This window comes from Peteryoungia wuzhouensis (assembly GCF_003205195.1).
GTDB lineage: Bacteria > Pseudomonadota > Alphaproteobacteria > Rhizobiales > Rhizobiaceae > Allorhizobium > Allorhizobium wuzhouense.
Genome location: NZ_QJRY01000002.1, coordinates 505950 through 561922, shown reverse-complemented (window position 1 = coordinate 561922; position 55973 = coordinate 505950). Strand labels below are relative to the sequence as shown.

At 61.3% G+C, this 55973-nt stretch carries 57 protein-coding genes and 1 tRNA gene (2 of these 58 cut by a window edge); 34 read left to right on the top strand and 24 right to left on the bottom strand.

Going from position 1 to position 55973, the window contains the following annotated elements; translation table 11 throughout:
• On the bottom strand, positions 1-1312 hold the 5' portion of the coding sequence (locus DMY87_RS08565) for a methyl-accepting chemotaxis protein (RefSeq protein WP_110790855.1). Its footprint begins 1064 nt before the window's first position; the window shows 1312 of its 2376 coding nt (coding positions 1-1312); it begins with the start codon at positions 1310-1312; its stop codon lies beyond the left edge, outside the window.
• A gap of 205 nt (positions 1313-1517) precedes the next feature.
• On the opposite strand from DMY87_RS08565, the gene DMY87_RS08560 reads away from it, so the two are divergent.
• Positions 1518-3002 carry an amidase gene (locus DMY87_RS08560; RefSeq protein ID WP_110790854.1) on the top strand — a complete coding sequence of 495 codons (1485 nt, stop codon included), beginning with the start codon at positions 1518-1520 and terminating at the stop codon, positions 3000-3002.
• Between the two features lie 20 nt (positions 3003-3022).
• Here DMY87_RS08560 and DMY87_RS08555 read toward each other — a convergent pair whose 3' ends face one another.
• Positions 3023-4048 carry a zinc-dependent alcohol dehydrogenase family protein gene (locus DMY87_RS08555; RefSeq protein WP_110790853.1) on the bottom strand — a complete coding sequence of 342 codons (1026 nt, stop codon included), beginning with the start codon at positions 4046-4048 and terminating at the stop codon, positions 3023-3025.
• A gap of 168 nt (positions 4049-4216) precedes the next feature.
• Between DMY87_RS08555 and DMY87_RS08550 the strand changes: the two genes are divergently transcribed.
• On the top strand, positions 4217-4885 hold the full coding sequence (locus DMY87_RS08550) for a glutathione S-transferase family protein (protein ID WP_110791022.1): 669 nt from the start codon (positions 4217-4219) through the stop codon (positions 4883-4885).
• Here the strand turns inward: DMY87_RS08550 and DMY87_RS08545 are convergent.
• A complete protein-coding gene (locus tag DMY87_RS08545) occupies positions 4870-5703 on the bottom strand; it encodes a LytTR family DNA-binding domain-containing protein (RefSeq protein WP_110790852.1) in 834 nt (277 codons plus the stop codon). The genes DMY87_RS08550 and DMY87_RS08545 overlap by 16 nt on opposite strands.
• A gap of 105 nt (positions 5704-5808) precedes the next feature.
• Here DMY87_RS08545 and DMY87_RS08540 point away from each other — a divergent pair, with 105 nt between their 5' ends.
• A complete protein-coding gene (locus DMY87_RS08540; RefSeq protein WP_110790851.1) occupies positions 5809-6306 on the top strand; it encodes a DUF2306 domain-containing protein in 498 nt (165 codons plus the stop codon).
• Between the two features lie 88 nt (positions 6307-6394).
• Positions 6395-7318 (top strand): KPN_02809 family neutral zinc metallopeptidase, encoded by a 924-nt coding sequence (ypfJ, locus tag DMY87_RS08535; RefSeq protein WP_110790850.1) that lies wholly within the window; start codon positions 6395-6397, stop codon positions 7316-7318.
• 52 nt (positions 7319-7370) lie between these two features.
• Here the strand turns inward: ypfJ and DMY87_RS08530 are convergent, their stop codons facing one another.
• The gene (locus tag DMY87_RS08530) at positions 7371-7850 is read right to left on the bottom strand and encodes a DUF2938 domain-containing protein (protein ID WP_110790849.1); all 480 of its coding nucleotides are present in this window, start codon (positions 7848-7850) and stop codon (positions 7371-7373) included.
• A gap of 281 nt (positions 7851-8131) precedes the next feature.
• Here DMY87_RS08530 and DMY87_RS08525 point away from each other — a divergent pair, with 281 nt between their 5' ends.
• Positions 8132-9601: an MATE family efflux transporter gene (locus DMY87_RS08525; RefSeq protein WP_205908153.1), complete on the top strand. Its 1470-nt coding sequence runs from the start codon at positions 8132-8134 to the stop codon at positions 9599-9601.
• Here DMY87_RS08525 and DMY87_RS08520 read toward each other — a convergent pair.
• Complete coding sequence (locus tag DMY87_RS08520) at positions 9552-11099, bottom strand: hypothetical protein (RefSeq protein WP_133253010.1); 1548 nt, start codon at positions 11097-11099, stop codon at positions 9552-9554. The two genes, DMY87_RS08525 and DMY87_RS08520, sit on opposite strands and share 50 nt — an antisense overlap.
• Positions 11100-11195: 96 nt before the next feature.
• A complete protein-coding gene (gene carA / locus DMY87_RS08515; protein ID WP_110790847.1) occupies positions 11196-12401 on the bottom strand; it encodes a glutamine-hydrolyzing carbamoyl-phosphate synthase small subunit in 1206 nt (401 codons plus the stop codon).
• Between the two features lie 320 nt (positions 12402-12721).
• Between carA and DMY87_RS08510 the strand changes: the two genes are divergently transcribed.
• Positions 12722-13174, top strand: a complete 453-nt coding sequence (locus tag DMY87_RS08510; RefSeq protein ID WP_110790846.1) for a GatB/YqeY domain-containing protein — start codon at positions 12722-12724, stop codon at positions 13172-13174.
• Positions 13175-13229: 55 nt separating this feature from the next.
• On the opposite strand, the gene DMY87_RS08505 is transcribed toward DMY87_RS08510, so the two are convergent.
• Entirely contained in the window at positions 13230-13463 is a 234-nt protein-coding gene (locus DMY87_RS08505) for a BrnA antitoxin family protein (RefSeq protein ID WP_245408855.1), read from the bottom strand.
• A 61-nt stretch (positions 13464-13524) separates the two neighbouring features.
• Entirely contained in the window at positions 13525-13695 is a 171-nt protein-coding gene (locus DMY87_RS08500) for a BrnT family toxin (RefSeq protein ID WP_245408854.1), read from the bottom strand.
• A 228-nt stretch (positions 13696-13923) separates the two neighbouring features.
• On the opposite strand from DMY87_RS08500, the gene dnaG reads away from it, so the two are divergent.
• From dnaG to rpoD, 3 genes are all read left to right on the top strand, one after another.
• Complete coding sequence (gene dnaG, locus DMY87_RS08495) at positions 13924-15924, top strand: DNA primase (RefSeq protein ID WP_110790843.1); 2001 nt, start codon at positions 13924-13926, stop codon at positions 15922-15924.
• 70 nt (positions 15925-15994) lie between these two features.
• Positions 15995-17299: an adenylate/guanylate cyclase domain-containing protein gene (locus DMY87_RS08490; RefSeq protein WP_110790842.1), complete on the top strand. Its 1305-nt coding sequence runs from the start codon at positions 15995-15997 to the stop codon at positions 17297-17299.
• 403 nt (positions 17300-17702) lie between these two features.
• Positions 17703-19766, top strand: a complete 2064-nt coding sequence (rpoD, locus tag DMY87_RS08485) for an RNA polymerase sigma factor RpoD (protein ID WP_110790841.1) — start codon at positions 17703-17705, stop codon at positions 19764-19766.
• Positions 19767-19826: 60 nt separating this feature from the next.
• Here the strand turns inward: rpoD and DMY87_RS08480 are convergent, their stop codons facing one another.
• On the bottom strand, positions 19827-20066 hold the full coding sequence (locus DMY87_RS08480) for a DUF2798 domain-containing protein (protein ID WP_110790840.1): 240 nt from the start codon (positions 20064-20066) through the stop codon (positions 19827-19829).
• 213 nt (positions 20067-20279) lie between these two features.
• Between DMY87_RS08480 and DMY87_RS08475 the strand changes: the two genes are divergently transcribed.
• The 3 genes from DMY87_RS08475 to DMY87_RS08465 all read left to right on the top strand — a co-directional run bounded on the left by DMY87_RS08475 (position 20280) and on the right by DMY87_RS08465 (position 22148).
• Positions 20280-20621 (top strand): AbrB/MazE/SpoVT family DNA-binding domain-containing protein, encoded by a 342-nt coding sequence (locus DMY87_RS08475; RefSeq protein WP_425353481.1) that lies wholly within the window; start codon positions 20280-20282, stop codon positions 20619-20621.
• The gene (locus tag DMY87_RS08470; RefSeq protein ID WP_425353480.1) at positions 20618-20971 is read left to right on the top strand and encodes a type II toxin-antitoxin system VapC family toxin; all 354 of its coding nucleotides are present in this window, start codon (positions 20618-20620) and stop codon (positions 20969-20971) included. The genes DMY87_RS08475 and DMY87_RS08470 overlap by 4 nt, the downstream gene beginning before the upstream one ends.
• A 115-nt stretch (positions 20972-21086) precedes the next feature.
• The gene (locus tag DMY87_RS08465; protein ID WP_110790839.1) at positions 21087-22148 is read left to right on the top strand and encodes a DUF930 domain-containing protein; all 1062 of its coding nucleotides are present in this window, start codon (positions 21087-21089) and stop codon (positions 22146-22148) included.
• A 21-nt stretch (positions 22149-22169) separates the two neighbouring features.
• Here the strand turns inward: DMY87_RS08465 and DMY87_RS08460 are convergent, their stop codons facing one another.
• The gene (locus tag DMY87_RS08460) at positions 22170-22769 is read right to left on the bottom strand and encodes a LysE/ArgO family amino acid transporter (RefSeq protein ID WP_110790838.1); all 600 of its coding nucleotides are present in this window, start codon (positions 22767-22769) and stop codon (positions 22170-22172) included.
• Positions 22770-22859: 90 nt separating this feature from the next.
• Here DMY87_RS08460 and DMY87_RS08455 point away from each other — a divergent pair, with 90 nt between their 5' ends.
• Positions 22860-23786: a LysR family transcriptional regulator ArgP gene (locus DMY87_RS08455; RefSeq protein WP_110790837.1), complete on the top strand. Its 927-nt coding sequence runs from the start codon at positions 22860-22862 to the stop codon at positions 23784-23786.
• 63 nt (positions 23787-23849) lie between these two features.
• Positions 23850-24230, top strand: a complete 381-nt coding sequence (locus tag DMY87_RS08450; protein ID WP_110790836.1) for a nuclear transport factor 2 family protein — start codon at positions 23850-23852, stop codon at positions 24228-24230.
• A 21-nt stretch (positions 24231-24251) separates the two neighbouring features.
• Here DMY87_RS08450 and DMY87_RS08445 read toward each other — a convergent pair whose 3' ends face one another.
• Positions 24252-24713 carry a heme-degrading domain-containing protein gene (locus DMY87_RS08445; RefSeq protein WP_110790835.1) on the bottom strand — a complete coding sequence of 154 codons (462 nt, stop codon included), beginning with the start codon at positions 24711-24713 and terminating at the stop codon, positions 24252-24254.
• 149 nt (positions 24714-24862) lie between these two features.
• On the opposite strand from DMY87_RS08445, the gene DMY87_RS08440 reads away from it, so the two are divergent.
• From DMY87_RS08440 to DMY87_RS08425, 4 genes are all read left to right on the top strand, one after another.
• On the top strand, positions 24863-25279 hold the full coding sequence (locus DMY87_RS08440) for a secondary thiamine-phosphate synthase enzyme YjbQ (RefSeq protein ID WP_110791019.1): 417 nt from the start codon (positions 24863-24865) through the stop codon (positions 25277-25279).
• Positions 25280-25452: 173 nt separating this feature from the next.
• Positions 25453-25800: a hypothetical protein gene (locus DMY87_RS08435; protein ID WP_165826190.1), complete on the top strand. Its 348-nt coding sequence runs from the start codon at positions 25453-25455 to the stop codon at positions 25798-25800.
• 411 nt (positions 25801-26211) lie between these two features.
• Positions 26212-26511: a hypothetical protein gene (locus DMY87_RS08430; protein WP_110790833.1), complete on the top strand. Its 300-nt coding sequence runs from the start codon at positions 26212-26214 to the stop codon at positions 26509-26511.
• Positions 26512-26536: 25 nt separating this feature from the next.
• Entirely contained in the window at positions 26537-26869 is a 333-nt protein-coding gene (locus DMY87_RS08425) for an ATPase inhibitor subunit zeta (protein WP_110790832.1), read from the top strand.
• 28 nt (positions 26870-26897) lie between these two features.
• On the opposite strand, the gene DMY87_RS08420 is transcribed toward DMY87_RS08425, so the two are convergent.
• A complete protein-coding gene (locus DMY87_RS08420) occupies positions 26898-27122 on the bottom strand; it encodes a hypothetical protein (RefSeq protein ID WP_110790831.1) in 225 nt (74 codons plus the stop codon).
• A gap of 216 nt (positions 27123-27338) precedes the next feature.
• Between DMY87_RS08420 and DMY87_RS08415 the strand changes: the two genes are divergently transcribed.
• Entirely contained in the window at positions 27339-27701 is a 363-nt protein-coding gene (locus tag DMY87_RS08415) for a hypothetical protein (protein ID WP_165826189.1), read from the top strand.
• Positions 27702-27729: 28 nt separating this feature from the next.
• On the opposite strand, the gene DMY87_RS08410 is transcribed toward DMY87_RS08415, so the two are convergent.
• Positions 27730-27805, bottom strand: a tRNA-Ile gene (locus tag DMY87_RS08410).
• Positions 27806-27995: 190 nt separating this feature from the next.
• On the opposite strand from DMY87_RS08410, the gene DMY87_RS08405 reads away from it, so the two are divergent.
• Positions 27996-28739 (top strand): SIMPL domain-containing protein, encoded by a 744-nt coding sequence (locus DMY87_RS08405; RefSeq protein ID WP_110790829.1) that lies wholly within the window; start codon positions 27996-27998, stop codon positions 28737-28739.
• Positions 28740-28811: 72 nt separating this feature from the next.
• Here DMY87_RS08405 and DMY87_RS08400 read toward each other — a convergent pair whose 3' ends face one another.
• Complete coding sequence (locus DMY87_RS08400; RefSeq protein ID WP_110790828.1) at positions 28812-30068, bottom strand: AGE family epimerase/isomerase; 1257 nt, start codon at positions 30066-30068, stop codon at positions 28812-28814.
• 157 nt (positions 30069-30225) lie between these two features.
• On the opposite strand from DMY87_RS08400, the gene metH reads away from it, so the two are divergent.
• Complete coding sequence (gene metH, locus DMY87_RS08395) at positions 30226-33981, top strand: methionine synthase (protein ID WP_110790827.1); 3756 nt, start codon at positions 30226-30228, stop codon at positions 33979-33981.
• A gap of 250 nt (positions 33982-34231) precedes the next feature.
• Here the strand turns inward: metH and DMY87_RS08390 are convergent, their stop codons facing one another.
• The 8 genes from DMY87_RS08390 to DMY87_RS08355 all read right to left on the bottom strand — a co-directional run bounded on the left by DMY87_RS08390 (position 34232) and on the right by DMY87_RS08355 (position 42463).
• The gene (locus DMY87_RS08390; protein ID WP_110790826.1) at positions 34232-35101 is read right to left on the bottom strand and encodes a PP2C family serine/threonine-protein phosphatase; all 870 of its coding nucleotides are present in this window, start codon (positions 35099-35101) and stop codon (positions 34232-34234) included.
• Between the two features lie 75 nt (positions 35102-35176).
• Positions 35177-36325 (bottom strand): ABC transporter substrate-binding protein, encoded by a 1149-nt coding sequence (locus tag DMY87_RS08385; protein ID WP_110790825.1) that lies wholly within the window; start codon positions 36323-36325, stop codon positions 35177-35179.
• Positions 36326-36426: 101 nt separating this feature from the next.
• Complete coding sequence (locus DMY87_RS08380; protein ID WP_110790824.1) at positions 36427-37470, bottom strand: zinc-dependent alcohol dehydrogenase family protein; 1044 nt, start codon at positions 37468-37470, stop codon at positions 36427-36429.
• Positions 37471-37521: 51 nt separating this feature from the next.
• Positions 37522-38574, bottom strand: coding sequence for an ABC transporter ATP-binding protein (locus tag DMY87_RS08375; RefSeq protein WP_110790823.1), 1053 nt, complete (start codon positions 38572-38574; stop codon positions 37522-37524).
• A 10-nt stretch (positions 38575-38584) separates the two neighbouring features.
• A complete protein-coding gene (locus DMY87_RS08370; protein ID WP_110790822.1) occupies positions 38585-39367 on the bottom strand; it encodes an ABC transporter permease in 783 nt (260 codons plus the stop codon).
• On the bottom strand, positions 39364-40254 hold the full coding sequence (locus tag DMY87_RS08365) for an ABC transporter permease (protein ID WP_110790821.1): 891 nt from the start codon (positions 40252-40254) through the stop codon (positions 39364-39366). Before DMY87_RS08365 ends, DMY87_RS08370 begins: the two co-directional genes overlap by 4 nt.
• A gap of 91 nt (positions 40255-40345) precedes the next feature.
• The gene (locus DMY87_RS08360; RefSeq protein WP_425353489.1) at positions 40346-41404 is read right to left on the bottom strand and encodes an ABC transporter substrate-binding protein; all 1059 of its coding nucleotides are present in this window, start codon (positions 41402-41404) and stop codon (positions 40346-40348) included.
• 186 nt (positions 41405-41590) lie between these two features.
• Positions 41591-42463 (bottom strand): MurR/RpiR family transcriptional regulator, encoded by an 873-nt coding sequence (locus DMY87_RS08355; RefSeq protein WP_110790819.1) that lies wholly within the window; start codon positions 42461-42463, stop codon positions 41591-41593.
• A gap of 177 nt (positions 42464-42640) precedes the next feature.
• Here DMY87_RS08355 and DMY87_RS08350 point away from each other — a divergent pair, with 177 nt between their 5' ends.
• The 7 genes from DMY87_RS08350 (at position 42641) to DMY87_RS08320 (ending at position 50621) form a co-directional block, all read left to right on the top strand.
• Positions 42641-43420: an N-formylglutamate amidohydrolase gene (locus DMY87_RS08350; protein WP_110790818.1), complete on the top strand. Its 780-nt coding sequence runs from the start codon at positions 42641-42643 to the stop codon at positions 43418-43420.
• 114 nt (positions 43421-43534) lie between these two features.
• A complete protein-coding gene (locus DMY87_RS08345) occupies positions 43535-45085 on the top strand; it encodes an amino acid permease (protein WP_110790817.1) in 1551 nt (516 codons plus the stop codon).
• A gap of 101 nt (positions 45086-45186) precedes the next feature.
• Positions 45187-46557 carry a glutamine synthetase family protein gene (locus tag DMY87_RS08340; RefSeq protein ID WP_110790816.1) on the top strand — a complete coding sequence of 457 codons (1371 nt, stop codon included), beginning with the start codon at positions 45187-45189 and terminating at the stop codon, positions 46555-46557.
• A gap of 104 nt (positions 46558-46661) precedes the next feature.
• Positions 46662-48047 (top strand): aldehyde dehydrogenase family protein, encoded by a 1386-nt coding sequence (locus DMY87_RS08335; protein WP_110790815.1) that lies wholly within the window; start codon positions 46662-46664, stop codon positions 48045-48047.
• Positions 48044-49189, top strand: coding sequence for an iron-containing alcohol dehydrogenase (locus DMY87_RS08330; RefSeq protein WP_110790814.1), 1146 nt, complete (start codon positions 48044-48046; stop codon positions 49187-49189). Before DMY87_RS08335 ends, DMY87_RS08330 begins: the two co-directional genes overlap by 4 nt.
• Before the next feature lie 116 nt (positions 49190-49305).
• Entirely contained in the window at positions 49306-49704 is a 399-nt protein-coding gene (locus DMY87_RS08325) for a hypothetical protein (RefSeq protein WP_245408853.1), read from the top strand.
• Positions 49705-49901: 197 nt separating this feature from the next.
• Complete coding sequence (locus DMY87_RS08320; protein WP_110790813.1) at positions 49902-50621, top strand: ParA family protein; 720 nt, start codon at positions 49902-49904, stop codon at positions 50619-50621.
• Positions 50622-50753: 132 nt separating this feature from the next.
• On the opposite strand, the gene DMY87_RS08315 is transcribed toward DMY87_RS08320, so the two are convergent.
• A complete protein-coding gene (locus tag DMY87_RS08315) occupies positions 50754-52082 on the bottom strand; it encodes a L,D-transpeptidase (protein ID WP_110790812.1) in 1329 nt (442 codons plus the stop codon).
• A 300-nt stretch (positions 52083-52382) separates the two neighbouring features.
• On the opposite strand from DMY87_RS08315, the gene DMY87_RS08310 reads away from it, so the two are divergent.
• The 6 genes from DMY87_RS08310 (at position 52383) to DMY87_RS08285 (ending at position 55429) form a co-directional block, all read left to right on the top strand.
• A complete protein-coding gene (locus tag DMY87_RS08310; protein WP_245408852.1) occupies positions 52383-52760 on the top strand; it encodes a MarR family winged helix-turn-helix transcriptional regulator in 378 nt (125 codons plus the stop codon).
• A complete protein-coding gene (locus tag DMY87_RS08305; protein WP_110790811.1) occupies positions 52757-53584 on the top strand; it encodes a DUF4432 family protein in 828 nt (275 codons plus the stop codon). The genes DMY87_RS08310 and DMY87_RS08305 overlap by 4 nt, the downstream gene beginning before the upstream one ends.
• A gap of 85 nt (positions 53585-53669) precedes the next feature.
• Positions 53670-54008 (top strand): protein tyrosine phosphatase family protein, encoded by a 339-nt coding sequence (locus DMY87_RS08300; RefSeq protein WP_110790810.1) that lies wholly within the window; start codon positions 53670-53672, stop codon positions 54006-54008.
• A gap of 81 nt (positions 54009-54089) precedes the next feature.
• Positions 54090-54431 carry a RidA family protein gene (locus DMY87_RS08295; protein ID WP_110790809.1) on the top strand — a complete coding sequence of 114 codons (342 nt, stop codon included), beginning with the start codon at positions 54090-54092 and terminating at the stop codon, positions 54429-54431.
• A gap of 195 nt (positions 54432-54626) precedes the next feature.
• The gene (locus DMY87_RS08290) at positions 54627-54905 is read left to right on the top strand and encodes a type II toxin-antitoxin system TacA family antitoxin (protein WP_110790808.1); all 279 of its coding nucleotides are present in this window, start codon (positions 54627-54629) and stop codon (positions 54903-54905) included.
• Positions 54902-55429, top strand: a complete 528-nt coding sequence (locus tag DMY87_RS08285; RefSeq protein ID WP_110790807.1) for a GNAT family N-acetyltransferase — start codon at positions 54902-54904, stop codon at positions 55427-55429. The genes DMY87_RS08290 and DMY87_RS08285 overlap by 4 nt, the downstream gene beginning before the upstream one ends.
• An 80-nt stretch (positions 55430-55509) precedes the next feature.
• Here the strand turns inward: DMY87_RS08285 and DMY87_RS08280 are convergent, their stop codons facing one another.
• On the bottom strand, positions 55510-55973 hold the 3' end of the coding sequence (locus DMY87_RS08280; RefSeq protein ID WP_110790806.1) for a thiamine pyrophosphate-binding protein. 1189 nt of this gene lie beyond the right edge of the window; only the last 464 of its 1653 coding nucleotides appear in the window; its start codon lies off the right edge, out of view; it ends in the stop codon at positions 55510-55512.

The following is a 55973-nucleotide window of genomic DNA, read 5'->3' as shown; positions in this document are numbered from 1 at the left end:
CGTCGGAGAGACGGGCGAGACCGGTGCGGAGTTCGTCGACGACAAAACGGATTTCTTCTTCGCGGGCCTTGTGGCCCCTGGAGCGCTCAACCCGTTCGATTTCCTCCTGCTCAAAGCGTGCCTGGGCTTCGTTTTCGAGCTCGATCTTCTTGCGATTGCTTTCGAGAAGAATGCCGAGCGAGCGGGACAGGTCGCCGATCTCGTCGCCCCTTTCCTTGTCGGTCAGTTCGACCGCGAGGTCGCCGGAAGCAATGCGGTTTGTCTGGTCGATGACGCGGTTGATGCGGCCGATGAAGCCGCGGGCGAGCAGCCAGCCGACCAGCACCAGAAAGACGGCGGCGCCGGCGATGATCAGGGCCGAGGTCCAGACGGTCTGGGAGAGGGCGCCGAGCACGGTCGCACTCGGTACGGCAACGACGACTTTCCAGACCACGCCTTCAAAGGGTTCGATCGGGACAGCAACCGCAAACCGTTCGATGCCGTCCTTGTCTGTGATGGTGCCGACGGTGCCGGGCGTCTTCAGCACCGTTTCCCAGCCGGCGACATCGACGCCGCTGTCTTTCAACGGCTTGCCCATCACGTCTTTTTCGGGGTGGCTGACAAAGCTGTTCGCCGACGACAGAAGCGCGACGTAACCATCGCCGAGCGGGCGGTTGGCCGCGAGATCGGTGGCCGTCTTGTTGAGGTCGATATCGGCGCCGACATAACCGACAGCCTTGCCGCCGTCGAAGACCGGCAGCGAAATGGTCGTCATCAGGACGTCCTTGCCGTCCACCGGGTAGACGTAGGGCTCCAGCAGGGCGGGTTTGCCGGTCGTGACCGGCAACTGATAATAGTCGCCGACGCCCGGCTTGTCATAATCGATCAAAACGTCCGTCTTGATGGCGCCGCCGGAGCGGTAGATGTAGGGTACGAAGCGCCCGGTCTGGTCATGCACCGGCTTGCCGACGAAATCCGTGTCCTTGCCGTCAAAGGCATTCGGCTCCCAGCCGGTCGATACGCCGATCGAGTCGGGATAGGCTTCCAGCGCCTTTTGCATGACGGTCATGACGGTCGCCCGGTCGCCTTGACCGCTGGCGCGCAGGGCCATGATTGCAGTTTCCATGCCCTCGACCATCTGATGGCCGACACGCAGGCTCTGTTCGATCTCCGCGCCGGCTTCCGATGCCGCCATCTTCATCTCGTTGATGCCGGCGCTGCGGATATGGCCGTAGGTCAGGCCGAGCAAAGTTGCCGCGACGCCGATCGTCGTGACAACGCCGAGCCCGACGGTGGAAAAGATGTTCCGGCTCGTGGCGGATTTGAAAAGCATGGGCCGTTCCCTCATTAGCCTTCTTGCAAGCATGTCGACGACAGGCATCGTCGTCCCGGCGCAGAGCCGGGTCCCCAGTGGAATCTAGACCGGGTTGGTTAAGTAGTCCTTTATATTCGACTGGGCGGCTATAATGGCTTGTCCCTTGTCAGCACGCGATTTTCTCCCGATGGTGCCTGAAGCTGAAGGGTGCAGAGGGGAATACATGTTCCAGAATTACGCTGATTTCGACGGGCTTGGGCTGGCAGGACTGATCCGTCGCGGCGAGGTTTCGGCGAGCGAGGTGCTCGAGGCCGCAATCAGCAGGATCGAAGCGGTCAATCCGGCGCTGAACGCTGTCGTGCGGCCGCTCTTTGAGCGTGCCCGCAGCCGGGTCTCGTCCGGCGTCGGTGACGGACCTCTTGCCGGCATCCCCTTCCTGGTCAAGGATTTGCTCGCCCAGATTGACGGTGTTGCGACCGGCAACGGCAATCGGCTCTGGTCCCATCAGGCGGCGCGCGGCGATAGCGAACTGGTGCGGCGCTGGGAGACGGCGGGGCTCGTGATTGCGGGCAAGACCAATACGCCGGAATTCGGGCTGACGCCTTATACCGAATCGAGCGCAAGCGGGCCTGCTTACAATCCGTGGGATCTGACCCGCACGCCCGGCGGCTCTTCGGGCGGGTCGGCTGCAGCGGTCGCAAGCGGCATGGTGCCGATCGCATCGGGCGGCGATGGCGGCGGATCGATCCGCATCCCGGCTTCGGCCTGCGGTGTCTTCGGGATGAAACCGACGCGGGGGCGCACCCCTGCGGGTCCCTTTATCGGCGATGCCTGGTCGGGATTTGCCATCGAACATGTGTTGACCCGGACGGTTCGCGACAGCGCGGCGGTCCTTGATGCCACGCATGGTCCCGACATCGGATCGCCGCACCCGCTGCCGGTCTTTGTCGGCTCGTTCCTTGACGCGGTCTCCCGTAGCCCGGCGCGGCTGAAGATCGCGGTGTCGAAAACGCCGATGCTCGGCAAGGCGGTGTCGGCGGAGGTCGTTGCGGCCTTCGACGAGGCGACACGGCTTCTTGCCGATCTCGGCCATGAGATCGTCGAGGCCGCACCGCGTGTCGATCGCGAGGAATTTTCCATGGCCTTCCTCACCGCCCTTGCCGGTGAGCTGCGTGCCGATATCGAATTCACCGCCAAGACCTTCGGCGTGCGCATCCGTCCGGGAGACTACGACGCCTCGTCCTTCGGCATGGGATTGCTGGGGGATGGGTTTTCGGCGGCGGAACTCATTGCGGCACATCGCTATCTGAAGCTGTCCAGCCGTTCCGTGCTCGGCTTCTTCCAGAATTACGATGTGCTGATGACGCCGGTCCTGTCGTCGCTGCCGGTCAAGATCGGCGCGCTGCAGCCGTCCGCAGCAGAGAAGGCGCTTCTCAAAGTGCTGGGTCATGTCGGTGGTGGCTGGCTCTTGAAGAAACTCGGGATTGCCGAGCAACTGGCGGCGCAGACCTTCGAGTTCATTCCCTGGACCCCGGTCTTCAATGTCACCGGGCAGCCGGCGATGTCGGTGCCGATTGGCTGGTCTGAGGAGGGGCTGCCCATCGGCATGCAGTTCGTCGGTCGCTTTGCCGACGAGGAGACGCTGTTTTCGCTTGCGGGCCAGCTGGAGCAGGCGCGTCCCTGGAAGGACAGGCGGCCCCCGCTCTGAGGGCCGGCTGCCGCATCGCGTTACAGACCTGGAACCACGAGCACCTTCACCTCGCCACGGCCCGGAGGATTGGAGACGACGGAGGGCGCCTCTTCCAGCGAGACCTTGCGCGATATCAACCGCTCCACCTCGATCGTGCCCGATGCGATCAGGTCGGCGGCGCGGCGATGGGTAAAGGGATTGAGGAAGGACGTAACCAGCTTCACTTCACGGAAGAGGAGATCGAAAGGCTCTATCTCGACCTTCTCGCCTTGGGCCATGACCCCGAGGATGACGACAGTGCCGCCTGGGCGCACGAGTTTCGTCGCCTGTTGAACCGTCTCGGCGACACCGGCGCATTCGAGCACCACGTCGACACCCCCGGGCACGAGACCATTCGGGCCGGTAATGCTCTCGATGATATCAGAGGACGATGGGTCGACGCTGGCGGTTGCGCCCAGTTCTTCCGCCAGTTCGCGGCGCGAGGCCTGGCGTGTCGAGAGGATGACGGTGCTGGCGCCGGCAAGCCGGGCGAGCTGTACGGTCAGCAGGCCAATCACGCCGCCGCCGAGCACGACGACGGAGGAACCGGCCTTGATCTCGGCAAGGTCGATGCCATGCAGGCAGCAGGCGAGCGGTTCGCAGAAGGCGCCAAACATCGGATCGAGGTTGGCGGGGAGCAGGAAGGCCTGCTTCTGCGGGACAATCACGTAGTCGGCGAAGCCGCCGTCGCGCGCAATACCGATCGCCTGGAGATTGCGGCAGAGATTGACCCGGCCGTTGACGCAGTGGCTGCAGCGGCCACAGGCGATGTTGGGGTCGCCGGTGATCCGGTCGCCGATGGCAAAGCCGGTGACCTCAGTGCCCATCGCCTCGATGATGCCTGCGAATTCATGGCCCAGCGTCACGGGTGGCTTTGACGGAAATTCGCCGTGGAACAGGTGGCGATCGGTGCCGCAGACACCACAGGCCTCGACCCGCACCAGAAGTTCTTCCGGGCCTGGCACCGGCTTGTCCACCTCCCGCGTGAACAGTTGTCCGATACCCTCAAGCCGCATGGCTTTCATTGCAGTCTCCTCCAAATTGACTTTCCCCCAAGCGATAGTGGCATGTGGAACCTTGTGTTGCCAATCGGCAAATCCGTGGCGGGACGCTGCAAATCAGGCCAGGCCATGGGTCGACGGATCACGGGAACGGCCCTAGATACACAGCTCTGGCCAATGGGACGCTCCTTCATGATCACAGTGCATTATCTCGACAATTCGCGCGCGCACCGCATCCTGTGGCTGCTGGAGGAACTGGGGCTCGATTATCAGGTCGAGGTCTATCACCGGACCAAGGAGTATCTTGCGCCGAAAGCGCTGAAGGCCGTGCATCCGCTCGGCAAATCGCCTGTCATCGAGGACAAGGGCCGGGTGGTGGCGGAAAGCGGTGCGATCATGGAGTACCTGATCGAGACCTATGGGGGCGAGAGCCTGCGACCTGCCGCCGGAACGGACGAGCGCTTACGCTACCGCTACTGGATGCACTATGCGGAAGGATCCGCCATGCCGCTTCTGGTGATGAAATTGATCTTCTCGCGGATTCCGGGCCAGGTGCCGTTCTTCATTCGGCCTGTGGCCAGGATGATCAGCGATGGTGTCTCGCGCAAACTTCTGGACCCACAGCTCTCCGATCATCTCGACCTCTGGATTACGGAAGTGTCCAGGGACGGTTGGTTCGCAGGTCACGAGTTCTCCGCGGCCGATATCGCCATGAGTTTTCCAGTCGAGGCCGGGCTGACCCGGATTGCCGGCGGCAGGGATACCTCTGTGCTGAGAGCGTGGATCGAGCGTATCCGGGCGCGTCCGGCCTATCAGCGGGCCCTTTCGCGCGGCGGCGAGTACGGTTACGCCAAGGGCTGACGCTCTCCTATATCTCGGATGTCGCCGAAACGACGGCGAACACTGTCGGCATAGCTGCGACTGACCGGCACGACCGTCCCGGATTTCAGCCTGACTGCGAACCGGCCTCCCGCCTTTGCCAGCCCTTCGACATGGGCTGCGGCCACCCAATGGGAGCGATGGGTCTGCAGGCCGTCGATTTCGCCCAGTTCACGCAGCGCGTCGGAAAAGCGCAGCAGCACCAGCTGGCAGCCGCGCGTGGTGGTTACCACGGTGTAGTGGTCCTCGACGGTCAGATGCAGGATCGGTCCGCGGATGTCCGGCTTCAAGCGCGCGAGGAGCGGCGGGGGCTCCTGCGGTATTGCCGCTGCGCTTACCGTCGGCTGCGATGCCGTGGATGCTGCCGGCTTTGCCGACATAGTCATATGGGTCAGCAGACTGAAGAGGATCGACAGCGGCAAGCAGACGGCGAACTGGCTGCCGTAGGAGAGGGTGGTTGGTGGCAGGCTCAGCCATGACCACCTGACGAGCTCCACGGCTGCTGCCACGAAGGGGGTCGCGAGCACGGCGTTGATCGTCAGCAGGACGAGCGTGCTTGAAATATGTTCCCTCAGCCAGATTTCGGCGAGCGTGATGATCGAGATTGCCACCGCCCAGGCTGCGGCATGGAGAAGCGTCCAGAAAGCGGCCCGCTCGGCGAGACCCATGTCCTCCATCGTGCCGGAGGGACCCATGGCGACAAAGATGGCAACGACGATGGCGAAGGTTGCCCAGAAGCGCGCCGAGCGGATCAGCATTGCCCATTCACGAAGCGCAGACTGCAAGGCGGTGCTGTTCACGAATTCTTCTCGTCATCGACGGCAAAGCGTTTGCCGCACAGGCCAGCTGGAGCGATCAGCGCGACATCATCCATTGAACCCGTGATCCTGTTCAAGGCAAGCCCCATGTCGCTCTCTCTTCTCCTGCAGGCCTCGCCCGCTATCCAGATCCATGTCGCCGCTGCCGTCTCTGCGCTCCTGCTCGGCACCTATCTGCTCGTCGCGCCTAAGGGGATGAGGACGCACAAGACCCTGGGGCGGATCTGGATCGGCATCATGGTCGTCACGTCGTTTTCGAGCTTCTTCATTCATTCGCTCCGCCTCGTTTACGGTTTCAGCCCCATCCATATCCTCTCTGTCCTCACACTGGTCGGCAGCTGGCAGGCCGTGGCTGCGGCGCGGGCCGGCCGGATTGCCGACCATCGCCGACATGTCGGCAATCTCTATTCGCTGGCGTTGCTGACGGCTGGAGCCTTCACGCTCCTGCCAGGGCGCCTGATGCACAAACTGCTGTTCGGCGAAGGGCAGGGGCAGGTCCACCTGCTGGTCATCGGCATGGTGCTCGTTCTCGTCGTTTTCTTTCAATGGTGGCTGAGGCGGGACAGTCGACGCCGGTCCGGCTAATCAGCAAGACAGCTTCCGGTGTCTGGTGTTAGGGAACAGTTCCGCTATCTTCTCATTGATAAGGGCGCCAGCGGAGAGAGGAAGCACCATGGAATGGAAGGGCCGTCGTCAGTCGGACAATATCGAGGACCGCCGCGGGCAATCCTCCGGTGGTGGACTTGGGGGCAATCCCTTCGGCCGCTCCGGGATCCAGATCCCCATGGGCGGTCGGCGCGGTGGTGGTCTCAGCATCGGCACCATCATCTTCCTCGTCGTCATCTATTTCGTGCTGAAGATGATGGGCATCGACATGCTGCAAGTGCTGGGTGAGGGCAATGTGTCCGGCGGCTCCGGCTACGAGCAGCAGGTTGGCAGTCGCCCCGCCACACCCGCCGATGACGAGATGACGGCTTTTGTCCGCACCGTCCTTGCTGAGACGGAGACCACCTGGTCGACCATCTTCAAACAGTCGGGTGAAACCTATCCGGAGCCAACATTGGTTCTGTTCGATGGCACGACCCGGTCCGCCTGTGGCCAGGCTTCGTCGGCCACCGGTCCGTTCTATTGTCCGAGTGACCGCAAGGTCTATCTGGATACCGCCTTCTTCCGCCAACTGGCCCAACAGTTTGACGCTGCTGGTGATTTTGCCCAGGCATATGTGATCGCGCATGAGGTCGGCCATCACGTGCAGAACCTCACCGGCGTGCTGCCGGAGTTCAACCGCCAGCGTCAGGCAATGGGCGAGCGCGAGGCCAACAAGATGTCGGTGCGGGTTGAACTGCAGGCGGATTGTTATGCCGGTCTCTGGGCAAAATCAGCCGACAAGGAAGGTATTCTTTCCGATGGAGACCTGGAAGAAGCCTTGAATGCGGCCCAACAGATTGGCGACGACACACTGCAGAAGCGTAGCCAGGGTTATGTCGTTCCCGATGCCTTCAACCACGGCACGTCGGCCCAGCGCATGAAGTGGTTCAAGCGGGGTTATGAAAGCGGCAATGTCAGCGCCTGTGACACGTTTTCAGGCGACATCTGATCGTATGCCGATGGTTCGGCACCTCTTGGTGCCGCGCCGTCGCGATGCCTGATCAGCGGATCAACAGAGCGGTCAGCCAGAGGCCGAGGCCGAAGACGGTGTGGGCGACCAGGTTCATGGCGCGCACCTTGTTGGGGTTCGGCGTCTTTGAGGCTGCCCAGCCGATGCCGAGACCCGGCTGCAGCAGGAACCAGCCGGCGGCGACGGTGACGATGGCCCAGATCCAGGCGGGCAGGAATGTCGGTTGGGCCAGCCAGTCCGGACCCATGATCAGGACGAGCAGCACGCCGTAGAGAATGCCGACGGCGTAGTGACTGAACCAGCCGAGAGCTAGTTCGTGGCGATAGGGAGACGCCTCGGCAATGCTATCATGGAAGACCTTGCCGTTCTTCAAATGATAGAACCAGCGGCCGACGGGTGCCCAATTGGCCTTTGGCTGGGCGAAGACCGTGCTGAGCATGATGGCCCATAGGTCCATTGCGAGCGTCGCGCCCGTGCCGATGATCATGCCGCGCCAAATCAATTCAATCATGCCTGGACTAACTCGTGTCAGAGGGAGGGGTGGGGCGACCATAAGCTTGTTTTCGAAGCCTGGCCAAGAGCCGCCAGGATTGATTGCGGCACCCATCCCCGAATTCGTCCCTGATATTCGGCGGACTGCCCGAATTTTCATCAATCTTGCTGATGCATCGCGCAAAAAAATTGCAGATTGCTGAATTTGTCTTGCTGGCGTGCCCATTGGGGCCTATCCCCATCGCGACATGCCGCTCGCCAGACTGCTCTGGAAGCGGCTTTTTCGTCGAGAGCCAAACCATGCATACGAACAGCATTCCGATCGATACCCTCACCCCGGCGCCCGCTATTGCCGGAAGCTGGATGTCGCATATCCGTGCGACGCTGTCGCTCGGCATTCCGCTGATCGGTGCACAGCTGGCGCAGCTCGGCATTCACACGACCGATGTGGTGATCGTCGGACAACTCGGCGCGGTGCCGCTCGCGGCCATGGTGCTAGCCGGACAGTTCTTCTTCACGATTTTCATCTTCGGCTCAGGCTTCTCGATGGCCGTCATTCCGATGGTCGCACAGGCTTACGGGCGCGGCGACGTCGTTTCGGTACGCCGGTCCATCCGCATGGGCATGTGGGTGGCGATCCTCTATACGGTGCTGACGGCGCCGCTGTTTTTCAATGCGGAGACAATCCTGCTTGCGCTGGGACAAAAGCCTGAGGTGGCCGCCCTTGCCGCCGGTTATGTCCGGATCATCCAGTTCGGTCTTCTGCCGGCGCTGCTCTTTGCCGTCCTGCGAGCGCTGGTGAGTGCGACAGGTCGTGCGCGCATCGTGCTCTGGGTGACGCTCGGCATTCTCGTCCTGAATGCCATCCTCGCCTACTGCCTGGTACTCGGCCATTTCGGCTTTCCGGCACTTGGCATGACCGGGGCGGCGATCGTCGCTGTCATCGTCCAGTGGGTCAGTTTTCTCGCCATGGTCGCCTATCTGCAGACACGGGACGAGACGAAGCGCTACGAGCTGTTCATCCGTTTCTGGCGGCCGGACTGGCAGGCATTTCGCGAGGTCCTGCATCTTGGCCTGCCGATCAGCGTCACGGTGCTGGCCGAAGTCAGCCTGTTCACCGGCGCCTCGCTGCTGATGGGGCGGATCGGGACGATTGAACTTGCGGCCCATGGCATTGCGCTGCAGCTGACCTCGATTGCCTTCATGATCCCGCTCGGGCTGGCGCAGGCGGCAACGGTGCGGATCGGCCTGGCGCATGGGCGCGGCAATTATGGGGAACTGGTGCGCGCAGCCATCACGGTGACGACGATTGCCTCGGTGCTGTCGCTTCTCGGTGGTGTGCTGTTCTTGACGATCCCGCATCCGCTTGCCAGCGCCTTCCTCAACGAACACACGCCGGATGCGAAGGCGGTGCTCGCCTATGCCGCGCCACTGGTGGGAATTGCGGGAATCTTTCAGCTGGTCGACGGGCTGCAGACGATTGCAAGCGGTCTGTTGCGGGGGCTGAAGGACGCCCGTGTGCCGATGATCCTTGCGCTCGTCTCCTATTGGCCGATCGGCTTTCTCCTCGCCTGGTTCCTGGCCTTCCCGATGGGGATCGGCGGTATCGGAATCTGGATCGGCTTCGTGGTCGGACTGATCAGCGCTGCCGTCATGCTGTGCCTGCGGTTCTACGTGAAGGTCAGGCGGGAGATGCAGACTAGCGGAACCTCAAAGGAAATTACCGCACTGGATAGGTACCTGCCGGATCATCCAATACGAACTGATTGAGCATACACATCAGCATGTAACTCATGAAGCCGCTGTGGTCAGTAATCAGATTGGGAAGCGTCCTCACGTTCCAATAGGGTTCATTGTTGTACCTTGCAGAGTACGTTGCTTTTATCGAACGTCTGTAGAGGTAAGCACGCAACTGATATTCTGTTTCCATACTAGCGCTGCGGGCAAACTTGGTCGGCCGAGGCTCCGATGCATAGAAAGTATCCCAATTGTTAAGGGCTCTCCGCAGTTCAGGCAACCATTCTTGAGCAGTGTCGCAAACAGATCTGTCGGCCTTGATTCCATTCCAGTATTCGGTCCGAAATTTCGCTCCTTCGATTGCCGTCAGGTCGTGCGTTGTTCCGTATGGGTACTCCCTCGTAGGCAAGAAGTGACCTAGAGCTGTGTAGTCTTCCTTAGAGCCATTGCCGTTCAGCAAAACTTGACCATAGTTGAAGGCATTACCGGTTGCCGTATCCCATTTTGCTTCGCTTTCCTCCAGGCATTCCTCAGGCAGCAGGCGCTTTTCGGAGCGCCCTTCTTTGTTCTCTGAGGTCTTCGCGCAATACTCTTCAGCGTTCCAGTCGTCTGTCGATGTCAGTGCCATCCAATGCGGCGCCTGGTTGATGGGAAACTTCAGCCTCCGCTGTCGAACAAGCTTCTGGATATCAATCAAGTTGCGTGCCTCGGACGCGGGATTCAGCATCACAACCATGTCCCCCAATGGAGGGGCGAGGGGCGTTCCCCCGTTATAACCCTGCAAGTCTTGCAGGATGTCATTCTTGAGTCCCGCTGCTAGAATGTTTCCGCCAAACGAGTGTCCTACGACTAGCATTTTATCTGCTGCGGGGTTTCCAGGCTGAATATCTAGCAAAGCTGAGATCTCTGACAGATCTGAAACAACTTTCTTAGCTATCCGATCACTTTCACTCTTTTTCGCTCGATAACTGAGATGGTCCAACGGACTTAGGTAGCCTTGCCTCCAAACTGAAGCATTCCAGCCGATGTAAACTCCAATCAGCTCGGCACCTCTGTAAGACGCCCGCTGATTTAGGAAGCTCCTAGCGTAACTGAGGAATACATGCATTCGCTGCACGTCCCTATCGCCGATATTCGCGTTGTGGTGCCAGCCATGTATGAATACGACCACATACTTTTTTTTATTGGTTGCTAAAATTCGCTGTAGAGCTGCCCACTGCCTCTCCTCAAGGCGATCCGCCGGCGTCCCACCGTACTCAATGAAGGACAGTGAGTAACTGCGCGCTAAATCAGTCCTAGAACCGGGCGGTGCGTCGAGATCGAGGCTGTAGCGGGCCGTCATGCAGTCATGAGGCACGCCGCTCTCTCTGCTCTCAAAGCCCCTTGCGTCAAGCTTAAGTACTTTTAGGCATTCCGTGCCGCTTCGGGCGCGGAACACCTCCGCCTTCGCGGAAGCTGGAAGGAAGACTGTTGCAACAAGCGCAATGTAAACCCATACAAATCTATGAGTCGAAGATGGGTTTGCGAACATATTTACCCCCGCAACACGTCGTCGCGGGAATAAAATCACAGGTTGCTTTGTCGCGCAACGTTGAAAAGGTTTCCGAACCTAAGCTGGTTCCGGGCGTCACCGCTCGGCGAGTGCCGGTTCGCCCTTGTTTTCGCGCACCATGTTGATGAAGCGGCGGAACAGGTAGTGGCTGTCCTGCGGGCCGGGGGATGCTTCCGGGTGATGCTGGACGGAGAAGACCGGCTTGCCCTTGAGGCGCAGGCCGCAATTGGTGCCGTCGAAGAGCGAAACGTGAGTCTCTTCAACATGTTCCGGCAGTGACTTCGAGTCGACTGCGAAGCCGTGGTTCATCGAGACGATCTCGACCTTACCGGTGGTGAAATCCTTGACCGGGTGATTGGCGCCATGATGGCCCTGATGCATCTTCTCGGTCTTGCCGCCGAGCGCCAAGCCCAGCATCTGGTGGCCGAGGCAGATGCCGAAGAGCGGCTTTTCCGATTTGATCAGGTTCTGGATGGCAGGCACGGCGTATTCGCCGGTTGCGGCCGGGTCGCCAGGACCGTTGGACAGGAAGACACCATCGGGTTCGAGCGCCAAGATATCCTCGGCCGAGGTGTTGGCGGGGACGACGGTGACCTTGCAGTCGAGACCGGCGAAGAGCCGCAGGATATTGCGCTTCACGCCGAAATCGACGCAAACGATGTGATACTTCGCATCAGCGGCGCCGAGGGTGGTGTGACCTTCGGTCCAGCTCCAGTCCTTTTCCGCCCAGACGGAGGACTGGCCCGACGTCGCCACCTTGGCGAGATCGAGGCCTTCGAGGCCGCTCCAGGCCTTGGCTTCAGCCTTCAATGCTTCGACGTCGAAAACGCCGTTCGGGTCATGGGCGATGACGGCATTCGGTGCACCGTTTTCGCGGATCCAGGCGGTCAGCGCGCGTGTGTCGACGCCCGACAGGCCGATGACGCCGCGGCTCTTCAGCCAGGCGTCAAGATGGGAGGCGGCGCGGTAGTTTGAGGGCGCGGTGATGTCGGCCTTGAAGATCGTGCCGACGGCACCGTGACGGGCGGCAGGCGTCAGGTCTTCGATGTCTTCGTCATTGGTGCCGACATTGCCGATATGCGGGAAGGTGAAGGTGACGATCTGGCCGAGATAGGAGGGATCGGTGAGGATTTCCTCGTAGCCGGTGAGGGCCGTGTTGAAGCAGACCTCCGCCTGGACCTTGCCGGTCGCGCCGATGCCGTGACCTTCGATCACCGTGCCGTCGGCAAGCACGAGGAGGGCGGTCGGCTTGCGGGTTGTCCAGGGAGCTGTCGCGGTCATGGTCGTTCCTTTTTCTCCCGCGCCCCGTCCCTCTTGTCGAGGCAGGGTCGCAGGGCCATCTATGTTGCAGATCGAGGGCGCGCGAGGACGCGCGGTATTCAGCCCTGATGACAATTTGCGTGCAGGTGCCGAGCAATAGACGGATCAATCGACGAGGTCAATTCGTCTATCTCTTCGGCTCACGGATTTCTCCCAAGCCATTTCAATGGTTTGTGCAATTCGTTTGCACTGCAGAAACTGTCTGGATATGAGAAGGCAACCACGAACAAGGAAAAGCCACATTTGAGCCCGTCCGCTCTGGCTTTTCCGCGGAGAAGACAATGTTACGCGATATACTCGCCAATACGATGAAAGAGTCCCTGAAGGCCAAGGATGTGCGCCGGACCTCGACCGTTCGTCTGATCCAGACGGCGATCAAGGACCGCGATATCGCCCATCGCGGCGCCGGCAAAGATCCGGTGACCGATGATGAAATCATGCAGATCCTGATGAAGATGATCAAGCAGCGCGACGAGTCTGCCCGCATCTATTCGGAGAATGCCCGGCCGGAGCTGGCCGCGCAGGAGCTCGAGGAAATCGAAATCATCAGATCCTTTATGCCGGAACAGATTCCGGACGAGAAGGTGCGGGAGCTGTGCCAGGCGGTGATCACGGAGACCGGGGCGCAAGGCCTGCGGGACATGGGCAAGTGCATCAGCGCGCTCAAGGAGCGTTATGCTGGCCAGATGGATTTCGGCAAGGCTTCCGGCGTGGTCAAGGACCTGTTGAAGTAGTTCGCGACCATCCCTGCCACGATCTATGGCGCCGCCTTCGGGCGGCGTCTGGCATTCAGGAATTCGAGCGCTTCTGCTCGTCGACGAAGTGACGCAGGACTGCGTTGATGCGGGTTTGGTATCCCTTGCCCGTCGCCTGGAAGAAATCGACGATATCGGGATCGAGTCGGATCGAGATTGCCTTCTTCTTGTCCGGGATGACCATCTTCGCCTTGGACCAATCGATGTCCATGAAGTCCTGCCAGTCGGGATCGTCGCGCATGGCGCGCTCGATATCCTCGTCAGTCATGGCATCGATGCGCGCCCAGTCGGTTTGAGATTTCTCTCCCCGAGCACGTCTTTCCAAAAGTTCAGCGAGCGTAGTGCGCGTGATATTCTCTTCGCTCATTCTTCCTAGCAACGCGTGCCGAAATGATCCGACAGGCGTTTCCTCTCATTGTGTAAACCACGGATATCAGACGACCGCTTTCCGGACATGTGGCAATGATCCTCAGTTCACCATGCTTGAGAGTCGATGCCATGCTTTTCGAGATTGGTTCGACGCTTGGCCTCGTCCCACTCGAACGCCCATTCATCCTGCGGGATATCGTCCAGACTGCGCATCGGCCGGGGTCCGTGAAGCTGACGGAATGCGGTGTATATACAATCGTCATTCAAATCAACGGCTGTGAATAGCGGGCATGCCGCGCGAAAGCCTTGGCGTCGCCGGGCATCCCCGCCTATATGAAGATCACAGGTTCAGGTGACACATGCGATTTTCCAATGACTTCCTCGACGGGATCCGTGACCGCGTGCCGATTTCGGCCGTGGTTGGCCGTCGTGTGACCTGGGATCGCAAGAAGACCAATGTATCGCGGCAGGACTACTGGGCCTGCTGCCCGTTCCACGGCGAGAAGAGCCCGAGCTTCCACTGCGAGGACCGCAAGGGCCGCTACCACTGCTTTGGCTGTGGCGTGTCCGGTGATCACTTCAGGTTTCTCACCGATCTCGAGGGGCTGAGCTTCGTCGAGGCCGTGCAGCAGGTCGCCGACATGGCCGGCATATCCATGCCACAGCCGGACCCGCAGGCTGAGCGGCGCGAGAAGGAACGCACCACGCTGCAGGACGTCATGGAGCTGGCGACGCAGTTCTTCCAGGACCAGTTGCAGACGGCAAGCGGGGCGCGGGCACGGGCCTATCTGCGCGAGCGCGGCCTGACGGGCCGGACGATCGAGACATTTCGGCTGGGGTATGCGCCGGAGAGCCGCAACGCCTTGAAGGAACATCTGGCGGCCAAAGGGGTGCCGAAGGACCAGATCGAGGCCTGTGGCCTTGTGGTGCATGGCCCTGACATCCCCGTGTCCTACGACCGCTTTCGAGACCGTATCATGTTCCCGATCCTGTCATCGCGTGACAAGGTGATCGCCTTCGGTGGTCGCGCCATGTCGCCGGATGCCATGGCGAAGTATCTCAACTCCAATGAGACCGAGCTCTTCCACAAGGGCAATGTGCTCTACAACTTCTCCCGCGCGCGTCGGGCGCTGCAGGGGGCGGATGGTGCCGACACGCTGATTGCCGTCGAAGGCTATATGGACGTGATCGCGCTGCATCAGGCGGGTATCGAAAATGCGGTTGCGCCTCTTGGGACAGCGCTGACCGAGAACCAGTTGCAGCTGATGTGGAAGACGACGCCGGTGCCTGTGCTCTGCTTCGATGGCGATGGAGCAGGGCAGCGGGCGGCGTTTCGTGCGGTCGATATCGCGCTTCCGCATCTGAAGCCCGGCCAGTCGGTGCGGTTTGCCATGCTGCCAGACGGCAAGGATCCCGACGATCTCGTCAAACATGAGGGGCGTGCGCCCTTCGACCGCGTTATGGCGGAAGCGCAGCCGCTCGCTGCCATGGTCTGGACTCGGGAAGTGTCGAGCGGTGTCTTCGACACGCCGGAAAAGCGCGCCGAACTCGAAGCCAAGCTCAAGCAGGTGGTCACCGTCATCGCCGATGAAAATGTGCGGCGGCATTACCAGCAGGATATCCGCGACAGGCTCTATGCCTTCTTCCAAGGGAACCAGCCGCAGCGCGGGGAGCGAGGTGGCTATCAGGGCAATGGCCGTGGTCAGGGGCAGGGCGGTCAGGGCCGCTTTGGCGGACGCCAACCGGGGCCGGTGGCGGCCGGGCGCGGTGCGATCTCCGACCGGCTGGCCCGATCGGGCCTGGTGCGCGGGCATCAGGAGCAGCCGACTTTGCGCGAAAGCGTGCTGGCGCTCACGATCGTCAACCATCCCAACCTGCTCGAAGACGAGTATGACGAGATTGCCGCGATCGAGTTCGAGAACGCAGCGCTTCAGAAGCTCTGGTCGTCCCTTCTGACGGCCGTGGCGGAGGCCGATCATGGGCTGTGCCGCGAGGTGCTGATCGGAAAGCTTGAGGTTCATGGTCATGGGGCGCTTCTGCGGGCACTCGACCAGCAGATCCGTAACGCGCGGCTGTGGACGGCGACGGAAATCGCTGCGGCGGAGGATGCGCGCGAGGGCTATCGTCAGGCATTGTCACTTTACAAGCGGGCACGGGCGCTGAAACGCCAACGCAAGGAATTGGAGCGCGAGGTGGCCGAAGCCACGGAGGCAGACGATGCCGAACGTATCGATCAATTGATCAGTGCACTGCACGAGGTGCAGTCGGAGGTGGCGCGGATGGAAAATCAGGAGGCGATCATCGATGGCTTCGGCGTCATGTCCGGCCGGGTCAAGGGAGCTGCGACCGGCCATCATTGAAGTTTAACCGGATGCGCCTGACTTTGGCGGCGGGAGTATTCGGACCGATAGGCGTCGAGCAGGGGGAAGCGTGTCGCCGGACGATATGAAGTTCATCATCGCCCAAGAAGGGCTGAAGCGTCGATCGACATGGCGGCTTCCCAATGCCGTGTGGTGGGTGGCGCGGATCGGAACGGCGGGTTATCCGCCGCGTATCCGGCGGCGCCTCGCCGTCACCAACATCATCTCCGCGATGGTCAGCCTGATGACCATTCCCTACATCCTTCTTTACGCGATGTATGACTGGGTCGGGCTGATGCCGGCCATCCTGGCTTTCTCGCCACAGATCGTGCTCTATGCGCTGACGCCGCTCTTTCATCGCTTCGGCTCGATCGTCGGAGCGAGTTATCTGTGCGTGCTCTGGCTCGTCTTCGGCCTTGGCTACTGCTGGTTCTTCGGCCGCGATTCGGGACTTCAATTCTATTTCCTGCCGGGGGCTGCGGCCTCCATGCTGGTGTTCGGTTCCGAGCGACTGATATTGTCGGCATGCGTGACACTGACGGCCCTTGCCGCCTTCATGGCGACCGAACTCTTCTTCACCGCCCCCGTCGGCTTCATAGCCGTGGATCAGGCGTTCCTGCAGTTGTTGTATCATCTTACAGTGCCGCTGGCCTTCCTGCTGATCTTCACGACCTCCTTCTTCGCGTTCAAGGAGGCGTCGCAGGCCGAGATCGCGCTTGAGGCGGAACATGCCTTTTCGGCGCGGCTCTTGCAGAACATCCTGCCGCCAAGCGTGGCGCTCAGGCTGCGTGACCATGCGACCCTGGTGGTTGCCGATCAGATCGGTTCTGCGACCATCCTGTTTGCCGATCTCGTGGATTTCACGCCGCGTGCCGCCCGCTGGGATCCGCATCAGGTCGTCGCGTTCCTCAGTCGCGTCTTCGGGCGGTTCGATTCGCTCGCGGGCACCCATGGGCTGGAGAAGATCAAGACGATCGGCGACGCCTATATGGTGGCGGGCGGCCTGCCTGAGCCCATGGCCGATCATGAGGCTGCGGTCGCGCTGATGGCCCTCGACATGCTGGAATGTTGCCGGCAGATCTCGGAGGAGGTCGGTGAGCGGGTCGACGTGCGAATCGGTCTCGACACCGGACCGGTTGTGGCGGGCGTGATCGGGCCGAACAAGCTGCTCTACGACGTTTGGGGCGATACCGTGAACACCGCCGCTCATATGGAATCGCATGGGGTGGCAGGCTGCATTCAGGTGGCCGATTGCCTGAAGTCCAGGCTGGAGGACCGGTTCGACTTCGAACTGCGCGGTGAGATCGACGTGAAGGGAAAGGGGGCCATGCGGGTCTGGTTTCTGACGGGTGTCCGCAAGAAAGTGCAGGCATGATGATGCAGGCAGCAGAATCTCCGGTCGAGCAGGGCCATCCCTCTTGTTTCCGGGGGCTCACGTCCTACATCTGCGAAGATCGGTGATAAAGACGCCGTTGAACGGCTTGTTTTGTTGATTTTCCGCGTATCTGCTGCAGAAGAGCTTGACGCCAGGAAAAATTGTGGGAATCACCAATCCAAGCACACAAGGGTGACGTGGGTTCTGGCGGATCTCTGGTATGATGACAGGTCATGCAGAAAATCGAAGGTTCGGCGCTGCGACCGCAATGCCCATAGTTAATCAGGAATTAAGCAACACTCCGTTAGGTCAGTGACAAGCGATACGCCCGGGTGAGTGGCCGGCTCTCCATCCGTCCGGCGGTTCGCAATATGATCAGACGTCAGGGAAAGCGACGAGATAGATGGCATCGAAAGTCAAAGAAAACGAAGAAGCCGACGGCGAACGCGACGGCGCGACGGACGGTCCGCTTCTCGATCTTTCCGATGACGCGGTCAAAAAAATGATCAAGGCCGCCAAGAAGCGCGGCTATGTCACTATGGATGAGCTGAACTCGGTCCTGCCGTCGGAGGAAGTCACCTCCGAGCAGATCGAAGACACCATGGCGATGCTTTCCGACATGGGCATCAACGTCATCGAGGACGAAGACGCCGATGAGCCGGCGGCCGCCGAGGACGGGGACGACGAAGAGAGCGAAAGCGAAGGCGGAGAGCTTGCGCCTTCCGCGGGTACGGCCGTTGCGACCGCCAAGAAGAAAGAGCCGACCGACCGTACCGATGACCCGGTGCGCATGTATCTGCGCGAAATGGGCTCGGTCGAGCTTCTGTCGCGCGAGGGCGAAATCGCGATCGCCAAGCGTATCGAGGCTGGCCGCGAAACGATGATCTCGGGTCTCTGTGAGAGCCCGCTGACCTTCCAGGCGCTGATCATCTGGCGCGACGAACTGAACGAAGGCACGACCCTGCTGCGCGAGATCATCGATCTCGAAACCACCTATTCCGGTCCGGAAGCCAAGGCTGCACCGCAGTTCCAGTCTCCTGAAAAGATCGAGGCTGACCGCAAGGCGGCCGAGGAGAAGGAAAAGGAACGCGCCAAGCGCCGTCCGCAGGCCGCCTCCGGCGACGACGACGACATCACTGCCATCGGCGGCGAGGGCATGCCGCAGGAAGAAGAGGAAGAGGACGAGGACGAATCGAACCTGTCGCTGGCTGCGATGGAATCGGAACTGCGTCCGCAGGTCATGGAGACCCTCGACCTCATCGCCGACACCTACAAGAAGCTCCGCAAACTGCAGGACCAGCAGGTGGAGGCGCGTCTCGCCTGCGCCGGCACGCTGTCATCAGGTCAGGAACGCCGCTACAAGGAGCTGAAGGATCAACTGGTCACGGCCGTCAAGTCGCTGTCGCTCAACCAGAACCGCATCGACAGCCTCGTCGAGCAACTCTACGACATCTCCAAGCGCCTGATGCAGAACGAGGGTCGCCTGCTGCGCCTCGCCGAAAGCTATGGCGTCAAGCGCGAAGCCTTCCTCGAGCAGTATCAGGGTGCCGAACTCGATCCGAACTGGATGAAGTCGGTTGCCAATCTTTCCGGCCGTGGCTGGAAGGAGTTCGCCAAGGAAGAGTATCAGACGATCCGCGACATCCGCAGCGAGATCCAGAATCTGGCGACGGAAACGGGCATCTCGATCGCCGAATTCCGCCGCATCGTGTCGATGGTGCAGAAGGGCGAGCGCGAAGCACGCATCGCCAAGAAGGAAATGGTCGAGGCGAACCTGCGTCTCGTCATCTCGATCGCCAAGAAATACACGAACCGCGGTCTGCAGTTCCTCGACCTCATTCAGGAAGGCAATATCGGCCTGATGAAGGCGGTCGACAAGTTCGAGTATCGCCGCGGCTACAAGTTCTCGACCTATGCGACCTGGTGGATCCGTCAGGCGATCACCCGCTCGATCGCAGACCAGGCGCGTACGATCCGTATTCCGGTGCACATGATCGAGACGATCAACAAGATCGTCCGTACATCGCGCCAGATGCTGCACGAAATCGGCCGCGAGCCGACGCCGGAAGAACTGGCCGAAAAGCTTGCCATGCCGCTCGAAAAGGTCCGCAAGGTCCTGAAGATCGCCAAGGAGCCGATCTCGCTCGAAACCCCCGTGGGCGACGAAGAGGATTCGCATCTGGGCGATTTCATCGAGGACAAGAACGCGCTTCTGCCGATCGACGCCGCCATTCAGGCGAACCTGCGCGAAACGACGACCCGTGTTCTCGCATCGCTCACGCCGCGTGAGGAACGTGTTCTTCGCATGCGCTTCGGCATCGGCATGAACACCGACCATACGCTCGAAGAAGTCGGCCAGCAGTTCTCGGTGACCCGCGAACGTATCCGTCAGATTGAGGCGAAGGCGCTGCGCAAGCTGAAGCACCCGAGTCGTAGCCGCAAGCTGCGGTCGTTCCTCGACAGCTGAGGGTTTGACAATCCATTGATTTTGGAGGGCCGGAGCGGAGACGCTCCGGCCTTTTTCATGTCACGCGGGCTGGACCAGCATGCGCACGAGGCGACGCGTGATCGGCAGGGCCATCAGCAGCGTCGGGAAGGCAATGACCCAGGACATGGCCCAGGCGGGAAGCCAGTTGCCGATGAAATCCGGGCCAAAACCGAGGTTCTTCACCGTGGCAACGGCGGAGACCACCATGGTCATGATGATGGAGAGGATGAAAGGCATCAGGATGCCCGAATAGCGGGCGGGAATGCGCGGAAGCGGCATTGGGAGTTTCCTTTGAAGAAAGGAAATCGTCGCGGGCGAGGAAAATGCATCACATCTCTTACCTTCGAGAACACGCCCGGTGCGGACGATTTCAGGTCTGGATGCGTTGCCTCACGTAAACGCTTACGGTCGAGCGATGCCGACGGTTGTTGATAGAACATCGCGGGAGGCCGTGCAAGGGCGCCTTTGGCGAAGAGGTGGTTCTGCTTGCCAATGTTGAAGGCTGCCGATGTCAATCTTATCAATAAGGTAGTTTTGCATTACTTTGAACTTGAGGAGATGTTTATGGCCAAACTCACAGTGACAGCTCGGGGTCAAGTGACCTTTCGAAAGGACGTTTTGAGGCATCTCAGTTTGAAACCCGGCGACCAAGTGGAAGTCGATCTTCTTCCAGATGGTCGAGCAACTCTGTCAGCAGCACGTCCGAAAGGCACTTTCGAAGACGTGGCGGATCTGCTCAAAGGGCGTACCAATGGGCGCGTTCTTTCTATGGATGAGCTGGATGTAGCAATATCCGAAGCAGGCATGCGAGCAGGTCTGGGCGATGGTCTGTGAAGATCACAGCGGACACGAATGTGCTGCTAAGGGCGGCCGTTGGCGATGATCCTGGTCAACAAAAGGCGGCCTTGGCTGTGCTGAGGGACGCTGAAGTCGTTGCGGTAACTCTACAAGCGTTATGTGAATTTGTCTGCGTGCTTTCCCGTCACTACGGAGTTGCGCGGGCAGATATTGCGGCTGTAATTCGTCGTGTTCTCGATACAGAAAACGTCGAGACGGATCGGGCGGCGGTCCATGCCGGCTTCGATCTCCTGAATTCAGGCGGTGATTTTGCCGATGGCGTCATCGCCTTCACAGGGCGCATGATCGGGGCGAGCATTTCGTCTCCTTCGACCGCAAGGCTGTGAGGCTCCTGGCAGAAGGTGGCCATTCCGCCGTGCTCCTGCCTTGATTTAGGTTCCTGCCGGTAAAAGACGGTGTGGCACCTCCCTTTTTGCCGCAATCGTCGGTATGGATCACCCGATGGTCAACAAGAGTTCGAAACGCTGGTGGCTCCCGAATAGCGGGCTTGCCGTCTCGCTGCTGCTGCATGCAGTTGCGGCCGGCGTTTTTCTGTTGATGGTCCTTTTCCAGGCTGAGCCGCAGAGCGAAGAGCCGGTGGTCGAGGTGACGCTGGTGGCGCCACCCGAACCGCCGCCGCCGGTCGAGCCGCCTCCGACCGAAGAGGCGAAGGCTGAGGAGCCGCCGACGCCAGAGCCGCCACCGGCGCCCGAGCCGCCGAAGCCCGAAGAGACGGAGCCACCACCGGAGCCGCCACCGGCGGTACCTGAGGCCGAGGAGCAGCCGAAGCTGCCGGATGCCGGTCAGGCACCGATCCCGGTTCTCAGACCTGTGGTGCGATTTGCCGAAAAGGATGCCGGGCCGGAGATATCGAAGGGTACTGAAGCCGAAGCGGGCCTCACGCCTGAAACGGCTGCGCAGCTTGACGAGGCCGAGCAGGAGGTGGCCGCCGCCACGCAGCAGCCCGAGATCGATTTGCCCAAGGCGGCGCTTGCCGAGGACGCGCCGATGCCGGATGCGGCTGACAAGGCCGTGGAAGGTGAGGGCGCCGAGCCCGGGCCGCCGGGTGCGCCTCAATCGGCCGAGCAGACGCCGAAACCCGCTGATGCCAAGGATGCATCGGATGCCAATGAAAAGCCGATCAAGGCGGCAGCTCTCGTACCGCGTGAGGTGAAACGTCTGTTCTCCACGGCGATTTCCGGCGATGAGGCGGCGGCAACGGCGATGGCGGGGCTTTCGCGACAGGAACGCGGCGACCAGCTCTGCGGAACGGAACTCAGCCAGCAATTGCGCAATGGCCGGCCTTCCTTTGTGCCTTATCTCCTGCCGATCCTTCGGCTCAAGCAGGGCAATGTCGTCGACATCAAGCTTGCTGCGTTTCGCGACGTGAACGGTGACTGGATCAACATTGCCGTGCGCTGCGAGGTGGATGACAATGCCACCGAAGTGGTGAAGTTCTCACTGTCGGTGGGCAAGCCGGTGCCGAAGGCCGAGTGGCGGTCACGCGGGTTCCCGGAAAGCTGATGCCGGGAATGCTGGCCGGCCTCAGAGCAGCAGATTGATACCGATCGTGGCCATCACCACCGCGATCAGGCCATCAAGGATGCGCCACGCAACCGGCTTTGCAAACAGCGGCGCGAGCAACCGAGCGCCATACCCGAGGCTGAAGAAGAACAGGACGGAGGACGTCATGGCGCCCAGTGCAAAGGCCGCCTCCCGTCCGGGATACCGTGTGGAGATCGAACCCAGGAGCACAACCGTGTCGAGATAGACATGGGGGTTCAGCCAGGTGAGTGCGAGGCATGTCAGAAGGGCAGCCCGCAGGCTGGTCCGGGTGTCAGTTCCCGCTTTCAGGACATGGCCGCCGGCGAGCGCGCTTCTGAGGCTTCTCAAGGCATAGACCAGCAGAAAGGCGGCGCCCGCATAGCGCATCAACGGATCGAGCCATGTGATTTGGCCAAGGATCGTGGCAAAGCCGCCGACGCCGAGCGCGATCAGTACGGCATCCGACAAGGCACACACCGTTACCAGCGGCAGGACATGTTCGCGGCGCAGCCCCTGGCGCAGGATGAAGGCATTCTGTGCGCCGATCGCGACGATCAGGCTGAGGCCAAGCAGGAAGCCCGCAGTCAGGGCAGGGACCATTTCTCTCATTCTCCCATATTGTCGCCTTTGACTAGCGGGCAGCCAAGCATTAGGAAAATTCATTGATCTAATCAGCCATTAGAGATCTCGATGTTTGATCCATCGCATCTGGCGGCCCTCTCCGCTATTCTTCGCAGCGGAAGCTTCGAGCGGGCGGCCAAAGAGCTCGGCTTGACGCAGTCCGCCGTGTCGCAGCGGATCCGGCTGCTCGAAGAGCAGATCGGAACGCCGCTCGTCATTCGGACGCAGCCCTGTCGGGCGACCGAGGCGGGCAGGCGGGTCTTTCGCCATGCCGAAGAATTGCGGCTGCTCGAACAGGAGTTGCGAACCGATCTTGGCGTGGGGCTTGGTGCCGACAGCGACGATGAAGGCGAGACACGCTCTGATTCCCGAGGCTGGCCAACGGTTCGGCTGGCGGTCAATGCCGACAGCCTGGCGACGTGGTTTCTGCCGGCGCTGGCGAAGGCGGGCGATCTGCTGTTCGATCTCGTCGTCGACGACCAGGACCACAGTGCCGACTGGCTGAAACGCGGCGAGGTGCGGGCGGCCATCAGCAGCGCGCGTCAGCCGGTCCAGGGGTGCGATTGCCGGCCGCTCGGCGCTCTGCGGTATCTGGCCACCGCCAGTCCCGACTTCTGCCGCCACTGGTTCGGGGGCGAGGGTCTGACGGCTTTCTCTCTGACGCGAGCGCCCATGCTGACCTTCAATGCCAAGGACCGCCTGCAAGGGCGCTGGACGGAGCAGATCTTCGGCACGGCATCGACGGGGCCATCACACTGGCTCCCCTCCAGCCAGGCCTTTGTCGATGCTGCTGCGGCAGGGCTTGGCTGGGGCATGAACCCGGAGATGCTGGCGGCACCCGCGCTCGCCGATGGCAGGCTCGTCCTGCTCAAGCCGGACAGTCCGCTCGATGTGCCGCTTTACTGGCATGTCAGTCGTTCGGTGCAACGGCTGATGCAGCCGGTAACACAGGCGGTCGTGGAGGCGGCGCGGCAGGCCTTGAGGCCGATCGCCTGACTGGGCAGGCCCTTGTCTTCGAACAATCGCGGCCTATCTTCACCATGAGAAGAGGAGAGCCCGATGTCCGTGAAAGATCAGACGCTTGCCGTCATCGATGTGTTGAACCGTCATGATTTTGCCGGGCTGATAAGTCGCTTCGACGAGGAGGCCATCCTCGATCTGCCTGACGGCATCCGGGTCATCGGACAGGCGTCTTTTCGCGATACGCTTTCGGCCTATGTGCTGCGGCATGACCTGACGCTCACGGATTGCGTTGTGATGACCGATGACGCGGGTTTCCGTGTTGCCGTCGAATGCACCCTGAACGGCCAGAACCGGCGCACCGTCGATACAGATGCCGATGGCGAGGCCGGGCCCTACGCACTTCCGGCCGTGCTCGTGCTGGAACGGGAGGGCGAATTGTTCAGCCGCTTCAGCCTGTTCTGTGCCGTGCAGCCGTAGAATTCACCCAGGCGATGCGCCTCAGCGCTTGCCCAGCATGTCTTCGAGGACTGCGATGATCATGTCGTGGTCTTCCTGCGACTTGAGACCGGAGACGGTGATGGCCGCGACCACGCCTGTGCCGGCAACGCGAACCGGAAAACTCCCCCCGTGATCGGCATAGTCCAGTGGATCGAGCCCGAGATCGGGCGTGACACCCCGCTCACGCAGGCGGTTCGTTTCGCCGACCCGGAGAGATGCCTTGTGGAAGCGCAGGGTGACATTGCTCTTGCGGCGGGCCCAGTGATCATTGTCCGGTGAAGCGCCGGGCAGGGCGGCATGGAAAAGCGTGCGGTCAGGTGTGCGGATATCGATCACCACCGGGGCCGATTGCGACCGGGCAAGGGCCACCAGACGCTGGCCCAGGTCGAGGGCGGCAAGCTCGTCGAAGGCCTGGAAAACGAGGCGGGCTTCCTGCTTTTCGATGGTTTCGATCAGGCTCATTGCGGCATCCTTGCTGGCATGGTGGAGGGAAGCGATTTGCAGCTGTTGAGTGGGCAGATTACAGATTGCCTCCGTTGGCGCCTAGAGGGCGCTTGCGTGGACGGTTCGAATTCCCAAGGCCATTCGACGGCCTGAAGGTGAGGATGCAGATGGCACTCCGACGACTGACGATCGTGACAGGTGGACCCGGGCTCTATGAGTTTACGGAGAAAGCCGCCGACTTCGTTGCCCATGCCGGCATCGAGGAGGGTGTCCTTACGGTCTTTGTCCGCCACACCTCCTGTTCGCTGCTGATCCAGGAAAATGCCGATCCCTCGGTGCAGGTCGATTTGCAGTCTTTCTTCCGTCGCCTGGTGCCGCCGGCAAGCGATCCATCGATGAACTACATCATCCACCGGGATGAGGGGCCGGACGATATGCCGGCCCATATCAAGGCGGCGCTGCTGCCGGTGTCTCTGGGCATTCCCTGCTCGAATGGTCGTATGCTGCTCGGGACCTGGCAGGGGCTCTATCTCGTCGAGCATCGGGACCGACCGCACCGGCGCGAAGTGGTGCTTTGCTTCTAGCAGGGGCAAAGGTCTCACCTGGTGAGGCACCTGAACCCCGGCTGAATGGCCGCTTCGGACTGCGTTCAGCCGCAGCGATCTAGTCTCTTCTCAATCGCTCATGAGAGCGGGCGGAACACAGAACACGGGCAAGACGCCCGAGGTCTTGAGAGGAGACACACCCAATGACTGGCATGCTTCGCAAACTCGGAATGGCAGCCCTGGTCTCGATCGTCGCGACGACTGGCTTTGTCTCGACGGCATCCGCGGATGGTTTCGGCTGGGGCATCTATATTGACGGACCGCGGGATGCCCGGGGCTGGGATCGTCCGCGCCACGACGACCGCCATCGTCCCGGCTGGGACCGCCGTGGCCAGTGCCACCCCTATCAGGCCGTCGAGAAAGCCCGTTGGAACGGTCTGCGCCGCGCCTTCGTCGCCGACGTCTCGCCACGCCGCGTGGTGATTGCCGGCGTACGCCACGGCTATCGCGACCGGGTGGTCTTCGCCAATGTGCGCGGCTGCCCGCTGATCCGCGGCTAATGACAGGTGGTGCGGCTGGTCGGATCGTCCGCCTTACGACCGCCGTGCCCCCCGGGCCATGCAGATGAGGTCCGAACAGGACCCGCCTGCATGGCCCGAACCATTTGTGCATTTTCCATCCGGATTGGATGCGCTGTGCCTTGAAGGCGCCAGAATTCTCGCGCATCTTGCATGCAACCCGTTGGTCCGGGCCCCTCTGGTAAGAGCCGCCGGCGCTCTTGCGATGTCGGACCGTTTCGACATCCTTGCCGGTCCAAGGACCAGACATTTGCCCCGCCACGATTCCCGTTTGATCGGCCCCGGTCGCTTCGCATCGCCCGGCGACGTGTTCGCCCATGCCGGCCAGCCGACGCCCCGCATTCCTTTTCCGCGCGCTTGCCGCGATGCCAGGTCTGACCGGAGGGTGCAGCGATGATCGGCGACTTCTTCTCCTTCCTGTTTGCAGCCTTCGTCATCGATCCGATCCAGTCCGAGGTCGCGCTCCGGCTGGAACAGGCGCGCGCACCCGTCGCCGTCGTTTCGCAGGTGAATACGTGTCTGAGCACAACGGCGCCGGCACTGCTCGACAGGGCCGCTCAGGACTTCTGGTGGGCGGGTTCGACCATCGTGTCCCTGACCACGGGCTTCACAACCCCCGCCGAACTGCTGGATGCATCCAATCCGGCCTGCGGCGCGATCGCGACGTATCTGACGCAGTCGGCCGAGAGCTGATCTCAACAACGAGGAGGAACCAGACATGACCCTTTCCAGCGTCGCTGCATCGAGCGGCACCTTGAAGAACCAACACGGCCATCACGACGACGAATCGCTCGGCAGCATCCGGGCGCGCCGCAATCTGCTGGCCGGCTATTGGGCGGGTTCGCTGATCGGTCTGAAAGGCGAGGATCTCGGACGCTATGCGGCTGACCTGCATGAAGCCGACCACGCAGTGCGTGGCGACAGCGATGTGATCGAGCGGCTTTCCGCAGATCTGGCACAGGCCGGTCATGCAATGAGCAAAACCGATATCGCGGCAGCCCTGCGCCGTTTCCATGCGCAGGCGCTGAAGGATACCGGCTGCACCGAGTGATCCAGTCTCCGCGTCGCTTTCCCTCTGTTCAGAATCCGAGGGGAAGTGCTGCCAAGGGGCCAATCAACATGACCGTGGCCATGGCAAGGGCGATCCTGTCGCGTGCCTCGAAGAGGGGACCGCGAAAGGCGGAGGCCGGATATCGGCGGCGGCTGTCGATTCGCTTTGCTGCGTCGGGTAGCTGTGCATCGGCTGCGGCAGGCCGTATTACCTCTGATGGGGCCAGCGTGGTGTCTTCGGTCGTGGTCTGCATCGGATGTCTCCATTGGATGTCGATGAAGCCAAACCTGCGGACGGCGAGCCGGTTCCCATCGGCATTGCCGGGGGGCTTTGCGGGTCAGGAGATTGGCGCGCAGTTTGTCGTGTCGGCGGCATTCGGCACATTCATCCGTTGTTTCCCCAGCCAGACGCGCTACACTTCCTCCTGTCAGCATGAAAACGCTCGGGGAGGAGCAATTCGATGAGACGTATGTGGCCTGAGGAGTTCAGCTTCATTCTTGACGGTGCCGAGCAAGTGACGCTCGAAAGCGCGGCGCGCCAGCGGGAGGACGGCTCGCACAGCGAGGCAATCCACCGGCAGGCCTTGAAGGTTCGCCTGAGCCAGGCCGATTACGAGCGCATCTGGCCGCTCGCCGAAGCACGTTATCGCCTCCAGGGTCATTTCGCCGGCAAGGCGATCACGCTAATCGTCAACAATCCCCATTACAGCCAATGGCATCCGGCCGACGGCGGCACCGTGGAAAGCGTCTCTGACAGCGGCCGGCCCTATTCGACGCGCTATGTCGTCGTGCATTTCCTGCTGGACGATGTGCGGGAGACAGTGGAGGCCTGACCAGGGCTTGGGCCTTCGCCGAGAGAAATGGTGGGCCCGGAGGGACTCGAACCCCCAACCAAGCGGTTATGAGCCGCCGGCTCTAACCATTGAGCTACAGGCCCAGCCCGGCATGTTGCCGTCGGGCGGGCAATGGTTCCCCCGCACCGGTCACGGGCTCTAACGCAATTTCCCTTTTGCGACAAGTCTCTGCCGTAATGGCTTCACAATCTCCCGTCATCACGGATGCCGGAAGGGCAATTGCCGGGCGAGATCGAATGGTCCGCCGGCACCGAGGGACAGAGGACATAATTTATGATGAAATTTACGCGCGGGCTGGTGATTGCCACGGCTCTTTCAGGATCCATTCTTTCTGCCGGTTTTGTTGCCCCGTCATTTGCTGCCGAGACCGAGCGTCGTGAGGCGACGATCATGGTGTCGGGCGAGGGCGAGGCCACTGTCGCACCCGATATGGCGGTGATTTCGCTGTCGGTCGTGCGCGATGCCGAAACGGCTGCCGAGGCGCTGTCGGCCAATAGCGCCGCAATGACCGAGGTGCTTGCCGACCTCAAGGGCCAGGGCATTGCCGAGAAGGATCTGCAGACGACGGATTTTTCCATCCAGCCGAAATACAAGCAGGAGACCCGGACCGACGGCACCTATGAGGCGCCTGTCATCGTCGGTTATACCGTGAGCAATGGGTTGACGGTGCGTGTGCGAGATCTCTCGAAGCTCGGCGCCATCATTGATCGCTCGGTGAAGCTCGGCGTCAACCAGGGCGGCGGCATCTCGTTCACCAATGACAATCCGGAAGCGACCGTGGAAGAAGCACGCAAGCAGGCGGTCGCAAAGGCAGCCGCCAAGGCGAAGACGCTGACAGAGGTTGCCGGCGTCAAATTGGGGCGCATTGTCGAGATTTCCGAGAATTTTGCCCGCCCGATGCCGCAGGTCTATGCGGCAGCACCGATGGCGAAAATGGCGGACGAGTCCGTCCCGATCGCGTCCGGCGAAAACCTCTATACGGTAACCGTCAACATCACCTATGCGATCGAGCAGTAAGCTTCGACTGCATCAACGAACAAAAAAGGGCCGGTTTTCCGGCCCTTTTGCATGTCTTGATCTGGCTGTGCTTCAAACGTCGAGCGGATGCTGCGCGATCATCCTGGTCAGGCTGCCCTCTGCCGGAAAGAGCGGGATGAGGCAGGCCTGGAGGGCGTGGTAGATATCGCCCTTGCCGGGGAAGAGGCTGTTGGAAGGCTTGCCCTCCTCGGTCAGTTCCTCAAACCAGCCGCCGAAATCGCGGTCGAGATTGTTGTTTGCGATAAAATTCCAGATCTTCCGGTAGCTCTCTTCGTGGAAGTCACTTTCCTGGTGCTGGTTCAAGAAGTGCGCGGCGGCTGCCCCCTCGCAAAGCGGCCACCAGAGTTTTGCACGCTTCTCGGGCGTGTTTGCCCAATTCAGCGTGTAGAAGAAGCCGCCCTTGTCCTTATCCCAGCCGAGCGCCATGGATTGGAAGAACAGGCCGCGTGCGGCCTCCGGCATCCACTCGTGTTTCTTGCCGCCGAGCACCCAGAGCTGCAGGATCAGTCGGGCCCATTCGAGTGCGTGGCCGGGCGTGGTGCCGGCCGGGCGGAACATTTCGTTCGAATGGTAATAATTCCGGTCGACCACCCAGTTTTCATCGAAATGCTCGGCAACACGGAAGGCTTCTTCTCGGGCGCGGCGGTTGATGATCAGGTCGGCGATCCGCTCGGCCTTGGTGAGGTAATGTTGCTCACCGGTTGCCTCAAAAGCGGCCATCAGGCTTTCGGTCAGATGCATGTTGGAATTCTGGCCGCGATAGCCGGGCACCGGCTGCCAGTCACGTGAGAATTCCTCGGCGATGGCGCCGTGCTCTTCTTCCCAGAACTTCTCTTCAATCACCTCGGTGATATCGGCGAGCATGGCGTCTGCCAGCGGATGGCCGATGCATTTGGCCGAGGATGCGGCGAGCAGGACGAAGGCGTGGCCATAACCCTGCTTCGAATCGTCCGCCGCACCGGTGTCATTTGCCTGCCAGAAGTAACCGCCGTTTGTCTCATCGCGGTGGCGCTCCCAGAGATAGCGCATGCCGTGGTCGACGATCTCGGCCGAGCCGGGGCGGCCGAGCAGGTGGCCGATGGCATAACAATGCACCATGCGGGCACTGGCATGGATGCCGCGGGCCGGATTTTCTGTTGATAGCGGCTTGCCGTCGCGCGACAGGTCGTAAAAGCCGCCTTTCGGATTGATCGCCGAACCCTGGAAGAAATCGAACAGGCCGTCTGCCTGGGCGAGCAGCCATTTGCGGTGGTAGGGGCGAGCGCTCCACAGGCTGGACAGCGCGTGTTGCGATTGATTTTCCGACATTTCTTGCTCCCGGGCGGCATCGTTGCAGTTTCTATAACTGATCACTTGCATCGCTGCCACCGTCTCTGTGGGGTGCGCACAAGAGGATCGAATGTTGACATAAAGATATCTTTATGTGAATTGGCTGGTGTCGCATACGCAATAGGAGAGTTCGCAGATGCTCGATCAACTGTTCGGCCGCGAGGGCGCAAATCGGGACGGGGCGGAAATCCTGAAGGCGCTCAGCCAAGCGGCGCGCGAGCGTATCCTGATCCTGGACGGTGCGATGGGCACGGAAATCCAGGGGCTCGGGCTGACGGAGGATGACTTCCGCGGCGAGCGTTTCCTCGGCTGCGCCTGTCATCAGCAGGGCAATAACGACCTGCTGATCCTCACCCAGCCCAATGCGATTGAAGACATCCATTTCCGCTATGCGATGGCGGGTGCAGACATTCTCGAAACCAACACGTTCTCCTCCACCCGCATTGCGCAGGCCGATTACGAGATGGAGGGGGCGGTCTATGACCTCAACCGCCATGGCGCGGAACTCGTGCGCCGGGCGGCTTGGCGGGCCGAGCGTGAGGACGGCAAACGGCGTTTCGTCGCCGGCGCCATCGGGCCGACCAACCGCACGGCGTCGATCTCTCCCGACGTCAACAATCCCGGTTACCGCGCTGTCTCCTTCGACGATCTGCGTCTTGCTTATGGCGAACAGATCGACGGGCTGATCGATGGCGGCGCCGATCTCATCCTGATCGAGACGATCTTCGATACGCTGAATGCCAAGGCGGCGATCTTTGCCTGCGAGGAGCGTTTTCTCGCCAAGGGCATTCGCCTGCCGGTGATGATTTCAGGCACGATCACCGATCTCTCCGGCCGCACGCTGTCCGGCCAGACGCCGACGGCCTTCTGGAATTCGGTGCGCCATGCCCGACCTTTCGCTGTTGGCCTCAATTGCGCACTCGGGGCCGATGCCATGCGGCCGCATCTGCAGGAATTGTCTGGCGTCGCCGACACCTTCATTTCGGCCTATCCGAATGCCGGCCTGCCCAACGAATTCGGCCGCTACGACCAGAGCCCGGAAGAGATGGCCGAGCTCGTTGCCGGTTTTGCCGAAGAACAGATCGTCAATGTGGTCGGCGGATGCTGTGGCTCGACGCCCGCGCATATCGCCGCCATCGCGGATGCCGTGAAGGGCAGGGCGCCGCGCGCACCCGCCGAGCATCGGCCGTTCATGTCGCTCTCGGGGCTCGAACCGTTCGAGCTGACCAAGGACATCCCTTTCGTCAATGTCGGCGAGCGCACCAATGTCACCGGTTCGGCCAAGTTCCGCAAGCTGATCACGGCGGGTGACTATACGGCAGCCCTGGTGGTCGCGCGCGATCAGGTCGAGAACGGCGCGCAAATCATCGACATCAATATGGACGAAGGCCTGATCGACTCGCAGCAGGCCATGGTCGAGTTCCTCAATCTGATCGCCGCCGAGCCGGATATCGCCCGCGTGCCTGTGATGATCGACTCATCCAAGTTCCCGATCATCGAAGCCGGCCTCAAATGCGTGCAGGGCAAGGCGGTGGTGAACTCGATCTCGCTCAAGGAGGGCGAGGAGAATTTCGTCGCGCAGGCGAAGCTCATCCGCAATTACGGGGCGGCCGTCGTGGTGATGGCTTTTGACGAACAGGGCCAGGCCGACACCTATCAGCGCAAGGTCGAGATCTGCCGGCGGGCCTATAAGATCCTGACGGAAGAGGCGGGCGTCGCGCCTGAGGACATCATCTTCGACCCCAACGTCTTTGCGGTCGCGACCGGCATCGAGGAACACGACAATTACGGCGTCGATTTCATCGAGGCGACGCGGACGATCCGGCAGGAAATGCCGCTGGTGCATATCTCGGGCGGGGTCTCGAACCTCTCCTTCTCCTTCCGCGGCAACGAGCCGGTGCGAGAAGCCATGCATGCGGTCTTCCTCTACCATGCCATCCAGGCGGGCATGGATATGGGCATCGTCAATGCAGGCCAGCTTGCCGTCTATGAGAGCATCGATCCGGATCTGCGCGAGGCCTGCGAAGATGTGGTGCTGAACCGCCGCAAGGACGGAACGGAACGTTTGCTGGAGATCGCCGAGCGCTATCGCGGCACCGGCGAGGCGAAGACCCGCACCCAGGACATGAGCTGGCGCGAATGGCCAGTCGAGAAGCGGCTGGAGCATGCGCTGGTCAACGGCATCACCGAATTCATCGAGATCGACACGCAAGAGGCACGCCAAAAGGCCGAGCGTCCGCTACACGTCATCGAGGGGCCGCTGATGGCTGGCATGAATGTCGTCGGCGACCTCTTCGGCGCGGGCAAGATGTTTTTGCCGCAGGTGGTAAAATCGGCGCGTGTGATGAAGCAGGCGGTGGCCGTGCTGCTCCCTTACATGGAAGAGGAGAAGCGGCTGAACGGCGGCACTGGCGAGCGCCAGGCGGCGGGCAAGGTGCTGATGGCGACCGTGAAGGGTGACGTGCATGACATCGGCAAGAACATCGTCGGCGTCGTGCTTGCCTGCAACAACTACGAGATCATCGATCTCGGCGTCATGGTGCCGGCCACCAAGATCCTCGAAGTGGCGAAAGCGGAAAATGTCGACGTCATCGGTCTGTCAGGCCTGATCACGCCGTCGCTCGACGAGATGGTGCATGTGGCCTCGGAAATGCAGCGCCAGGGGTTCACCGTGCCGCTGTTGATCGGCGGGGCAACGACGAGCCGGGTGCACACCGCCGTCAAGATCCATCCGCAGTACAAGGCAGGGCAGGCGGTCTATGTGACCGATGCCAGCCGTGCCGTCGGCGTGGTCTCGGCGCTGCTCTCAGAAGATGGCAACGAGACCTATGTCGAGGGCATCAAGGGCGAGTATGCCAAGGTGGCCGAGGCCCACGCACGGGCGGAAGCCGAAAAGCAGCGCCAGCCGCTAGCATCGGCCCGCGAGAATGCCATCAAGCTCGACTGGAGCGCCTACAAGCCGACGAAGCCGAGCTTTACCGGCACCAAGGTTTTCGAGACCTATGACCTGGCCGACCTTGCCCGCTATATCGATTGGACCCCCTTCTTCCAGACGTGGGAGCTGAAGGGGCGTTACCCAGCCATTCTCGAAGACGAAAAGCAGGGCGAGGCGGTGCGGCAGTTGTTTGCCGATGCGCAGGCGATGCTCGCAAAGATCATTGCGGAAAACTGGTTCCGGCCGCGCGCCGTGATCGGCTTCTGGCCGGCCAATACCGTGGGCGACGATATCAGGCTGTTCAAGGACGATGCACGACAGGAGGAACTCGCGACCTTCTTCACGCTGCGCCAACAGATCGCCAAGCGCGAGGGCAGGGCGAATGTGGCACTCAGCGATTTCGTGGCACCTCTGGACACCGGCGTTCCGGATTATGTCGGCGGCTTCGTGGTGACGGCCGGCATCGAGGAAGTGGCGATCGCCGAGCGCTTCGAGCGGGCGAATGACGATTATTCCTCGATCCTGGTCAAGGCGCTGGCCGATCGTTTCGCCGAGGCCTTTGCCGAGCGCATGCATGAACGGGTGCGCCGCGAATTCTGGGGTTATGCGCCGGACGAGGCCTTTACGCCCGAGGAGCTGATCTCGGAAAGCTATGGCGGGATCCGGCCGGCCCCCGGCTATCCCGCTCAGCCCGATCATACGGAAAAGGTGACGCTCTTCTCGCTCTTGGATGCAACCAAGGCGACCGGCGTGACGCTGACGGAGAGTTATGCCATGTGGCCCGGCTCTTCCGTTTCGGGCCTCTATATCGGCCACCCCGACAGCTATTATTTCGGCGTCGCCAAGGTCGAGCGGGATCAGGTCGAGGACTATGCGGCGCGCAAGGGCATGGAGGTGCGTGAAGTCGAGCGCTGGCTGGGGCCGGTGTTGAATTATGTGCCGAAGGCGGCGGAGTAAGTATTGCGCGTTCGTGTCGGCGATTGCCCCTCACCCTGACCCTCTCCCCGCAAGCGGGGAGAGGGGACTTCTGCCGTTTGCGGTTTCCTCCTTCTCCCCGCTTGCGGGAGAAGGTGCCGGCAGGCGGATGAGGGGCTGCGACCGAACAATCGATCAGGGGTCAAACTAAGCGTTCACCCTCTGCATTAGAACGCTCACAAACCGATTCCAATTTCGGCGATAAGGTATTGAGGCAGATTCCGAATTGCCTTCACGCCTCCAGCCGGAGCAGGATCGCCGTCGCATCGTCGCTCTGCTTGTAGCGCGGGAATTTGAGGCCGTCCGGGTCGAGCTCCCGCTCATAGTGGCGGAGTTCGGTGACCAGCGCCTTCAAGCCCGCGGTTGCCGCCCGCCGGATCAGCGTGGCGGGGTCGTAGAGCTTGTAGAGCGCGACCAGATCGGCGGTGCCGTCGGAGCAGAGGATGGCTGTGGCGCCGCCGTCATGGACGGGCACATCGGCTGCCACGAGGTGATCTGCAGCTTCGGGCACGATGCCGAAGGTCCAGGTGGTGCCGTCGGGCGTGTTCTGTCTGGCGCGGCCCCGGCGCAGGTCTTCCAGCGTTGTCGGATCGTCATTGGCGACGCCAGCCTTGCCGATGCCGCCGACGCGGGCGATGTGTTTGGCGGCCTGATGCTGCTCCCATTCATAGGTGCCAGGGATGGGGATCACGAAGTCGGACTGGCCGTCGTCATGCAGAAGATACAGGCAGCTGTCGCCGAGGCCGAACCAGCGGAAGCCGGTCGGCGTCGCCTGCAATCCCGTCAGGCTGCAGAGTGGCCAGGCGTAGCGCGGCTGGTCGCCGGCTACAGCTACGAAAATATCGCGGGCTTCCTCGGAGATCTGCCGCAGGACTGTTGCCGGATCGGCCAAGGCGTCCAGGCGCTCGGCGAGGCGCGTGGTGCCGAATTCGGCGATCCAGGCGGCGTCCGAGCCATAACCCTCCATGAACTGCCGGTCGCCCAAACCGGTCGCGCCATCCAGCACGAAGGCGGAATGCTTGTTGTAGCCAAACCTGTCCTCGTTGGCGCGGCCTTGCTTGCCGGGATCGGAGATCGTGTCGATGATGGAAATCTGGGGCATGGAGCATCCGTCGGTTGGGCATAGTCGCCGTTCGCACGGCTCTGCCTTTCTGGCTATCACGGCGGGAGGGATGCGTCAGCCGCCCGCGCTGCGGAAACGGTTCATGATTTCGGCGCGAATGGGATCCGTCATCACCCGCGCAATGCCGAATTCGAGCGGCGTGAGGCGAGCTTCGTCCGGATGGACGATCACGTTGCCGAGCATCTCCTCGGGCAAGTAGGCTTCGACCCTGCTGTCGACGATGGTCGCTCCATTGCACAGATGTTCCTGTGCGGCCGTTCTCGGGTCCATCAGGTGGTTGATGAGTGCGTAGGCCCCTCGAGGATTCTTCGCCTTGCTCGTGATGGCAAAGAAATCGGTCCAGATTTCACCGCCGTCGGAGCCGAGATTGTAGACGATCTCGTCGCTGTCCCGGCTCATCTGATAGGCATCATTGCTCCAGCACATGGTCAGCCAAGCCTCTCCGGCCCGCATGGCAGGTTGATAGTCGCTGTCGATCGAATGAAGATGCGGCTTCACCTCCATCAGCAGGGTCTCGGCGGCTTCCAGTTCTGCAGGCTGACAGGAATTGAAGCCGTGTCCGAGGGCCACCAGGGCGTTGCCGATGGTGGTCAACTGATAGTCATGGACAATCGTGTGTCCCGAGGCTTCGTTCCGGGCAGTGTCGAAGAAGCCGCGCCAGCTGGAGATGGGATAGAGCTGTTTCCTGTTATAGGCTATGCCGGTGGTGCCTGCGTTCTTCGGCACGGCATAGCGGACGCCACCGATCACGCCTGGATTGAGGTGCCGGTCCAGATGGGTCGACGCGTCGAAATTCGGAAGGAGCGAGATGTCCAGCGGCAGCAACATGCCGCGCTCGACATAGGGCGCGATCGCATATTGGCTCGGGACGATGATGTCCCAGTTGCGGCCCATGTCCAGCGACCGCATCGTTCCCTCGTTCGAGCCGATGATGGAGACATCAACCTCGACGCCAAAATTGCGGGTGAAATCCTCGAAGGTCTTGGGGTCGTGGTAGTTGGGCCAAGTGGCCAGCGTGACCTTCCGCCCAAGACCGGAATTCTGGGCGGCGCTCAGCGGCTTCGCCACACCGTCTGCAAGCGCCATGGCGGCGGCGAGACCGGTGATCGAGAGAAAGTGTCGCCGTGTCACCGAACCGCGCTTCAACCGCATGAATTCCTTCATGAAGGTCTGTGGATCGATCTCGGGCGGCCTTTTCACCATGCTGAGGAAATCCCGTGTTCTGGGCGACGGGTGGCATCTCACCACAAAGGCGTTAACGAGATCTCTAGGCCTGTCGACAAGCCGTCGACAGGCGGCAAACCTCAGGCCATCCGGTCGATGATGCTGATGCCGCTTTCGGCAAAACGGTCCATCTCGGTGAGGGCGGTGGCGGCCTGCGTCAGCGTGAGGCGTCGTCCGATCAGGCTGGCGGGATCAAGGCGACCCGAGAGGATCATCTGCATCATGGCATCGTAGCGCCAGGACTGCATGCCGTGGCTGCCATAGATTTCCAGTTCCTGCGAGATGACACGGGCCATCGGAATGGCGGGGGTCGAATGCTCGCCGAGCATCAGGCCGACCTGCACATGGCGGCCGCGCCGGCGCAGGTTGGTGATGGAATTGCAGCAGGTCTGCGGGTGGCCGAGCGCATCGACGGAGACATGGGCGCCGCCGCCGGTGACATCCCGCACCGCCTCGACCGTGTCATCCACTTCACGGCTGTTGATGACGGTGCTCGCACCCAAGGCTTTTGCGAGGGCGAGTTTGTCTTCGGCGATGTCGATTGCGACGACATTGGCCCCGAGCGCCTTGCCGATCATGATCGCGGAGAGGCCGACGCCGCCGCAGCCGTGGACCGCGAGCCATTCGCCGCCTTTCAGGCGACCCTGGTCGACAACGGCGCGGAAGGAGGTGGCAAAGCGGCAGCCGAGGCCGGCCGCCGTCTCATAGGCGATCTCCTCTGGCAGGTGGACGAGGTTCTGATCGGCATAGTCGATCGCCACGTATTCGGCGAAGGAGCCCCAATGGGTGAAGCCCGGCTGGAACTGCTCTTCGCAGACCTGCTGGTTGCCGGAGCGGCATTCCTGGCAGTGGCCGCAGCCGGAGACAAAGGGAACCGTGACGCGCTCGCCGACCTTGAAGCGCTTCACCTCGCGCCCGACGGCGGCAATGGTCCCGGCGAATTCATGGCCAGGGACGTGCGGCAGGTGAATGTCCGGGTCATGGCCCATCCAGCCGTGCCAGTCGCTGCGGCAGAGGCCTGTTGCCTTGACCGCAATCACGACGCCGCCGGGTGTCGGCGTCGGATCGGGCAGCGTGCGGATTTCGGGCATGGCGCCGAAGGCTTCGTAATACATGGCGCGCATGGATCGTCTCCCGGATCGTCGCTGGGTTCCCGTTTTCTGGCCGGCTCTGCCTTACTCGGCAAGCAGGATCAATGCCGAGGGATCGATCTTCACGCCGACTGTCGCGCCGACGACCGGCGGGGCGCTGCCCGGATCGTTGAAGGTGTCGAAGGACACCGTCTTGCCGCCGACATCGACGCGGGTGCGGATGACCGAGCCCAGGAACTGGCTTGATGTCACCGTGCCGGCGATGGTTGCATCGGAGGGATCGGCTAGCGAACCCGCCTCCGGGCGCATGGCGAGCTGAAGGGGAGAGCCGTTGGCTGCCGGGATCTGCTCATTGATCTTCAGCGTCTTCTCACCAATCTTGACGATGCCCGCTGCCTGGTCGGTGACCACGGCGTCCAGCACGTTGAGCGTACCGACGAAGGAGGCGACGAAGCGGGTGGTCGGGCGGTTGTAGATCTCGAAGGGCGTGCCGATCTGGTCGGCCTTGCCGGCATTCATGACGACGATGCGGTCCGAGATAGACAGGGCCTCTTCCTGGTCATGGGTGACGAAGACGGTTGTGATGCCGAGTTTCTGCTGGATCTGGCGGATTTCTTCGCGCAGCGAGACGCGGATCTTGGCATCAAGGGCCGAAAGCGGTTCGTCCAGCAGCAGGACCTGGGGCTTGGGGGCGAGCGCACGGGCGAGCGCCACGCGCTGCTGCTGGCCGCCCGAGAGCTGGTAGGGATAACGTTCCGCCAGATGCTCCAGATGGATCAGGGCGAGCATTTCCTTGACGCGCTTGTCGATGTCGGCGCGCGGCATGCCCGCGATCTTCAGGCCGAAGGCGACATTGTCGGCGACATTCATGTTGGGGAACAAGGCATAGGCCTGGAAGACCATGCCGATATTGCGCTGGTTCGGCTTCAGGCTGGTCTGGTCCTTGCCTGCGATCTCGATCATGCCGGCCGAGGGGGTCTCGAAGCCGGCGATCATGCGCAGGACCGTCGTCTTGCCGCAGCCTGATGGACCCAGGAAAGAAATGAATTCGCCCTTGTCGATCGCCATGTTGAAGTCGTGCACCACCTGGGTCGCGCCGAAGGACTTCTTGAGATTTGTCAGTTTCAGAAACGTCATGAAGAATTCCTCAAGCCTGGCGGGGGGCTGTTTTCTGGAGGCGGGAAACGAGCTGGATCAGACCGAGGCAGCCCCAGGTAATGCCGAAGGCGATGACGGCGAGCGCGGCCGGTTCATAGGCGCGGTTGGCACCGAGCAGCTGCATGTAGGGACCGAAGGCCGGCTTGTTGAGCAGAGCGGCCATGGTGAACTCGCCGATGACGATGGCAAACGTCAGGAAGGCGCCCGAGAGCACGGCAACCAGCACGTTGGGCAGAATGATCTTCGAGATGATGGTGAACCAGCCGGCGCCGAGGCTCTGGGCGGCTTCCGTCAGCGTGGCGATGTCGATGGTACGAAGGCCGGTATCGATGGCGCGGTACATGTAGGGCAGGGCGAGCGTCGCATAGCCGAACATCAGCAGGATATCCGTGCCGAAGGCGGAGCCGGTCAGCGGCAGCCAGCTTGAGGTGTTGTAGAGCCGGATGTAGCCGAAGACGATGACGATCGCCGGAATGACCAGCGGCAGCAGCGTGATGAATTCGATATAGGGGCGCAAGCGCGGCAGCTTGAGGCGGACCCAATAGGCGGTCGGCACCACCAGGAAGACACCGAAGACGATGGTCATCAGCGCCATGGTGACCGAATAGGTGAAGGTTTCCTGGAAACGGGAATCGGCGAACACCTTGCTGTAGGCATCGAGCGAATACTCGCCACGACGCATCTTCAGCGAGAAGTTGGTCATGCCGATGAGCGGCAGGAAGAAGTAGAGGAGGCCGAAGATCAGGGCCCCCCAGGCCCAGAGCCGTTTCATTTCAGCCACCTTTCACTGCGCGCGCGCAGCCAGATATAAAGAGCATTGGCCACACCCGTGACGAGGATCATGCCGAAGGCGAGCGCATACCCCAGATGCGGATTGCCGAGCACGTCGCCGCGGATCTGCGCGAAGAGCAGGATCGGGACAATATTCAAGGATGAGCCGGTCAAGGCAATCGCGGTTGCGACAGCGCCGAAGGCGTTTGCGAACAGAAGAGCAATCGTGCCGAGGATCGACGGCAGCAGGATCGGGAATGCGACCAGGCGCCAATACTGAAAATTGGTTGCGCCGAGGATCGAGGCTGCCTCACGCCATTCGCGTTTCAGCCCATCGATGGCGGGCGTGATGATCAGGATCATCAGCGGGATCTGGAAAAAGAGATAGGTGACCGTCAAGCCCCAGAAGGACAGGATGTTGAAGCCGAGCGAACGCAGATCAATGCCGACCTGGGTCTTCAGAAAGACCGTGACGAGGCCGACGGGGCCGAGGGTTGCGAGGAAGGCGAAAGCCAGCGGAACGCCGGCAAAGTTGGATGCAACGCCGGAAAAAGTCAGAAGCGGGCCGCGGATCCATTGCGGCAATCCGCCGAGCACGACCGCAGCTGCGACGGCAAATCCGATCATCGATCCGAGGATAGCCGAGGCCAGGCTGATCTTGATCGAGATCCAGTAGGCCGACATGATCGATGTCGTGAAAAGACCGGCAAGGTTTTCCAGGGTGAAGGTGCCGTCGGGCGTCTGGAATGCGCCGAGCACAATCTTCATGGTCGGCAGGATCAAGAAGAGGACGGTAAAGGCGACGAAGGGCAGGACCCCGAGCCAATGCAATGGAAGCCGAATGCGCTGACCCGCAGCGCCGTCCGGCGTCACCTCGTTTGAAGACATGTCTGTTGCCCCTCGTCCGCTTGCCCGCGGATCCTATAGAATGCAAACGCCGCCCCGGCCGCAAGACCGGGACGGCATTTCAGTTCAGATATTACTGGACGTTGGCGCCAACGACGCTATCCCAGCCAGCGGTAACCGCTGCCTTGTTGGCATCGACTTCCTCGAGAGTCGGGAAGTAGGCCTTCTCGTAGGAAGCAGCCGGCGGCAGCTTGTCGAGCAGATCCTGCGGGATCTTGCCGGCCTTGGACATGGCATTGAAGCGGGCCGGGTGGCAGTAGCCGGCGAGCCATGCGGTCTGGCCTTCGTCGGAATAGAGATATTCCATCCAAAGCTTGGCAGCGTTCGGGTGCGGGGCATAGGCCGAGATACCCTGAACATACACACCGGCCAGAACGCCCGAAGCCGGAACGACGACTTCAACCGGCGGGTTGCCGGCCAGCGTGTCCTTCCAGGACAGGGCGTTGTAGTCCCAGGCGACGACGATCGGGGTCGTGCCCTGGGCGAGCGGAGCCGACTTGCCGATGACCGGAACGAAGTTGCCGGCCTTGTTGAGTTCGGCGAAGTACTTCAGACCGGCTTCGCCGGCTTCCTTGCCAGCCTTGGCGCCGGAAGCGAGACCAGCGGCGAGAACGCCGAGGATAGCCTGGTTGGACGCGCGCGGGTCACCAGCGAGCGCGACCTGGCCGGCATATTCCGGCTTCAGCAGGTCGGCCCAGTCGGCCGGCGTGTTCTTGACCAGATCCTTGTTCACGATCATCGACATGACGCCGTAGTAGTCGCCATACCAGTAGCCTTCGGCGTCCTTGATGTTCTCGGGGATCTCATCCCAGGTCGAGACCTTGTAAGGCTGCAGCAGGCCTTCGGCCTTCATCTGCGGACCGAAGGCGAGGCCGACGTCGACGACGTCAGGAGCCTGCGGGCCCTTGTTGTCCTTGTTCGCCTTGACGGCTTCAACTTCGTCGGCCGAACCGGCATCCGGGTTCAGCTCGTTGACGGTGATTTCCGGATACTTCTTCTTGAAGCCATCAATGACGGCGCCGTAACCACACCAGTCGTGCGGCAGGGCGATCGTGGTCAGCATGCCTTCCTTCTTGGCGGCTTCGATCAGCTCGGCGCTCGGCTCGGCATAGGCGACGGCGGAGCTCGTCATGACCAGGGCGGTCGTGAGCGACAGGAATTTGCGAAGATTGGTTGTCACTGTGTTTCTCCTCTGAGGTTGGCAGCGATGCGGTTCACTTATGTGGCCATTGTTATGGTTGTGTGACGGATATCAGCCCTTTGCGATATGGTGGTGTCGGCCTCTATCCAGAATGATCCTCCATGTCGGTGTGTCACCTCAGCGGGGCTTGCGGAACAGGCGTGCCTGTTCGAACAGCCCTTCGAGGGTATTCATGCGTTCGCGCGTCTCGTTCCACGACGAGCTCTGCACGGCTTCGATCAAGGCTTCCACGACGAACAGGGTCACGACGGAGCTGTCCCAGGCGGATGGCGCCTCGATATGAAGCTTGAAACAGTTGGCGGCATGCTGTGCCACCGGCGACATCCACTGGTCCGTGAAGACGATGATCTCCACGCCATTGGCACGAGCGACTTCGGCGAGCGTCGTCAGGTCGGCCTCGTAGCGGCGGATATCGAAGATGACGAGAACGTCACCCTTCTGCATGTTGAGCACATGCTGCGGCCAGGAACTCGCATTCGACGACATCAGCGTCGTCTTCGGGCGGATGACCTGCATGTGGGTGAAAAAATACTCGGCGAGCGCGCCGGTGATGCGTCCACCGACAAAATAGAGGCTTCGGTCACGGTCGCCGATCAGGCGCGCGGCTTCGTCGAAGGTCGCGGTCTTCAGTTCTCCCAGTGAATCCCTCAGGTTGGACATCACCGCTTCCGCGAAACGGTTGAGAATGTGTCGGTTCGGCGCATTGGCGGCCCAGCGGTCATGCTTGGCGATCGGGTTGGAGATCGTCGCTTCAAGTTCCTGATGCAGATGTGCCTGGAATTCGGGATAGCCCTTGTAGCCGAGCTTCTGCACCATGCGGGCGACCGTCGGCGTCGACACGCCGGCATTCTCGGCCACCGTGGTGATGCTGCCGAGCCCGGACACGGGATAGTTTTCCAGCAGGCTTTCGGCCAGCTGTCGCTCAGCACGTGTCAGCCCATTGAAATGGGCATGGATCACGTCCGATACGGTGTTGGACGCATTCAGCAAGGACCGAAGTCTCCCCTCAAGCTGATCTTTTGCCAGCTTTATTAGGATTAAGCCTCGCTGTCACAATTGAGTCAACCGGCCTTTGAAGAGAATTTTTCAGAACGGATTGACAGCGGCGCAACTGTGAAGAATTCTCTTCTTCAACAAAAGCAGCCGTAAGGCGCGGGGGACAACAGCATGCTCGTGAGGTCAGGAATCCTGACATCGGCGGACGGGGAGACCGTGGCCGTAGAAAACGCGAATGCCAGCGGTGCGGTCGTGCTGGTCTGCGAACATGCGTCGTCCGTGCTGCCGCTCGCTGCCGGTACCCTCGGGCTGACAGCGGAGGCGCTCGCGAGCCATATCGCATGGGATCCGGGCGCCCTTGCTGTTGCGCGTCTCCTTTCGGAAAAGCTCGATGCCGTGCTTATCCATCAGCGCTTTTCGCGGCTGGTCTATGACTGCAATCGTCCGCCGGAATCGCCTGCCGCCATGCCGGAAAAGAGCGAGATCTATGAGATACCCGGTAACAAGGATCTGTCCGTGGCGGAGCGTTATGCTCGCACGGCCGCGATTTATGTGCCGTTTCATGATCGGGTGAGTGCGGAGCTGGCGCGTCGCAGCGGCGAGGGGCGCCCGGCGGTCCTCGTTACTGTCCATAGCTTCACGCCCGTGTATTTCGGCAAGCCGCGTGCGGTCGAAATCGGCATCCTTCACGATGCCGACAGCCGATTGGCCGATGCAATGCTGGACGCTGCCGCGAAGACCGGACGCTACCGCGTGGAGCGCAATTCACCCTATGGGCCGGAGGATGGGGTAACCCATACCCTGCGCCTGCATGCCTTGCCCGCCGGTCATGCCAACGTCATGATCGAGGTGCGCAACGATCTGATTGCCAATTCCGTCGACCAGGAGGTCATGGCCGACTATCTCGCCGGGCTGATCGCAGATGCGGTCAGCTTGGTCGGGAGACAATAAAAAAACAAGACCTCAACGGGAGCAGCCGCGCTGCAACTGACCGCCACCAAAAAACCGGCGGGCCAAAACGCGATCACCGCAATCCCGCGGGCGATCTTTACTTTGGGGGATGCCATGTCAGATTACTCTGATACAGACAAGAAACAGGATCTTCATATCCTGCACTCCATGGGCTATGCGCAGGAACTGGAACGGCGCATGAGCTCGTTCTCCAACTTCGCGATTTCATTTTCGATCATCTGCATCCTGTCCGGCGGGATCAATTCGCTCGGTCAGGCCACCTCCGGTGTCGGCGGTGCCGCCATCGGCATCGGCTGGCTCGTCGGATGTGCCATTTCCGGCGTTTTCGCGCTGGGTCTTGCCCAGATCGCTTCGTCCTATCCGACGGCTGGCGGCCTCTATCACTGGGCATCGATCCTCGGTAACCGCTTCACCGGCTGGCTCGCTGCCTGGCTCAACCTGCTCGGTCTCGTGACCGTTCTGGGTGCCATCAATGTCGGTACCTACTACTTCTTCTTCGGTGCCTTCGGGGCCTATTTCGGTCTCGAAGACACGCTGGTCGTGCGTGTCGGTTTCGTTGCCGTCATCACCGCTCTCCAGGCGCTGATCAACCACTTCGGCATCGGGCTCACCGCCAAGCTCACCGATTTCTCTGGTTACCTCATCTTTGCAACCGCGCTGCTGCTCACGGTCGCCTGCCTGGTTGCCGCACCGAGCTTCGAGATCAGCCGCCTCTTCACCTTCGCCAACTACACCGGAACGGAAGGTGCGAGCGGCGTGTGGCCGAACCCAGTCTCCACGCTGATGGCCTTCGGTCTCGGCCTGCTGCTGCCAATCTACACGATCACCGGTTATGACGCGTCTGCCCATACGTCGGAAGAAACCATCAAGGCTTCGACCTCGGTGCCGCGCGGCATGATCTCGGCGGTTCTGTGGTCGTCGCTGTTTGGCTACGTGATGCTTTGCTCCTTCGTGCTCATGATCCCGAACATGGATGATGCCGCCAAGCAGGGCTGGAACGTGTTCTTCTGGGCGATGGACAGCCAGATGAACCCGGTTGTCGAGGAAATCCTCTACTTCCTCATCTTCGTGTCGCAGTTCCTCTGCGGTCTCGCGACTGTCACCTCGCTGTCGCGCATGATGTTCGCCTTCTCGCGCGACAAGGGCCTTCCGGGTTCTTCCGCTCTCGCCAAGGTGAGCCCGAAACACCGCACCCCGGTTGCCGCCATCTGGGTGGGTTCGATCCTGTCGGTCCTGTTCGTCTGGTTCACGTCTGCCATCACGATCGCCGGGACACCAGCCTATTCGATCGTCGTATCCTGCACCGTCATCTTCCTGTTCCTTTCCTTTGCCTTGCCGATCGCGCTCGGCATCGCGGCGATCGGAACGTCGAAGTGGCCCAAGATGGGCGAATGGAACATGGGTGTCGGTACCTACAAGCTCGTTGCCGTGCTCAGCATTCTCGCCATGGCGCTGATCTTCTTCATCGGTATCCAGGCGCCGAACGACTGGGCACTGCCGATCACCGTCGGCTTCCTCGTGCTCACGGGCATTGTCTGGGTCGTTTTCGAGAACAAGCGTTTCAAGGGACCGCCGATCGGTGACGAGGTGGCCAAGCGCGCCGCCGAGATCGCCGCTGCCGAAAGGGCCGTCGGGCAGGTCTAAGTGAATCACACGGGCCGGACTGGTTCCGGCCCGTGTGTATCCTCCTCCGATACCGGCGATGCCGGCATCTTTCTCATCTCATCCTTGTGCGGACGACAGTCATGACCACCACTTACACTTTCGAAGACCTGAAGAAGGACGTTGCCGAAGGGCGCATCGACACGGTTCTGGCGTGTCAGGTGGACATGCAGGGTCGTTTGATGGGCAAACGTTTCCAGGCGGAGTATTTCGTCGAGAGCGCCTACAAGGAAACGCATAGCTGCAATTATCTGCTGGCCACCGACATGGAGATGGAAACCGTCTCCGGCTACAAGGCGACCAGCTGGGAAAAGGGCTATGGCGACTACACGATGAAGCCGGATCTTTCGACGCTGCGTCGGATCCCCTGGCTTGAGGGCACGGCCCTTGTGCTCTGCGACATGTATGACCATGCGACCCATGCCGAAGTTGCGCACTCGCCGCGCGCGATCCTGAAGAAGCAGGTTGCCCGGCTCGAGGCCATGGGCATGAAGGCCTTCATGGCGACCGAACTCGAATTCTTCCTCTTTGACCAGACCTATGATGCGGCGCGGCTTTCGGGCTATCGCGACCTGAAATTGGTCTCGGGCTACAACGAGGACTACCATATCTTCCAGACCACCAAGGAAGAGGACGTGATGCGGGCGATCCGCAAAGGTTTGCAGGGTGCCGGCATCCCGGTCGAGAATTCCAAGGGCGAAGCGTCTGCCGGCCAGGAAGAGATCAATGTGCGTTATGCCGACGCACTCACCATGGCCGACCGGCATGTGATCATCAAGAATGGCTGCAAGGAGATCGCCTGGTCGAAGGGCAAGGCCATCACTTTCCTTGCCAAATGGCATTACAACGCCGCCGGTTCCTCGTCGCATATCCACCAGTCTCTATGGTCTGCCGACGGCAAGACGCCGCTGTTCTTCGACGAGAAGGGCCAGTACGGCATGTCGGAGGTGATGAAGCACTATATGGCCGGCTTGCTGAGCCACGCTTCTGAGATCACCTATTTCCTGGCGCCCTACATCAATTCCTACAAGCGTTTCATGGCGGGTACGTTCGCGCCGACCAAGGCGATCTGGTCCAAGGACAACCGCACGGCCGGCTACCGGCTCTGCGGCGATGCGACCAAGGGCATCCGCGTCGAATGCCGCGTTGGCGGCTCCGATCTCAATCCCTATCTGGCGATGGCAGCGCTTCTGGCCGCCGGCATTGATGGGATCGAGAAGAAGATGGAGCTCGAACCCGCTTTCACCGGTGATGCCTATGGTGCCAAGGATGTGCGCGAGATCCCGCGCACGCTGCGAGCTGCTGCGGAAACGCTCAAGGGGTCGGCAATGCTTCGCTCAGCCTTCGGGGATGACGTGGTCGATCACTATGTCCGGGCGGCCGAATGGGAGCAGGAAGAATATGATCGTCGGATTACCGACTGGGAGGTGGCGCGCGGTTTCGAGCGGGCGTGACGAAAGGTGGCCTTGAGGCCGCCACGATGCCTCGCATATGGGTGTAAACATCGACAGCGGCCTCGGCCGCTGTCATCTCGTTCTAGAACAACAGGAAGACGATCATGACCATGATCCAATGCATTTCGCCGATCGACGGATCGGTTTACGCCGAACGCCCGGCCATGTCGCTGGACGCGGCAACCGAGGCCGTGGCTCGTGCCCGCAAGGCCCAGAAAGCCTGGGCGCGCCGGCCGCTCGAAGACCGTATTCAGCTGGTGCTGAAGGGCGTGGTCCGTCTCAATGAAATGTCCGACGAAGTGGTGCCGGAACTGGCCCATATGATGGGCCGTCCGGTGCGTTATGGCGGCGAATACAAGGGCTTCAACGAGCGCTCCAACTATGTCGCGGCGATTGCCGCCGACTCGCTGGCGCCGCTGGTCGTGGAAGCGAGCGACAAGTTCGAGCGCCGCATCGAGCGCGAGCCGCATGGCGTCGTCTTCGTCATCGCGCCGTGGAATTATCCCTACATGACCGCGATCAACACGATCGCGCCGGCGCTGATGGCCGGCAACACCGTCGTCATCAAACATGCGACGCAGACGCTGCTGGTTGGCGAGCGCATGGTGCGCGCCTTTGTCGAGGCGGGTGTTCCCGATGATGTCTTCATCAACCTCTTCCTCGACCACGCCACGACATCTGCGCTGATTGCCGCTGGCAACTTCAACTTCATCAACTTCACCGGTTCGGTCGAAGGTGGTCGGTCGATCGAGCGGGCCGCAGCCGGCACCTTTGCCGGTCTCGGGCTCGAGCTCGGTGGCAAGGACCCGGGTTACGTCATGGAAGACGCCGATCTGGATGCTGCCGTCGACACCCTGATGGATGGTGCCACCTACAATTCCGGGCAGTGCTGCTGCGGCATCGAGCGCATCTATGTGCATGAGAGCCTCTACGACGCCTTCGTCGAGAAGTCGGTCGCCTGGGTGTCGAACTACAAGCTCGGCAATCCGCTCGATCCGGAAACGACGCTGGGACCGATGGCCAACAAGCGTTTCGCCAAGGTCGTGCGCGAGCAGATCGCCGATGCCGTGTCGAAGGGTGCCAAGGCGCTGGTCGATCCGAAACTCTTCCCGGCCGATGACGGCGGCGCCTATATCATGCCGCAGATCCTCGTGAACGTCGATCACTCCATGGCCTTCATGAAGGACGAGACCTTTGGTCCGGCCGTCGGCATCATGAAGGTGAAGAGTGACGAGCAGGCGCTCGGTCTGATGAACGACAGCCCCTATGGTCTGACTGCCTCGCTCTGGACGCAGGATCCGGAGCGCGCCGCGCGCATCGGCCGCGAGATCGAGACCGGCACCGTGTTCATGAACCGCGCCGACTATCTCGACCCGGCGCTCTGCTGGACCGGTGTCAAGGAGACCGGCAAGGGCGGATCGCTGTCCGTTCTCGGCTTCCAGAACCTCACCCGTCCGAAATCCTACCATCTGAAGAAAGTCACGAAATGAACATCGTCGCCAACTGGAGCTATCCCACCGCCGTCAAGATGGGACGTGGCCGCATCAAGGAACTGGCGGACGCCTGCAAGTCACTCGGCATGAAGAAGCCGCTGTTGATCACCGACCGGGGCCTCGCGCCGATGGGGATCACGCAGACGGCGCTCGATGTCCTGGAAGAGGCGGGCCTCGGCCGTGCGATCTTCGCCGATGTTGATCCGAACCCGAACGAAAAGAACCTCGAAGCCGGCATCAAGGCCTACAAGGATGGTGGCCATGACGGCGTTGTCGCCTTCGGCGGCGGCTCCGGCCTCGATCTTGGCAAGTGCGTTGCCTTCATGGCCGGGCAGACGCGGCCGGTATGGGATTTCGAGGATATCGGCGACTGGTGGACCCGCGCCAATTCCGACGGCATCGCCCCGATCGTGGCCGTGCCGACCACGGCGGGCACCGGCTCGGAAGTCGGTCGCGCTTCGGTCATCACCAACTCCGTCACCCATGTGAAGAAGATCATCTTCCATCCGAAGTTCCTGCCCGGCGTCGTCATCTGCGATCCGGAGCTGACGGTCGGCATGCCGAAGATGATCACGGCCGGTACGGGCATGGACGCGTTCGCCCATTGCCTGGAAGCCTATTCCTCGCCCTTCTATCATCCGATGAGCCAGGGCATCGCGCTCGAAGGTATGCGGCTGGTCAAGGAATTCCTGCCGCGCGCCTATCATGACGGTACCGATATCGAGGCCCGCACCAACATGATGTCGGCGGCTGCCATGGGTGCCACGGCGTTCCAGAAGGGGCTTGGCGCCATCCATGCGCTGTCGCACCCGATCGGCGCCGTCTACAACACCCATCACGGCATGACCAATGCTGTTGTCATGCCGCCGGTGCTGAAATTCAATCGCCACACGATCGAAGACAAGATCGAGAGAGCCGCCGCCTATCTCGGGATATCGGGTGGTTTCGACGGGTTCTACGACTATGTGCTGGCGCTGCGCGCCGAGCTGCATGTGCCCGAGAACCTGACGGCCATGGGCATTGCCAATGACCGGATCGATGAACTCTCGGCCATGGCGATCGAGGATCCGAGCGCTGGCGGCAATCCGGTCAAGATGACGCTTGAAAACACCAAGCAGCTGTTTGCCGACTGCTTCTAAGCGCGGAACTCACTGAATTGAAAAACGACGAAAACCCTGCCATCTTGAGGCGGGGTTTTCTTTTTTACTTTCAGCCTGTTTCCGGCGATGTCCGTTGATCTTTGGGGGTGTTTCTTATGTCATTTCCGACAAAATCGGTTTGCCGTCTGCTGATCGGCGTTTTTGCAGCGAGCCTTGCATTCCAGGCCGGTTCTGCTTTTGCAGAAAGCTATCAGGGGCTTCTGAAGAAGGGCTATACGGTTGGCAAAATGAGCCAGGGCAAGTCTGGTTCGCTGGGCTGGGTGCTGACAGGCAAAGACGGCAAGCAGTTCTGCAAATCCAAGGTCAGCCTCGCAGTGGTGGACAAGAAGACCCTTGTCAGCATTCTCGCCAGTGGCCGGATGGTCAAGGTGGATCGCGCAACATTCGAAGCCGGCATCGGAGGCCCCGATCCTTCGCTTCCTCTTCTGTCTGACCTCAAGGCTGGCCGCGTCGGGCCGCAGCATGTGGGTGCCTGCACCCCGCTGCGTGGCTGAACGGTCCAAACGGTTCTGTTTCAACATTCGAATATACTAGAGATTTCCAGCGCTTCTCCCCAATTCAGGGGAGGGGCAGAGCCTTCGTGTTTGCGGTTTATTAACCATGATTGGCAATGATGTGTTTACGAGGCGCCAATGACGAGGGTTGCCCCAGAGCGATGAAGCGCTCGGAACAGAGCCCTTGAGGAACACGCATGCCAGTCATTTCATTCGCCAATGCCAAGGGCGGTGCCGGCAAGACCACCGCAGCACTCCTGCTCGCCACGGAGCTTGCGCATCAAGGCTATCGCGTCGCGATTCTCGATGCCGACCCGCAGCGCTGGATCACCCAATGGTTCGAGCTGTCCGGTCCGCAGCACAATATCGAGGTGGTCTCGGAGGTTTCGGTTGCGTCCGTTCAAGGCCATATCCGCGAGTTGTCGCGGACCAATGACTATATCATCATGGATCTCGCCGGTGCCCGCGATGCCATGGTGACGACGGCCGTCGGCCTGTCCGACCATGTCATGATCCCCGTGCAGGGCTGTGCAATGGACGCCAAGGGCGGTGCGCAGATCCTCGACCTGATCAAGATGATGGAAGACGCCGGCAATCTCGTCATTCCGCATTCGGTTGTGCTGACCCGCGTTACCTCCATGGTGACGACGCGGGCGCTGCTGACCATCAAGGGCTTGCTTGCCGCTCGCGGCGTCAATGTCGTCAACACGCCGATTGCCGAACGCAGCGCTTTCCGCGAAATCTTCGACTGTGGTGGCACGCTGTATTCGATGGATGCAGCGAAGATCAGCAATCTCGACAAGGCCCAGGAGAATGCCAAGGCCTTCGCCAACGAGGTCATGCGCCTCCTGCCGGTCAAGATCATCCGCTCCGCCCAGCCGCGCCGTCTGTTCCGCCTGGTGCGCAGCGCCGCCTGAACTTTCCTCCCGAAAGCACCAACTCTCAACCGCCGGCGATGCTGGCGGTTTTTTTATGCGCGTCGCACCAAAGGAAAAGCCGCGAGTGAGATGCTCGCGGCTTTTGTTCAGGGTGTCGCTGAGGTCTGTGTGTCAGTCGACAAATTCGACGGTCACACCCGGCTTTACCATCTTGGCGAGTTCCGTTGCGTCCCAATTGGTCAGGCGGATACAGCCATGGCTCTGGGTGCGGCCGATCTTGGAGGGTTCGGGCGTGCCGTGGATGCCATAGGTCGGCTTCGACAGTGCCAGCCAGACCGTGCCGACCGGGCCGTTGGGACCCGGCGGGATCTGCAGGATCTTGTCGTTGGCGCCCTGCTGGAAGTTGACCTTCGGGTTGTAGGTGTAACCCGGATTGAGCGCGATGCGCTCGATCGTCACCGTGCCCGACGGAGAGGGCGTGTCGGTCGAGCCGATGCTGGCCGGGTAGGCGGCAACCAGATTGCCGTCAGCGCCATAGGCGAAGACCTGCTTCAGCGCCTTGTCGGCGACGATTCGGGTCACGCTGCCGGTCTTCGGCGGGCCGGGCTCGATCACCTTGATGATGGTGCCGGGAATGCTGAAGTCGACACCCGGGTTGAGTTCGCGCAGATAGCCTTCGTCCATGTGGAATTTTTCAGCCAGCATCTCGGCCGTCGAGGTATAGGCCATGGCCGGCAGTTGCGCCTTGTGGGCGTAGTCTTCCGGGATCGAGGCGACATAGGGGCCTGCGGCATCGCCAGCCGTGATCGTGTAGCTGTTGATCGCCAGGCCACCGGAGAGGCGCAGGCGCTCCAGAATATCCTCGGCATTGTTCGGATCGAGCGTCTCGCCGGTCATCGTCTGCCAGGCGACGATGGCCTTGTTGACGTTCTGCCCCATCTTGCCGTCGATGACGCCGGGGGAGACGCCCTCGCGGTCGAGGAAGACTTGCAGGGCGGTGATTTCCAGGCGCGACAGGTTGCTCTTGACCGGGATTTCGGGGGTCACGGTTCGTGCCGGTGCATTGTCCGTCGGTGGCGCCATGTCCGGGCCGCCATAGGGCATATCGGAGGGAGAGCCGTCGAATGGCTGGCCGTCGCCGGGCAGGGCGTCCGGAATGGATGCGGTCGTGACATCGTCATCCCAGCCGCGTGGTTGCGGTGGCGGGTCGTTGCGATAGGGGTCGTAGACCCCGGGCAGGTCGCGATGGCGTCCAGCATTTTGCGGCGGATAATAGCTCTCCGCCGGAATTTCCGTCGCAACCAGATTGCCGAAGCGGTCGATCAGCACCGTGCGGCCCATGCGGTCGCGGCTGATCACCACATCACCCGTCTCCGGAATGTAGTCGAGGATGTCGCCTTCCGGCGACACGAGAAGGGTCTGGGACTTGCGGTAGTCGTAGACGGATTGCGCCCATGAGGCGCCTGTAGTCGCCAGCGACGTGGCGGCAAGAGCCACCATGAGCAAGCCTGATTTCCTGATGTCGTGCACGGTGCGGTTTCCTCGTCTCTGCGGGCGACAAACGCGACAAATTTGACACTAATGTGGAAAAGGTGAATTCATAATGAATATTAGATTAACTTGCTGTGGGGGCAGGGGGAGAACCGTTCAATCGGCACCGGGTTCCGGGGTCAATGCGGTATCCGAGGGGGAACGATGCAGGACCGACTGAGACTGGATTCCTTTCTACCTTACCGACTTATCCGGGTTGCGGAGCGATTCGATACGGCGTTCACGCAGTATTGTGGACCGGACGACGAATTGTCCTGGTCCGAATGGCAGGTCCTGTGGTCGCTGGGCGAGCAGTCGCCCATCACCGCGAAGTCGATTTCGCTGCAGTCGGGTCTATCGAAAACCAAGATCAGCCGTGCGGTGAAAGTGCTGGAAGATCGGGGATATGTGCTGCGCAAGCGCGATCGAGCCGATCGCCGCTTCGAGCTGTTGTCGCTCTCGGATGAGGGGCTCCAGCGCTTCGATCGGCTGGAGCGCTCGGCACAAGCCTTCCAAGGCTGGCTTGAGCAGTCGGTCAACATCGCCTATCTCTCGTCGCTCGACAGCGGCCTGGTCGGTCTCGAACATATGGCTGCTGCCGGACATTTTCAGATCGCGGCACCGTCCGTCGAGGAAACCATTGCATGATCTCCTTTCGTGGTCCGCGCGGACCACACCTTGCGCTCGATCCAAGCTCCGTCTTCGACATCGGGTCCTGTATCGTCGACGGCGTCGACGTGGCGCCGGGGCGTGCCATCCCGGATGACGGCGATCCCCGTATCGACCATTCGCTCGAAGGTTTCCTCTTCACCTGCGGACCGGACCATATCCGCCATCCGCAACCGATGGCGGATGGCAAGCGGCACTATCCCCTGCATGGTTCATTTTCCGCCCACTTGGCCGAGGCGCTTTCCTTTTCGTCCGAGGGTGACGATCTGCTGGCCTCTGCCATTGTCCCCGTGAATCTGGCGGATGGCGGGACGGCGGAGCTGCATCGGCTGTGGCGGATCAAAGGTGAGAGCGGTGAGGTCCAGCTGGCCGATCGGGTGATCAACACCAGCGATACGCCCATCCCGGTTTTCCTGATGTACCACATCAATCTGGGCGCCAGGCATTTCGACGAAGGTACCGCGCTTGAAGGCGCTATGCTGGAGGGCAGCTCCATGCCCTGGGCCTTCGGCGAGGGGGACGGCAGCATCTTCTGCGTTCCCGCCGGCCATGGCGGCTGGGCCGAGCTGCGGCTTGGGCCGATGACGGCGATCGGCGGCAAGCGCTTGAAGGTGCGGTTCCGCACGGATACGCTGCCCTACCTGCAAGTGTGGCGAAACCAGAAGGCGCCGGCGCATGTGCTCGGCATCGAGCCGGTGTCGCATCGCTGGGTGAGCCGCGCGGAACTGGAAGCCGCCGGCGAGTTCAACATCTTGCAGCCCGGCGAGAGCCGCGACTACGGGCTTGCCTTTTCCTTCATCTGAACGTCGAACGCAGGGACCTGCGAGATTGACGCTTGGGGATGCCCGTCGTAGATGTTTGACCCCAAGAAATTGACGAGGTGCCCCGATGAACATCCGGCAGATCAACGAGGAATATTCGGTCAGCGGCCAGATCACGGTCGACGAGGTCGATCAGATCAAGGCGCTCGGCTTCAAGTCGATCGTCTGCCATCGCCCTGACGGCGAGGAGTTCGGCCAGCCAGAATTCGCAGCCGTTGCCAAGCGCGCGGACGAACTGGGCCTCAAGATCAAGCATGTGCCCGTTGGCCCGATGGGCGTAACGCCGGATGCGGTGGCCGCCATGGTCGATGCGCTCGAAGACTTCGACAAGCCGATGCTCGGCTATTGCCGCTCGGGTGCTCGTTCCACCGCGACCTATGAGCACGCACTGCGCCAGCGCGGCTGAGATCCCTTTTCCACCACCGTGGCCGGACCGTCGCGTCCGGCCCGTTTGTTTTTCAAACCAGCCTCAAGCAGGAGTTTTCCCATGAGCATCAAGCGTATCGAGCCCGGCAAGCGCATGAGCGGCGCCGTCGTCCACGGCAACACCGTCTATCTGGCCGGTCAGGTCGGCGAAGGCACGTCCGTGACCGAACAGTCGAAGTCGGCGCTGGCCGAAGTCGACCGCCTGCTGGCCGCTGCCGGTTCGGACAAGTCGAAGATCCTGCAGACGATCATCTACCTCTCCGACATGTCGACCTTCGGCGAAATGAATGCGGTCTGGGAAGGCTGGATCGACCCGGCAAACCCGCCGGCTCGCGCCACGTCGGAAGCAGCACTTGCGACCCCGGACTACAAGGTCGAGTTCATCGTCACGGCGGCTATCTGAGGCGCTGGCCTGACGAACTGATTCAAAAGCCCGGTGCATCCTGTTGATGCGCCGGGTTTTTTGTTGAGCGGAGTTACGCCGTGCTGCCTACAGTTTCGTATTGACTAGGTCGTATATGTGTACGTCTTTAAAGCGTACAATTGACGTTAGGCCTGAATTCGCTTACTCTTCCGCTCGCCCTTAATGGAGGCTTCCATGCCCAGAGTAGTCGTCGAAGACAATGAGCGTATGAGCCTGCGAGTTGCTGCATCGGCCAAATCCAAGCTGCTGCGGGCAGCGATGCTGAGCAATACCGACCTGACCAATTTCGTGACGCAGTCCGCGCTGCGGGAAGCAGAGGCGGTGATTGCGGAAGCGGAAGCCATCAAGGTGTCGGAGCAGGATTACCTGCGCATCATGGACCTGTTGGAAAATCCGCCCAAGCCCAATGCCCAGCTTCGGGCGGCAATTGCGGCGCTGCCGGATACTCTATGAGCCTTCCGGTTTGGCACGAAGAGGCAATCCGAAAATCCCATGATCGGGCCTCCTTCGACTGCGGTGATGCGGAGATGAATACATTTCTGCAACGCTTTGCCCGGCGGAGCCATGAGCAGAATGCTGCCAAGACTTTTTGCGCGGTAGATGATGTAAATCCCAACCGCATCCTCGGCTTCTATACCGCCGCGCCATGCTCCATTGCGCATCAGGCGGTGCCTGCTGTAATGGCACGAGGATTGGCGCGGCATGAGGTACCGGGCTTCCGGTTGGCGCGTCTGGCAACGGATATCACTGTGGCAGGCCGAGGGCTTGGAGGCCAATTGCTGGCCGCTGCAGCCTTGCGTTGCCTGCGGATTGCCGCGGAGGGCGGTGGCATCCTTCTCGTCATCGACGCCAAAAGCGAGCGCGCCGCCAACTGGTATGCGTCGTATGGGGCGGAGCCACTACAGGGCAAGCCGTTGACGCTGGTGATGCCGCTTGCAACCTTTGCTGCCGACCTGCGTGACAAAGGATTGCTTTAGGTAGCCCGTCAACCGGGCACGGCATCAATAGGATTTCGACGCCATGTCCCGCGTGCGTCACGTCTGCTGCGACTTTGCGCTCAGGCCTTGTTGCGAATCTGCGTCAGTGTCCGTGTCGGCGTGATCGCTTCCGGATCGAGCTTGATCTCGATGATCGCGGGCTTGCCGGAGGCGCGGGCGCGCAGGAAGGCGGGGGCGAAATCCTCCGTCTTTTCGACGGTTTCGCCGTGGCCGCCATAGGCCTTGGCTAAAGCTGCGAAATCGGGGTTGGTCAGGTCGGTTGCGCTGACGCGGCCCGGATATTCGCGCTCCTGATGCATGCGGATCGTGCCGTAGATGCCGTTGTTGATGACAAGGGTGATGATCGGCAGGTTGTAGCGCATGGCGGTCGCAAATTCCTGGCCATGCATCATGAAGCAGCCGTCACCGGCAAAACAGACGACTTCACGCTCGGGGAAGAGCTGCTTGGCGGCAACCGCCGCCGGCAGGCCGTAGCCCATGGAGCCTGAAGTCGGGGCGGCCTGGGTGTTGAAGGCCTGGAAGC

Coding starts and splice junctions, on each gene's coding strand:
- DMY87_RS08400 (WP_110790828.1), bottom strand. CDS start 30,068: ATGTCGGAAAATCAATCGCAACACGCGCTGTCCAGCCTGTGGAGCGCT.
- DMY87_RS08380 (WP_110790824.1), bottom strand. CDS start 37,470: ATGCGCGCCATGTATTACGAAGCCTTCGGCGCCATGCCCGAAATCCGC.
- DMY87_RS08425 (WP_110790832.1), top strand. CDS start 26,537: ATGACCCTTTCCAGCGTCGCTGCATCGAGCGGCACCTTGAAGAACCAA.
- metH (WP_110790827.1), top strand. CDS start 30,226: ATGCTCGATCAACTGTTCGGCCGCGAGGGCGCAAATCGGGACGGGGCG.
- DMY87_RS08330 (WP_110790814.1), top strand. CDS start 48,044: ATGAACATCGTCGCCAACTGGAGCTATCCCACCGCCGTCAAGATGGGA.
- DMY87_RS08430 (WP_110790833.1), top strand. CDS start 26,212: ATGATCGGCGACTTCTTCTCCTTCCTGTTTGCAGCCTTCGTCATCGAT.
- DMY87_RS08415 (WP_165826189.1), top strand. CDS start 27,339: ATGTGGCCTGAGGAGTTCAGCTTCATTCTTGACGGTGCCGAGCAAGTG.
- DMY87_RS08525 (WP_205908153.1), top strand. CDS start 8,132: ATGCATACGAACAGCATTCCGATCGATACCCTCACCCCGGCGCCCGCT.
- dnaG (WP_110790843.1), top strand. CDS start 13,924: ATGCGATTTTCCAATGACTTCCTCGACGGGATCCGTGACCGCGTGCCG.
- DMY87_RS08435 (WP_165826190.1), top strand. CDS start 25,453: ATGCTTCGCAAACTCGGAATGGCAGCCCTGGTCTCGATCGTCGCGACG.
- DMY87_RS08510 (WP_110790846.1), top strand. CDS start 12,722: ATGTTACGCGATATACTCGCCAATACGATGAAAGAGTCCCTGAAGGCC.
- DMY87_RS08385 (WP_110790825.1), bottom strand. CDS start 36,325: ATGGTGAAAAGGCCGCCCGAGATCGATCCACAGACCTTCATGAAGGAA.
- DMY87_RS08340 (WP_110790816.1), top strand. CDS start 45,187: ATGACCACCACTTACACTTTCGAAGACCTGAAGAAGGACGTTGCCGAA.
- DMY87_RS08360 (WP_425353489.1), bottom strand. CDS start 41,404: ATGACGAGCTCCGCCGTCGCCTATGCCGAGCCGAGCGCCGAGCTGATC.
- DMY87_RS08555 (WP_110790853.1), bottom strand. CDS start 4,048: ATGAAAGCCATGCGGCTTGAGGGTATCGGACAACTGTTCACGCGGGAG.
- DMY87_RS08290 (WP_110790808.1), top strand. CDS start 54,627: ATGCCCAGAGTAGTCGTCGAAGACAATGAGCGTATGAGCCTGCGAGTT.
- DMY87_RS08365 (WP_110790821.1), bottom strand. CDS start 40,254: ATGTCTTCAAACGAGGTGACGCCGGACGGCGCTGCGGGTCAGCGCATT.
- DMY87_RS08460 (WP_110790838.1), bottom strand. CDS start 22,769: ATGGTCCCTGCCCTGACTGCGGGCTTCCTGCTTGGCCTCAGCCTGATC.
- DMY87_RS08370 (WP_110790822.1), bottom strand. CDS start 39,367: ATGAAACGGCTCTGGGCCTGGGGGGCCCTGATCTTCGGCCTCCTCTAC.
- DMY87_RS08530 (WP_110790849.1), bottom strand. CDS start 7,850: ATGATTGAATTGATTTGGCGCGGCATGATCATCGGCACGGGCGCGACG.
- DMY87_RS08350 (WP_110790818.1), top strand. CDS start 42,641: ATGCTCGTGAGGTCAGGAATCCTGACATCGGCGGACGGGGAGACCGTG.
- DMY87_RS08300 (WP_110790810.1), top strand. CDS start 53,670: ATGAACATCCGGCAGATCAACGAGGAATATTCGGTCAGCGGCCAGATC.
- DMY87_RS08315 (WP_110790812.1), bottom strand. CDS start 52,082: ATGGTGGCTCTTGCCGCCACGTCGCTGGCGACTACAGGCGCCTCATGG.
- DMY87_RS08505 (WP_245408855.1), bottom strand. CDS start 13,463: ATGACTGACGAGGATATCGAGCGCGCCATGCGCGACGATCCCGACTGG.
- DMY87_RS08320 (WP_110790813.1), top strand. CDS start 49,902: ATGCCAGTCATTTCATTCGCCAATGCCAAGGGCGGTGCCGGCAAGACC.
- DMY87_RS08390 (WP_110790826.1), bottom strand. CDS start 35,101: ATGCCCCAGATTTCCATCATCGACACGATCTCCGATCCCGGCAAGCAA.
- DMY87_RS08540 (WP_110790851.1), top strand. CDS start 5,809: ATGTCGCTCTCTCTTCTCCTGCAGGCCTCGCCCGCTATCCAGATCCAT.
- DMY87_RS08445 (WP_110790835.1), bottom strand. CDS start 24,713: ATGAGCCTGATCGAAACCATCGAAAAGCAGGAAGCCCGCCTCGTTTTC.
- DMY87_RS08450 (WP_110790836.1), top strand. CDS start 23,850: ATGTCCGTGAAAGATCAGACGCTTGCCGTCATCGATGTGTTGAACCGT.
- DMY87_RS08420 (WP_110790831.1), bottom strand. CDS start 27,122: ATGCAGACCACGACCGAAGACACCACGCTGGCCCCATCAGAGGTAATA.
- DMY87_RS08345 (WP_110790817.1), top strand. CDS start 43,535: ATGTCAGATTACTCTGATACAGACAAGAAACAGGATCTTCATATCCTG.
- DMY87_RS08440 (WP_110791019.1), top strand. CDS start 24,863: ATGGCACTCCGACGACTGACGATCGTGACAGGTGGACCCGGGCTCTAT.
- DMY87_RS08335 (WP_110790815.1), top strand. CDS start 46,662: ATGACCATGATCCAATGCATTTCGCCGATCGACGGATCGGTTTACGCC.
- DMY87_RS08560 (WP_110790854.1), top strand. CDS start 1,518: ATGTTCCAGAATTACGCTGATTTCGACGGGCTTGGGCTGGCAGGACTG.
- DMY87_RS08455 (WP_110790837.1), top strand. CDS start 22,860: ATGTTTGATCCATCGCATCTGGCGGCCCTCTCCGCTATTCTTCGCAGC.
- ypfJ (WP_110790850.1), top strand. CDS start 6,395: ATGGAATGGAAGGGCCGTCGTCAGTCGGACAATATCGAGGACCGCCGC.
- rpoD (WP_110790841.1), top strand. CDS start 17,703: ATGGCATCGAAAGTCAAAGAAAACGAAGAAGCCGACGGCGAACGCGAC.
- DMY87_RS08305 (WP_110790811.1), top strand. CDS start 52,757: ATGATCTCCTTTCGTGGTCCGCGCGGACCACACCTTGCGCTCGATCCA.
- DMY87_RS08475 (WP_425353481.1), top strand. CDS start 20,280: ATGTTGAAGGCTGCCGATGTCAATCTTATCAATAAGGTAGTTTTGCAT.
- DMY87_RS08520 (WP_133253010.1), bottom strand. CDS start 11,099: ATGTTCGCAAACCCATCTTCGACTCATAGATTTGTATGGGTTTACATT.
- DMY87_RS08285 (WP_110790807.1), top strand. CDS start 54,902: ATGAGCCTTCCGGTTTGGCACGAAGAGGCAATCCGAAAATCCCATGAT.
- DMY87_RS08295 (WP_110790809.1), top strand. CDS start 54,090: ATGAGCATCAAGCGTATCGAGCCCGGCAAGCGCATGAGCGGCGCCGTC.
- DMY87_RS08500 (WP_245408854.1), bottom strand. CDS start 13,695: ATGGCATCGACTCTCAAGCATGGTGAACTGAGGATCATTGCCACATGT.
- DMY87_RS08405 (WP_110790829.1), top strand. CDS start 27,996: ATGATGAAATTTACGCGCGGGCTGGTGATTGCCACGGCTCTTTCAGGA.
- DMY87_RS08375 (WP_110790823.1), bottom strand. CDS start 38,574: ATGACGTTTCTGAAACTGACAAATCTCAAGAAGTCCTTCGGCGCGACC.
- DMY87_RS08325 (WP_245408853.1), top strand. CDS start 49,306: ATGTCATTTCCGACAAAATCGGTTTGCCGTCTGCTGATCGGCGTTTTT.
- DMY87_RS08465 (WP_110790839.1), top strand. CDS start 21,087: ATGGTCAACAAGAGTTCGAAACGCTGGTGGCTCCCGAATAGCGGGCTT.
- carA (WP_110790847.1), bottom strand. CDS start 12,401: ATGACCGCGACAGCTCCCTGGACAACCCGCAAGCCGACCGCCCTCCTC.
- DMY87_RS08550 (WP_110791022.1), top strand. CDS start 4,217: ATGATCACAGTGCATTATCTCGACAATTCGCGCGCGCACCGCATCCTG.
- DMY87_RS08480 (WP_110790840.1), bottom strand. CDS start 20,066: ATGCCGCTTCCGCGCATTCCCGCCCGCTATTCGGGCATCCTGATGCCT.